39 protein-coding genes and 1 tRNA gene are annotated in these 40,550 nt (G+C 71.1%); 25 read left to right on the top strand and 15 right to left on the bottom strand.

Annotated elements, in window-relative coordinates:
* Both ACWKZU_RS00525 and ACWKZU_RS00530 read left to right on the top strand, forming a co-directional pair.
* Positions 1–616: MmyB family transcriptional regulator (locus tag ACWKZU_RS00525; RefSeq protein WP_449280440.1), on the top strand; the 616-nt coding region annotated here is incomplete at its 5' end.
* Positions 617–786: 170 nt separating this feature from the next.
* Entirely contained in the window at positions 787–1,725 is a 939-nt protein-coding gene (locus ACWKZU_RS00530; RefSeq protein ID WP_449280441.1) for an alpha/beta hydrolase, read from the top strand.
* Positions 1,726–1,825: 100 nt separating this feature from the next.
* Here ACWKZU_RS00530 and ACWKZU_RS00535 read toward each other — a convergent pair whose 3' ends face one another.
* Positions 1,826–2,362 (bottom strand): hypothetical protein, encoded by a 537-nt coding sequence (locus ACWKZU_RS00535; protein WP_449280442.1) that lies wholly within the window; start codon positions 2,360–2,362, stop codon positions 1,826–1,828.
* Positions 2,363–2,506: 144 nt separating this feature from the next.
* Here ACWKZU_RS00535 and ACWKZU_RS00540 point away from each other — a divergent pair, with 144 nt between their 5' ends.
* Positions 2,507–3,274: a MazG nucleotide pyrophosphohydrolase domain-containing protein gene (locus ACWKZU_RS00540; protein ID WP_449280443.1), complete on the top strand. Its 768-nt coding sequence runs from the start codon at positions 2,507–2,509 to the stop codon at positions 3,272–3,274.
* 122 nt (positions 3,275–3,396) lie between these two features.
* On the opposite strand, the gene ACWKZU_RS00545 is transcribed toward ACWKZU_RS00540, so the two are convergent.
* Positions 3,397–4,263 (bottom strand): LuxR C-terminal-related transcriptional regulator, encoded by an 867-nt coding sequence (locus tag ACWKZU_RS00545; RefSeq protein ID WP_449280444.1) that lies wholly within the window; start codon positions 4,261–4,263, stop codon positions 3,397–3,399.
* A 107-nt stretch (positions 4,264–4,370) separates the two neighbouring features.
* Between ACWKZU_RS00545 and ACWKZU_RS00550 the strand changes: the two genes are divergently transcribed.
* The 3 genes from ACWKZU_RS00550 to ACWKZU_RS00560 are packed head-to-tail and all read left to right on the top strand — an operon-like array spanning position 4,371 to position 8,393.
* Positions 4,371–6,347 (top strand): AMP-binding protein, encoded by a 1,977-nt coding sequence (locus tag ACWKZU_RS00550; protein WP_449280445.1) that lies wholly within the window; start codon positions 4,371–4,373, stop codon positions 6,345–6,347.
* 58 nt (positions 6,348–6,405) lie between these two features.
* Positions 6,406–6,777: a DUF485 domain-containing protein gene (locus ACWKZU_RS00555; protein ID WP_449280446.1), complete on the top strand. Its 372-nt coding sequence runs from the start codon at positions 6,406–6,408 to the stop codon at positions 6,775–6,777.
* Positions 6,774–8,393 carry a solute symporter family protein gene (locus ACWKZU_RS00560; protein WP_449280447.1) on the top strand — a complete coding sequence of 540 codons (1,620 nt, stop codon included), beginning with the start codon at positions 6,774–6,776 and terminating at the stop codon, positions 8,391–8,393. The genes ACWKZU_RS00555 and ACWKZU_RS00560 overlap by 4 nt, the downstream gene beginning before the upstream one ends.
* Before the next feature lie 109 nt (positions 8,394–8,502).
* Here the strand turns inward: ACWKZU_RS00560 and ACWKZU_RS00565 are convergent, their stop codons facing one another.
* From ACWKZU_RS00565 to ACWKZU_RS00575, 3 genes are all read right to left on the bottom strand, one after another.
* Positions 8,503–9,033: a hypothetical protein gene (locus ACWKZU_RS00565; RefSeq protein ID WP_449280448.1), complete on the bottom strand. Its 531-nt coding sequence runs from the start codon at positions 9,031–9,033 to the stop codon at positions 8,503–8,505.
* 113 nt (positions 9,034–9,146) lie between these two features.
* On the bottom strand, positions 9,147–9,512 hold the full coding sequence (locus ACWKZU_RS00570) for a GntR family transcriptional regulator (protein ID WP_449280449.1): 366 nt from the start codon (positions 9,510–9,512) through the stop codon (positions 9,147–9,149).
* Positions 9,509–10,570, bottom strand: coding sequence for a hypothetical protein (locus tag ACWKZU_RS00575; RefSeq protein WP_449280450.1), 1,062 nt, complete (start codon positions 10,568–10,570; stop codon positions 9,509–9,511). The genes ACWKZU_RS00570 and ACWKZU_RS00575 overlap by 4 nt, the downstream gene beginning before the upstream one ends.
* A gap of 246 nt (positions 10,571–10,816) precedes the next feature.
* On the opposite strand from ACWKZU_RS00575, the gene hisS reads away from it, so the two are divergent.
* The 6 genes from hisS to ACWKZU_RS00605 all read left to right on the top strand — a co-directional run bounded on the left by hisS (position 10,817) and on the right by ACWKZU_RS00605 (position 16,853).
* Positions 10,817–12,127 carry a histidine--tRNA ligase gene (gene hisS, locus ACWKZU_RS00580; protein WP_449280451.1) on the top strand — a complete coding sequence of 437 codons (1,311 nt, stop codon included), beginning with the start codon at positions 10,817–10,819 and terminating at the stop codon, positions 12,125–12,127.
* Between the two features lie 106 nt (positions 12,128–12,233).
* The gene (locus tag ACWKZU_RS00585; protein WP_449280452.1) at positions 12,234–12,668 is read left to right on the top strand and encodes a VOC family protein; all 435 of its coding nucleotides are present in this window, start codon (positions 12,234–12,236) and stop codon (positions 12,666–12,668) included.
* A gap of 130 nt (positions 12,669–12,798) precedes the next feature.
* Positions 12,799–14,079: a phosphopyruvate hydratase gene (eno, locus tag ACWKZU_RS00590; RefSeq protein WP_449280453.1), complete on the top strand. Its 1,281-nt coding sequence runs from the start codon at positions 12,799–12,801 to the stop codon at positions 14,077–14,079.
* A gap of 166 nt (positions 14,080–14,245) precedes the next feature.
* Positions 14,246–14,770, top strand: coding sequence for a septum formation initiator family protein (locus ACWKZU_RS00595; RefSeq protein ID WP_449280454.1), 525 nt, complete (start codon positions 14,246–14,248; stop codon positions 14,768–14,770).
* Between the two features lie 79 nt (positions 14,771–14,849).
* Entirely contained in the window at positions 14,850–15,332 is a 483-nt protein-coding gene (locus tag ACWKZU_RS00600; RefSeq protein WP_449280455.1) for a DUF501 domain-containing protein, read from the top strand.
* Positions 15,333–15,521: 189 nt separating this feature from the next.
* Complete coding sequence (locus ACWKZU_RS00605) at positions 15,522–16,853, top strand: NAD(P)/FAD-dependent oxidoreductase (protein ID WP_449280456.1); 1,332 nt, start codon at positions 15,522–15,524, stop codon at positions 16,851–16,853.
* Positions 16,854–17,297: 444 nt separating this feature from the next.
* On the opposite strand, the gene ACWKZU_RS00610 is transcribed toward ACWKZU_RS00605, so the two are convergent.
* The gene (locus tag ACWKZU_RS00610; protein ID WP_449280457.1) at positions 17,298–18,767 is read right to left on the bottom strand and encodes a helix-turn-helix domain-containing protein; all 1,470 of its coding nucleotides are present in this window, start codon (positions 18,765–18,767) and stop codon (positions 17,298–17,300) included.
* 134 nt (positions 18,768–18,901) lie between these two features.
* Between ACWKZU_RS00610 and ACWKZU_RS00615 the strand changes: the two genes are divergently transcribed.
* On the top strand, positions 18,902–20,749 hold the full coding sequence (locus tag ACWKZU_RS00615) for a phosphoenolpyruvate carboxykinase (GTP) (RefSeq protein WP_449280458.1): 1,848 nt from the start codon (positions 18,902–18,904) through the stop codon (positions 20,747–20,749).
* A gap of 164 nt (positions 20,750–20,913) precedes the next feature.
* Positions 20,914–21,927, top strand: coding sequence for a GGDEF domain-containing protein (locus ACWKZU_RS00620; RefSeq protein ID WP_449280459.1), 1,014 nt, complete (start codon positions 20,914–20,916; stop codon positions 21,925–21,927).
* 157 nt (positions 21,928–22,084) lie between these two features.
* On the opposite strand, the gene ACWKZU_RS00625 is transcribed toward ACWKZU_RS00620, so the two are convergent.
* Positions 22,085–22,158 (bottom strand) — tRNA-Leu (locus ACWKZU_RS00625).
* A gap of 45 nt (positions 22,159–22,203) precedes the next feature.
* Positions 22,204–22,416: a hypothetical protein gene (locus tag ACWKZU_RS00630; RefSeq protein ID WP_449280460.1), complete on the bottom strand. Its 213-nt coding sequence runs from the start codon at positions 22,414–22,416 to the stop codon at positions 22,204–22,206.
* A gap of 175 nt (positions 22,417–22,591) precedes the next feature.
* On the opposite strand from ACWKZU_RS00630, the gene ACWKZU_RS00635 reads away from it, so the two are divergent.
* The 7 genes from ACWKZU_RS00635 (at position 22,592) to ACWKZU_RS00665 (ending at position 30,520) form a co-directional block, all read left to right on the top strand.
* On the top strand, positions 22,592–22,750 hold the full coding sequence (locus tag ACWKZU_RS00635; protein ID WP_449280461.1) for a hypothetical protein: 159 nt from the start codon (positions 22,592–22,594) through the stop codon (positions 22,748–22,750).
* Positions 22,751–22,996: 246 nt separating this feature from the next.
* Positions 22,997–24,250: an alanine racemase gene (locus tag ACWKZU_RS00640; RefSeq protein ID WP_449280462.1), complete on the top strand. Its 1,254-nt coding sequence runs from the start codon at positions 22,997–22,999 to the stop codon at positions 24,248–24,250.
* A complete protein-coding gene (locus tag ACWKZU_RS00645; RefSeq protein ID WP_449280463.1) occupies positions 24,238–25,551 on the top strand; it encodes a D-arabinono-1,4-lactone oxidase in 1,314 nt (437 codons plus the stop codon). Before ACWKZU_RS00640 ends, ACWKZU_RS00645 begins: the two co-directional genes overlap by 13 nt.
* 61 nt (positions 25,552–25,612) lie before the next feature.
* Positions 25,613–26,182, top strand: a complete 570-nt coding sequence (locus ACWKZU_RS00650; RefSeq protein WP_449280464.1) for a LemA family protein — start codon at positions 25,613–25,615, stop codon at positions 26,180–26,182.
* 7 nt (positions 26,183–26,189) lie between these two features.
* On the top strand, positions 26,190–27,059 hold the full coding sequence (locus tag ACWKZU_RS00655; RefSeq protein WP_449280465.1) for a M48 family metalloprotease: 870 nt from the start codon (positions 26,190–26,192) through the stop codon (positions 27,057–27,059).
* A 444-nt stretch (positions 27,060–27,503) separates the two neighbouring features.
* Positions 27,504–28,934, top strand: coding sequence for an MFS transporter (locus ACWKZU_RS00660; protein WP_449280478.1), 1,431 nt, complete (start codon positions 27,504–27,506; stop codon positions 28,932–28,934).
* 110 nt (positions 28,935–29,044) lie between these two features.
* Positions 29,045–30,520: an aspartate ammonia-lyase gene (locus ACWKZU_RS00665; RefSeq protein ID WP_449280466.1), complete on the top strand. Its 1,476-nt coding sequence runs from the start codon at positions 29,045–29,047 to the stop codon at positions 30,518–30,520.
* Positions 30,521–30,712: 192 nt separating this feature from the next.
* Here the strand turns inward: ACWKZU_RS00665 and ACWKZU_RS00670 are convergent, their stop codons facing one another.
* Complete coding sequence (locus tag ACWKZU_RS00670; RefSeq protein WP_449280467.1) at positions 30,713–31,579, bottom strand: fumarylacetoacetate hydrolase family protein; 867 nt, start codon at positions 31,577–31,579, stop codon at positions 30,713–30,715.
* A 162-nt stretch (positions 31,580–31,741) separates the two neighbouring features.
* Between ACWKZU_RS00670 and ACWKZU_RS00675 the strand changes: the two genes are divergently transcribed.
* Positions 31,742–32,113, top strand: coding sequence for an FKBP-type peptidyl-prolyl cis-trans isomerase (locus ACWKZU_RS00675; RefSeq protein WP_449280468.1), 372 nt, complete (start codon positions 31,742–31,744; stop codon positions 32,111–32,113).
* A 298-nt stretch (positions 32,114–32,411) separates the two neighbouring features.
* Positions 32,412–33,911, top strand: a complete 1,500-nt coding sequence (locus ACWKZU_RS00680) for an NCS2 family permease (protein WP_449280469.1) — start codon at positions 32,412–32,414, stop codon at positions 33,909–33,911.
* Positions 33,912–34,229: 318 nt separating this feature from the next.
* Here ACWKZU_RS00680 and ACWKZU_RS00685 read toward each other — a convergent pair whose 3' ends face one another.
* The 4 genes from ACWKZU_RS00685 to ACWKZU_RS00700 are packed head-to-tail and all read right to left on the bottom strand — an operon-like array spanning position 34,230 to position 36,721.
* Entirely contained in the window at positions 34,230–34,730 is a 501-nt protein-coding gene (locus ACWKZU_RS00685; RefSeq protein ID WP_449280470.1) for a MogA/MoaB family molybdenum cofactor biosynthesis protein, read from the bottom strand.
* A complete protein-coding gene (moaC, locus tag ACWKZU_RS00690; RefSeq protein WP_449280471.1) occupies positions 34,715–35,212 on the bottom strand; it encodes a cyclic pyranopterin monophosphate synthase MoaC in 498 nt (165 codons plus the stop codon). The genes ACWKZU_RS00685 and moaC overlap by 16 nt, the downstream gene beginning before the upstream one ends.
* Complete coding sequence (locus tag ACWKZU_RS00695; protein ID WP_449280472.1) at positions 35,205–36,470, bottom strand: molybdopterin molybdotransferase MoeA; 1,266 nt, start codon at positions 36,468–36,470, stop codon at positions 35,205–35,207. Before ACWKZU_RS00695 ends, moaC begins: the two co-directional genes overlap by 8 nt.
* A 5-nt stretch (positions 36,471–36,475) precedes the next feature.
* Entirely contained in the window at positions 36,476–36,721 is a 246-nt protein-coding gene (locus tag ACWKZU_RS00700) for a MoaD/ThiS family protein (RefSeq protein WP_449280473.1), read from the bottom strand.
* Positions 36,722–36,824: 103 nt separating this feature from the next.
* Here ACWKZU_RS00700 and ACWKZU_RS00705 point away from each other — a divergent pair, with 103 nt between their 5' ends.
* Positions 36,825–37,997, top strand: a complete 1,173-nt coding sequence (locus tag ACWKZU_RS00705) for a ThiF family adenylyltransferase (RefSeq protein WP_449280474.1) — start codon at positions 36,825–36,827, stop codon at positions 37,995–37,997.
* A 9-nt stretch (positions 37,998–38,006) separates the two neighbouring features.
* Here ACWKZU_RS00705 and ACWKZU_RS00710 read toward each other — a convergent pair whose 3' ends face one another.
* On the bottom strand, positions 38,007–38,633 hold the full coding sequence (locus ACWKZU_RS00710; RefSeq protein ID WP_449280475.1) for an SIMPL domain-containing protein: 627 nt from the start codon (positions 38,631–38,633) through the stop codon (positions 38,007–38,009).
* Positions 38,634–38,769: 136 nt separating this feature from the next.
* On the opposite strand from ACWKZU_RS00710, the gene ACWKZU_RS00715 reads away from it, so the two are divergent.
* Entirely contained in the window at positions 38,770–39,183 is a 414-nt protein-coding gene (locus tag ACWKZU_RS00715) for a molybdenum cofactor biosynthesis protein MoaE (RefSeq protein ID WP_449280476.1), read from the top strand.
* 183 nt (positions 39,184–39,366) lie between these two features.
* Here ACWKZU_RS00715 and moaA read toward each other — a convergent pair whose 3' ends face one another.
* Positions 39,367–40,440 (bottom strand): GTP 3',8-cyclase MoaA, encoded by a 1,074-nt coding sequence (gene moaA, locus ACWKZU_RS00720; RefSeq protein WP_449280477.1) that lies wholly within the window; start codon positions 40,438–40,440, stop codon positions 39,367–39,369.
* Between the last annotated feature and the right edge of the window lie 110 nt (positions 40,441–40,550).

Genomic DNA, 40,550 nt, shown 5'->3' on the forward strand with positions numbered 1-40,550 from the left:
CTACGCGTCGAGCCTGCTCGAGCACGCGGCGCAGGCGAGCAGCGCCCCGCGCGCCAGGCCCGCGTCGCGCTCCCGGGGCGAGCGCCTGCGCGTGCGCCCGCAGCTGCAGCGCCTGCTCGATCAGCTGCACGAGACGCCGGCGCTCGTGCTGGGGCCCCGCACCGAGATCCTCGCCTGGAACGCGCTCGCCGAACGGGTGTACGCGCCGTTCAGCGGGATGACGAAGCAGCAGCTCAACTACTCCCGGCTGATCTTCACCGAGCCGAGCATGCGCGAGCTGTTCGAGGACTGGGCCTCGGTGGCGCGATCCTGCGTTGCGATCCTGCGCCGGGAGGCCGCTTCGAGCCCGGATGATCCGATGCTTTCGGCACTGGTGGGCGAGCTCACGATCGCAGACCGGGATTTCGGCCGCTGGTGGGCCGCGCGCAACGTGTCGCGGCAGGACATCGGCACGAAGGTGCTGCGGCACCCCTTGGCGGGCGAGCTGACCTTCGACTGGGACACGTTCCGGTACGCGAGCGCGCCCGAGCAGCAGCTGGTGGTGAACTCGCCGACGGAGGGCACCGAGACACGGCGCCGCCTGGAGTGCCTGATCGAGGCCTCTCGGGGCTCGTGAGCTCCGGTATCCGGCCGGGCGGGCGCCGCCCCGGCTGTGTCGGATATGGGTGGGAATGATCGTTCCTAGGAACGAACCGGTCCTGTTCGGTGTCTCGCCTCTCTCGCAGGATGGATGGTGAGCCCGGGGATCCCCCAGGCGCCGCCGATCCGCTACAGCAGGAGGAACGAGTGACCGACTCGAACATCAAGCACGTGAAGTTCCGCAATCCCGACATGTTCTGGGACATCGCGGCCGACATCCATCTCCCCGTCGATTTCGACGAGAGCAAGACCTACGCGACGATCGTGACCGCGCACCCCATCGGCAGCTGCAAGGAGCAGACGTCGGGCGACATCTACGCACGGGCGTTCGCCGAGGCCGGCTTCGTCGCAGTCGCCTTCGACGCCAGCTTCCAGGGCGAGAGCGGCGGAGAGCCCCGCAGGCTCGAGGACCCGACCCAGCGGGTCGAGGACTTCAGCCGGGTGGTCGACTACCTCGTCACGCTGCCCTACGTCGATGCCGACCGCATCGGCGTGCTCGGCGTCTGCGGCGGTGGCGGGTACAGCTGGGCCGCCGCCAAGACCGAGAAGCGTTTCAAGGCCGTCGTCTCGGCCACGGGCGTCAACTACGGCCGCATGATGCGGGATACCGCCGCCGCCCAGGGCGGTGTGCTCGAGAGCCTGCGCGGCACCGCCGCGCAGCGCACGGCCGAGGCGCGCGGGGCCGAATCGCTCGTCGCAGGGATGCTGCCCCCTTCGGCGGAGGCCGCCCAGCAGGTGGGCGACATCGATGTCGTCGAGGCGTACGACTACTACCGCACGGGCCGTGGCGAGGCCGAGAACGGCTGCGTGCTGTTCGAGGCGGCCCACGGCGCCGCGGCGCTCGGCTGGGACGCCTTCCACCTCGCCGACGAGCTGCTCGACCAGCCGCTGCTCGTGGTCGTGGGCGACAAGCAGGGGGCGTTCGGCGCCTACCGGGACGGCCACGAGATCATCGAGCGCGCCGCCTCGACCGAGAAGGAGCTGCTGGTGCTCGAGGGCGTGTCGCACTACGACCTGTACGACCGGCCGGCCGGCGCGGGGAAGGCGCTCGAGAGCATCGTGCCCTTCTTCCGGAAGCACCTGTGATCTGAGGCGCGTCGCAGCCCGGGCCGGACCGGGCCGCCGAGCGACGACGAGGGCCCCGGGGATCGCATCCCCGGGGCCCTCGTCCGTCTTCGCGACGCGGCTAGTTCGCGTTGCAGAGATCGCCGAGCTCGGAGCTCGCCTCGGTGAGCGACTCCGTCTTGCCCTGGATCTCGGTCTGCAGATCCTCGGCCTGCTGCTGCAGCTCGGTGCTCTTCTGCTGGAGCTCCTCGAGCTTCGCCATCGCGTCCGGGTCGGTCGGGTCGAGATCCGACATCTCCGACAGCTCCTGGAAGCCCGAGAGATCGACCTGCTCGATCACCTCGGCGAACGAGTTGTACTCGGCGACGAAGGTGTCGAGCGCACCCTTGACCTCCTCGTTGGTGACCTTCTTCTGGGTCTCGCCGAGCGCGTCCTTGATGGGCTGGAAGATCGCGCCGAAATCGACGTCCTCGCCCTGGAGCGCACCCTGCAGCGCCTCCTGCGTGTCCGCCTGCGACTGCGTCACGACCTCGGTCATGGTCTCCTCCGCGATCTTGCAGGCGTCGGCGACGCTCTGCCCGCCCGAGCAGGACGCCAGCGCGAGCGCGAGGCCCGCTGCGGCGACGACGGCGCCGGTGCGGCGAGTGATCGAGTTCATAGTGAGTTCCTTCCCCCTGTATTGCCAGCACCCAAGCAGGCGCCTCGGGCAGTCTACAGATCCTCGGGCGCAGATTCGACTCCGGCGGGCCGCGGCGACCGATTCGCGGGCCCGCGGGAGGCGGCGTCGCCTAGGCTGGAGCGCATGGACAGCGCGAGCAGAGACGCCGAGAACCGCCGGACCACGCCGAACGAGGACGGCTCTGCGGAGGGCTCAGCGGGCCGGGCCGCGGAGGCTCTGGCGCGGGTCGCCGGGACCGTGCGCACCATGGTGCAGCCCGGCGGCTGCGCCTGGCACGCGGCTCAGACGCACGAATCGCTCACCCGCTACCTGGTGGAGGAGACCGCCGAGTTCATCGACGCGATCGAGCGCGAACTGCCGTCGGAAGAGGTCCGCTCGGAGCTCGGCGACGTGCTCTACCAGGTGCTCTTCCACGCGGCGATCGCCGAGCGCGACGGGGAGGGGTACGATCTCGCCGCCGTCGCCGACGCCCTGAACGAGAAGCTCGTCGCCCGCCATCCGCACGTCTTCGGCGACCGGGGGTACATGTCCGTCGAGGAGCTGAACGCCGAGTGGGAGCGCCTCAAGGAGGACGCCGCCGGGGCCGACCGGGGCTCCCGCAGCCCGCTCGACGGCATCCCCGCGGGCATGCCGGTGCTCGCGCGGGCCGCGAAGGTCGTGGACCGGCTGCGACGCGCGGGGCTCATCAATCCGTCCGCGGCCGAGCGGTCGCACGAGGATCCGCTCGCCGCCGTGATCGGCCCCGACGAGCAGCGCCTGGCCGAGTTCGGCATCGGCGACGCGATGCTCGCGCTCGTGACCCGGGCCAACGCCGCGGGGGTGGATCCGGATCGCGCGCTGCGGCTCGCGGTGGACCGCCTCTCGGCCCGCGTCATGCACGGGGAGGGCTGAGGCGCCGCGGTCGGTCATGCTGCGCGAGGCGAAGCGGGTCGTCCCGAGCATTCCACGCACGCGGGATGGCGGACGCTCCCATCGGCGTCACCATCTCAGACGGGCTCGGGGAACGGGAGCGGTCAGAGGATGAGCCCGCGCATCCGCGCCGCCGACACGGCCGCGTGCCGCGTGGACACCCCGAGCTTCGACATCGCCGCCTGCATGTAGCTCTTCACCGTGCTCTCGGTGAGGCCCAGCGCCGCGCCGATCTGCGCGTTCGTACCACCGAGCGCGGCGTGCGCGAGCACGTCCGTCTCGCGCCGGGAGAGCCTGATCGCCGGCTCGACGGCGCGCGGCGGCTCGCGGTCGGCCGATCCGCCGATCCCGGCCAGCCGCCGTTCGAGCCGTGAGATGCGCTCGCGCAGCGCGGGATCCGCGACGTCGGCCGCGATGCTGCGCAGCTCGGCGTGACTGCTGCGCAGCGCCTCGAGCACGGGCGCGGGGGTCTCGGGCTGCGCCGCACGGTCGAGCACTGCGGCCGCGACGCGGCGCTCGACCTCGTCCTGCACCCGGATCTCCTGCCCGAACGCGCCGGCGACCGACGCAGCGGCGTGCACGAACGAGGCGCCGGGCACCGAACCGCCCCGCGTGCCGCCGTAGAGCACCGCCCGCACCGCGCCGCCGACCATCACCGGCATCGCGAACAGCGAGACGATGCCCTCGGTGCGGATCTCGGCGTCGTAGTCGTGGGTGATGTGACGCGAGCGGGCGTAGTCGGTCGTGAGCCGCGGGCGGCACTCGCTCATCGCCCGCCCGCCCAGACCGCGGCTGCGCTCGACCCGCAGGCCCTGGAGGCTGAGCGTGCGATGGCCCGCGAGCGCGGTGATCGTCGAGACCCCGGCGGACTCGAAGCCGCCGAAGGCGAGCGGGAAGCGCGTGGCGCGTGCGAACTCCTCGACGGCGTCGTCGAGCACGCGCTGCGCGGTGGTGTCGGTGAGTTGCGTCATTGTTACTACCAACTTTCGGGGGTGTTTCATGCTAACCCGAATACCTAACATCGTGAACGCCCACCGTAACGAAGCGGTGAACGCTCACGATTTCAAAGGAGAAACGAGTGACTGCACACGCACCACACGTGTCCGGAGGCGAGTACCGGACGGTTGCACGGCGAAGCCGGGACGACCGGGAGGGATTCTGGCTCGAGGCCGCGGAGCGGATCGACTGGGACGTCACGCCGACGGCGGCCATCGAGGAGCGGGACGAGACCGAGTGGCGCTGGTTCCCCGGCGGCCGTCTGAACGTCTGCGCCAACGCCCTCGACCGGCACGTGGCCGCCGGCCGGGGCGACGACACCGCGTTGATCTACGACTCGGCGATGACGGGCACCCGCGCGCGGTTCAGCTATGCGGAGCTGCGGGATCGGGTCGCGCGCTTCGCGGGCGCGCTGCGCGGGGTCGGCGTCGAGGCGGGCGACCGGGTGCTGGTCTACTGCCCGATGACCCCCGAGGCCGTGATCGCGATGCTCGCCTGCGCCCGGATCGGCGCGATCCACTCCGTCGTCTTCGGCGGGTTCGCGGCGAACGAGCTCGCCGTGCGCATTCAGGATGCGAAGCCGAAGGTCGTCGTGACCTCCTCCGGCGGTCTCGAGCCGAGCCGCACCGTGGCCTATCTGCCCCTCGTGCGCCAGGCGCTCGACATCTGCGGGGGCGGCGCCTCGAGCGTCGAGACAGTGGTCGTGCACGACCGCGAGGCGGTGCCCGGGTCGGCGGCCGACTACGCGGGCGACGCGGAGATCGCGTGGCGCGACTGGGCCGAGCTCGAGGCCGGCGCGCTGCCGGCCGACCCCGTGCCGATGCGCGCGGAGGATCCGCTCTACATCCTCTACACCTCCGGAACCACCGGCAGCCCCAAGGGAGTGGTGCGCGACAGCGGCGGCTACGCCGTGGCGCTCTCCTGGGCGATGCGCAACATCTACGACTTCGGGCCCGGCGACACCATCTTCACGGCCTCCGACGTGGGCTGGGTGGTGGGCCACTCGTTCATCGTCTACGGCCCCCTGCTCGCGGGCGGCACCACCGTGCTCTACGAGGGCAAGCCGGTCGGCACGCCGGACGCCGGGGCCTTCTGGCGCGTGCTCTCGGAGTACGGGGCGAAGATCCTCTCCACGGCCCCCACGGCGCTGCGGGCCATCCGCCGCGAGGATCCCGGACTCGAGGAGCTCGGGGCCTACGACCTCTCGTCGCTGCGAGCCGTCTACCTCGCCGGTGAGCGGATGGATCCCGAGACCTGGCACTGGGTGAACGACGGGCTGCGCGTGCCCGTGGTGGACCACTGGTGGCAGACGGAGACGGGCTGGCCCATCTGCGCGAACCCCCTCGGCATCGAGACGCTGCCGTCGAAGGCCGGCTCGACCTCGCTGCCGATGCCCGGCTTCGACGTGCGCATCGTCGACTCGGCGGGGCGCGACATCACGGCGCCGGACGTCGAGGGCAACATCGCGATCCGCCTGCCGCTGCCGCCCGGCGCGCTGCTCGAGATCTGGGGCAGCCGGCAGCGCTTCATCGACTCCTATCTCTCGGCGTTCCCCGGCTACTACGCCACCGGCGACGCCGGCCACTTCGACGAGGACGGCTACCTGTTCGTCATGGGGCGCACCGACGACGTCATCAACGTGGCCGGGCACCGTCTCTCGACGGGGCAGCTCGAGGAGGTGCTGACCGCGCACCCGTCCGTCGCGGAGTGCGCCGTGATCGGCGTGCACGACGAGCTCAAGGGCCAGCGGGCAGCCGGCTTCGTGACGCTGAAGCACGGCGAGACCGTGGTCCGCGAGGAACTGGCCGCCGAACTCGTGCGGCTGGTGCGCGAGCGCATCGGCCCGGTCGCGGCCTTCCGCGACGTGACGATCGTGGATCGGCTGCCCAAGACGCGCTCGGGCAAGATCCTGCGCAAGACGATGCGGCAGATCGTCGACGGCGAGCCCTACGCGGTACCCGCGACCATCGAGGATCCCGGTGTGATCGACGCCCTGATCGAGGCGCTCTCCGCCACCGTCTCGGCGCCCGCCACGCAGACGGTGTCCGTCCCGCGCTGACCGCGCGGGTCCGCACCGCCGACCCTTCCCGCAATTCCCCATGAGGCAAGGAGGCCCCATGTCCACCGATTCCCGTGCGCTCGAGGAGAGCGTCCCCATCGACTACGAGGCGTTCCAGGCGCGCCCCGAGTTCCAGGAGTACAGGCACCGCTTCCGGCGCTTCGTGTTCCCGCTCGCCGTGGCGTTCATGGTCTGGTTCCTGCTCTACGTGATGCTCGCCGCGTTCGCCCACGACTTCATGGCGCAGCCTTTCCTCGGGCTCAACGTCGGCCTGTGGGCCGGCCTCGCCCAGTTCGTCACCACCTTCGCGATCACCATGTGGTACGTGTCGTTCGCGAACCGGCGACTCGACCCGGCGACCACGGAGCTGCGCGCCGAGCTCGAGCGCATCGCCGACGGTTCCGTCGAGACCGGGGGAGGCGCCCGATGAGCACGACGATCCTGCACCTCGAGCAGACCACCGGGCAGCAGAACCCGGTGCTCAACATCGCCATCTTCCTCGCCTTCGTCGCGGTCACCATGGTGATCGTGATCCGCGCCAGCCGCACCAACAAGAGCGCGGCCGACTTCTACGCCGGCGGCCGATCGTTCTCCGGCCGGCAGAACGGCCTCGCGATCGCGGGCGACTACCTCTCCGCCGCGTCGTTCCTCGGCATCTGCGGCGCGATCGCCATCAACGGCTACGACGGCTTCATGTACTCGATCGGCTTCCTCGTGGCGTGGCTCGTGGCGCTGCTGCTCGTGGCCGAGCTGATGCGCAACACCGCGAAGTTCACGATGGCCGACGTGCTCTCGTTCCGGCTGCAGCAGCGCCCCGTGCGCATGGCCGCGGCGCTCACCACGCTCGCGGTGTCCTTCTTCTACCTCCTCGCGCAGATGGCCGGCGCGGGTGGGCTCGTCTCGCTGCTGCTCGGGATCGACGACAAACTCGGGCAGTCGCTCGTGATCGCCGTGGTCGGCGTCGTGATGATCCTCTACGTGCTCATCGGAGGCATGAAGGGCACGACCTGGGTGCAGATCATCAAGGCCGTGCTGCTCATCGCGGGCGCCGGCGCCATGACGCTGTGGGTGCTCGCGCTCAAGAGCTTCGACTTCGGAGCGGTGCTCGACGCGGCCGTGAACAACCCGGAGAACGCGAACGGCGCGGCGATCCTCGCCCCCGGCCTGCAGTACGGCGCGAACCCGATCGACTTCGTGTCGCTCGCCCTCGCGCTCGTCCTCGGCACCGCCGGCCTGCCCCACGTGCTCATGCGCTTCTACACCGTGCCCACCGCGAAGGAGGCCCGCCGCTCGGTCGTGTGGGCGATCTGGCTGATCGGCATCTTCTACCTGTTCACGCTCGTGCTCGGCTACGGCGCCGCCGCGCTCGTCGGCCCCGAGACGATCGCCAACGCGCCCGGCGGGCAAAACTCCGCCGCGCCGCTGCTCGCGCTGCACCTCGGCGGGCCGCTGCTGCTCGGCTTCATCTCGGCCGTGGCGTTCGCCACGATCCTCGCGGTCGTCGCGGGTCTCACGATCACCGCCTCGGCCTCGTTCGCGCACGACGTGTACAACAGCGTGCTCAAGAAGGGCCAGGCGTCGCCGAAGCAGGAGGTGAAGGTGGCGAAGATCACGACGCTCGTGATCGGCGGACTCGCGATCCTCGGCGGCATCGGCGTGCAGGGGCAGAACATCGCCTTCCTCGTCGCGCTGGCGTTCGCCGTCGCCGCGTCGGCGAACCTGCCGACGATCCTGTACTCGCTGTTCTGGTCGAGGTTCACGACCCGCGGCGCCGTGTGGTCGATGATCGGGGGCCTGCTCTCGGCCGTGCTGCTGATCGCGTTCTCGCCGGTCGTCTCCGGCAACGAGACCGCGATGCTCGGGGCCGGCGTCGACTTCGCGATCTTCCCGCTCAAGAATCCGGGCATCATCTCGATCCCGCTCGGCTTCTTCCTCGGCTGGTTGGGATCGGTCACCGATCCCGGCCGGGAGTCGCCGAAGCTCGCGGCCGAGATGGAGGTGCGCGCGCTCACCGGGTACGGCGCCGAGCCGCCCGTGCGGCACTAGCGCCGGGCCCGCTCCGCGCCTCGCCCGGGGAACGCGGAGTCCCGAGTGGCCGCCTCGCCTCAGCTGAAGCGACCACTCGGGACTCCGCGTTCTCGCGGGCGCCCGCCGGTCAGAACCGGATGACCTTGCCCGCGCTCATGATCGAGTCGGCGGCGATGATCCCCGCGCCGACGAGCACCAGCCAGCCGGCGTTCGGCGTCGCGACGAGCAGGCCGGTCGCGAACAGCACGCCCATCTGGCGCTTCGATCCGCCGAGCAGCTGGACGAGCGCCCCGGGGATCGCCCACAGGGCCATCGTCGGTGCGATCCGCGGATCCGACACACCGGCCATGATGGTGTCCGCGAACACCTGCGACGACGGCGGGAGCTTGCCCTCGGCGAAGAGCCGCTGCCAGGAGACGGCCACGACGCCGATGGCGATCGCGATCGCGACGATCGAGGCCTTCAGCTGCTCTCCCTGCGGCCGGCGAGCTCGTACGCCTTCCACGGGCGCTGCTGCCGGCGCAGGATCCAGCCGGTCTTGTAGTCGTTCGATCGTCTCCTGCAGCGTCTCGTCGTTCGCGACGGTCCCGATCCGGTCGGCTTCCGCGAGCTTGCCGTGCTTGGTGCGCGAATCCGCGATGTGTGTTCCAGCCCGCACGAATCAGCAGCGCTGGAGGGCTCGGTTTCGAAGAACGGGCGCGGTCTCGGGGGCGGGCGTGGCCGAGGTCGAGGGCGTGGTCGGACGGGCGGGCGGGACGCGCGCGGGGCGGCTCAGCTCCCCGGAGCGCTCCACACCGCGCGGAGCACCGCGACCGCGTCATCGAAACCGGTGCCCTCGGCCTGCGCGGCCTCGGCGAGCGCGCGGGCCCGCTCGACGACCGCGCCCGCGGCCCGGGAGGCCCCGGGCGCCACGCGGGTGCCGGCCGCCGTGCGGGTGACGACGAGACCCTCCTGCTCGAGCGAGCGGTAGGCCTTCGCGGCGGTGCCCTGTGCGATCCCGAAGTCCCGGGCCGTCTGCCGCACGGTGGGCAGGCGCTCGCCGTCGCCCAGCTGTCCGGAGCGGATCGCACCGCGGAACAGCTCGGCGATCTCCTCGGCGGTGCGCGGCGCGTGGGGGGCGGGCTGCGTCGCGGTCATCGGGTCCCCTCCGCGCCGGCGAGCACGGCGGCGGGATCCGGGCCGTCGGCGCGGCGCATCCGGCGGAGCGCCCGCCGGGCCCGCCACGTGTCGACCGCGAGGCGCAGCAGCAGCGCAGCACCGAGTCCCTGGACGACGTAGCCGCCCAAGTGCATGATGCCGGCGATGTCCCGGTAGCCGGTGCCGACGATGAAGCGCGCCGCCTCGCCCTGCTGGCCGTCGTCCTCGTACACGCCGACGATGATCGTGCCGATGAACCCCGTGTGCGCCCACACCGCGCCGAGCGTCAGGAGCGCCCCGCCGAGCGCGATGAGCACGATCGTGCGTGCCGTCGCCGTGCGCTCCTCCCGCACCTGCGACGCCGAGGCGCGGGCGAAGACCGGGCGGTTCGCATCGCTTCCGAGGGCGAGGAGCAGGGCGGCGGCGGCGAGTGCGAGTGCGATCAGGGTGGGGAGGTGGTTGGGCCACCCCGCACCCCAGACGTAACCCATGCCCTCCTGCATCGGCATGAACTCGGGCAGTCCGGAGTTCTCGGGACCGATGCCGTAGCGGTTGGCGCCCTCCGGCAGCGAGACCCCGATGAGGGTCTGCCATGCGGTGGTGAGCAGCAGCAGCGCACCGACGATCACCGCGATCCACAGCGGGGTGCGCGGTGCGAACGCCCACCAGCGACGCCGAGGCGCGATGGTGCGTTCGCCCGGGGCGGGCAGCGGCTCCCGGCGCAGTGCGATCAGTGCGAAGATGGCGACGAGGGCGACGGCGATCAGGGGAGCGGGGCGCTGCCACCATCCGCCCGCCCGCGTCCACGCGTCGCCGGAGGCGGCGATCGGATCGCGGGTGGCGAGCCAGCCGGTGGCCGTGCCGACCGCGAGCACCGCGAGCGCTCCCGCGATCCCGAGCCAGGTGAGCGGCCGCGCGCGTCGACCGCTCGGCGGCAGCGGCGCGATGATGCGGGGCCGGATCCACGACAGCGCGAAGAAGACCGCTCCGAGCGTGAGCGGGATCTCGACGGAGAAGAGCTGGAAGAAGGATCGGACCAGCCAGAAGAAGTCGAGCACGGCGCATGCCCCTTTCTGCGCGGCACGGGCCGGCGCTCTGTCTTGTATCGCAAACATAGCACAACTTGTATTTCGTTCGCGATACAAGTTGCGGAGGTCGGAACGTGCGCGGTCGAGGCGGCGCGTGAGGCTGCGGACACCGGCCCGGTGCGCCCATTCGCATCGCTTCGGCGCTCCCGCTCGAGCGAGGCGGGAGGAGAGCGCGCGGGACCGGGCGGCCCCGCGCGCATGGAAGAATGGGTGACTATGGCCAATCCCGTGAACCCGCCGCGCGGCATGCGCGACTTCCTCCCCGCAGACAAGGCCCGCCGCGAGCACGCGCTCGGCATCATCAAGAGCGTGTACCGCTCCCACGGCTTCGACGAGATCGAGACCCCGGTGGTCGAGGACTACGCGCGTCTGCACGCCGGGCTGGGCGGAGACAACGAGAAGCTGAGCTTCTCGATCCTGAAGCGCGGCATCCGTCCCGAGCAGCTGCAGGCGGCCGCCGAAGCGGGCAATGCGGAGCAGCTCGCCGATCTCGGCCTGCGCTTCGACCTCACCGTTCCACTGACCCGCTTCTACGCGAGCCACCGCGCCGAGCTGCCGCCGGTCTTCCGCGCGATCCAGATCGCTCCCGTGTGGCGGGCCGAGCGCCCGCAGAAGGGCCGCTACCGCCAGTTCGTGCAGGCGGACATCGACATCATCGGCGAGCCGGGGCTGCTGGCCGAGATCGAGCTCGTCACCGCGACCTCGCAGGTGCTCGCCGAACTGGGGCTGCAGGGCTGCGTGATCCGCGTGAACGACCGCCGCATCCTCTTCGGGCTGCTCGAGCACTGCGGCTTCCCGGCCGACACCCACGACCGCGCGCTCATCACCGTCGACAAGCTCGACAAGATCGGCGCGAGCGGCGTGGTCGACGAGCTGCGCGAGATCGACGAGGCCGCGGCCGAGCGGCTCGGCGCGGTGCTCGCGGCCGTCGAGCCGGCGCTCGCGGACGACGGGATCCCGCTGACGCGCGCCGGGATCGAGGCCGCGCTGCCGGGCGTCGCCGAGAACCCGGGCGCGGCGACCGGCATCGAGAGCCTCGCAGCGCTCGGCGGCGCGCTCGCCGGCGCGCTGCCCGCGGGGGTCGCCGTGCGCTTCGACCCCACGCTGGTGCGCGGCATGGGCTACTACACGGGCACCATCTTCGAGGTGGCGCACCCGGGATCGGGCAGCTCGGTGGGCGGCGGCGGCCGCTACGACGGCATGGTGGGCCGCTTCCTCGGGCAGGACGTGCCGGCGGTCGGCTTCTCGATCGGCTTCGAGCGCGTGGTGGATCTCATCACCCTGCCGGAGTCGACGGGACCCGAAGCGGTCGCCCTCGTGCACGACGCCGACGCGGCGCTCGAGGATCTCGTGTCGCTCAAGCGCCAGCTCGTGGAGCGCGGCCATCGCGTGCGCCTCGAGAAGCGGCAGAAGAACATGAAGGCGCTGCTCGCCCGCGTGTCGGGCGAGGGCTTCACGAGCTTCGCCAACGCGCGCGCCGGCGTGCGCGACGCCGACGCGCTGGAGTTCCGCCCGCTCGACGCCTGATCAGCGACGCGCGATTCCCGGGCGCTGCGCATTGACCTCGGCGCACGACGGTGCGACGCTGTCGAGTGTGCCGCCGTACCGGAGCGGCCGGATCAGGAGGAACCGCATGAGCACCCAGATCTTCGTCAACCTCGCCACCGACGACCTCGAGCGCTCCAAGGCGTTCTACACGGCGCTCGGATGCGAGATCAACCCGCTCTTCACCGACGAGAACGCGGCCTGCGTGGTCTGGGACGAGCAGGTGTTCTTCATGGTGCTCACCCGGGAGTACTTCGCCACCTTCACCGACAAGGCGGTCGCCGACGCGAAGACCACCGCGCAGGTGCTCATCGCGCTCTCCCGGGACTCCCGCGAAGCCGTGGACGAGGCCCTCGCGGCCGGGCTCGCCGCGGGCGGCAGCGAGCCGAAGGACCCTCAGGATCTCGGGTTCATGTACTCGCGCGATCTCGAGGATCCCGACGGGAACGTGCTCGAGTTCCTCTACATGGATCCCGCGGCCGCCGAGGAGGGGCCGGACGCGTTCACGCCGGTCGACGCCTGATCGCGATGCGCATCGCGGCGCCCGGCCCGGCGGCGGGCGGCCGCTAGACTGGTGTGCGGCGGGAGAACCATGCCCGTCGCACACTTCTGCTCGACATCCCAAGCACTGGCACAGACCCAAGGAGCGCATGGTGGCATTTATCGACGCGGTGATCGCGCGAGAGATCCTCGATTCACGTGGCAACCCGACCGTTGAGGTCGAGGTCGGCCTGACCGACGACTCCGTGGGCCGCGCCGCGGTGCCCTCCGGCGCCTCGACCGGCGCCTTCGAAGCCTACGAGCTGCGCGACGGGGATGAGGATCGCTACCTCGGCAAGGGCGTCACGAAGGCCGTCGACGCGGTGTTCGACGAGCTCGCCCCCGCCATCGAGGGCTTCGCCGCCGACGATCAGCGCATCATCGACGCCGTGCTCAAGGAGGTCGACGGCACCGACAACAAGTCGCGCGTCGGCGCCAACTCGATCCTCGGCGTCAGCCTCGCCGTCGCCCACGCCGCGGCGGCCTCGGCCGAGCTGCCCCTCTACCGCTACCTGGGCGGCCCCAACGCGAGCACGCTGCCCGTGCCGCTCATGAACATCATCAACGGCGGCGCGCACGCCGACACGGGCGTCGACATCCAGGAGTTCATGGCGGTGCCGCTCGGCGCCGAGACCTTCTCGGAGGGGCTGCGCTGGGGCGTCGAGGTCTATCACGCCCTCAAGGCGCTGCTCAACGAGAAGGGGCTGTCGACCGGCCTCGGCGATGAGGGCGGCTTCGCCCCCGATCTGCCGACCAACGCCGAGGCGCTCGACCTGATCGTCGAGGCGATCCGGCGCGCCGGCCTCGAGCCGGGCCGCGACGTGGCCGTGGCGCTCGACGTCGCCTCCTCGGAGTTCTACGAGAACGGCGTCTACAAGTTCGAGGGCCAGGACCGCACTGCGGCCGAGATGACCGCCTACTACGCCGATCTGCTCGACCGCTACCCGCTCGTGTCGATCGAGGACCCGCTCGACGAGAGCGACTGGGACGGCTGGAAGCACCTCACCGACGAGCTCGGAGCCCGGGTGCAGCTCGTCGGCGACGACCTCTTCGTCACCAACCCGGAGCGCCTCGCCGACGGCATCGCCAAGGGCGTCGCGAACTCGCTCCTCGTGAAGGTCAACCAGATCGGCACGCTCACCGAGACCTTCGACGCCGTGCAGCTCGCGCAGCGCGCCGGGTACACCGCCGTGATGTCGCACCGCTCGGGCGAGACCGAGGACGTGACGATCGCCGACCTCGCGGTGGCCACCGACTGCGGCCAGATCAAGACCGGCGCCCCCGCGCGCTCCGACCGCGTCGCCAAGTACAACCAGCTGCTCCGCATCGAGGAAGAGCTGGGCGCCGCAGCGAAGTACGCCGGCCGCAGCGCATTCCCGCGCTTCTCGGCCTGAGGCCCGCGGTTCAGGGTTCCGGGTTCCGATGACGGGTCGAGTGCACCTCTTGCCGAACGGCCGGGCGCGGCGCCCGTTCGTCGGGCGAGCGCGGCTGTCGCTCGTCGGGCGAGCGCGGCTGTCGCTCGTCGGGCGAGCGCGGCGAGTCGGAATCGAGGACCTCTGAATGCCCGACGGCAACAGCACGGTGAAGCGCTGGGCGGAGGATGTCGGCGCGTGGGCGTCGAGTCTGCGGTTCAGCGGCTTCACCGTGCTCGTCGTCGTGCTGGTGCTCGCCGGTGCGGTGATCGTGAGCCCGAGCATCTCCACCTATGTGCAGCAGCGGCGGGAGATCGCCGAGCTGCGCGAGAGCGTGCGGCAGCACCAGGAGGCCGTGAACGAGATCGACGCCGAGCGCGCGAAGTGGAAGGATCCCGTCTACGTGCGCGCCCAGGCGCGTGATCGCCTGTTCTACGTGATGCCGGGGGAGACCCAGCTGAACGTGATCGACGACATCGTGCTCCCGGCCGAGTCGGACGAGGAGACCAACGCCGAGCTCTCCCGCATCGAGAGCACCTGGGCGCGGGGCCTCGCCTCGTCCTTCCTGAGCGCGGGGCTCACCGACGCTCCGCCGGAGGAGCTCGGGGACGCCTCCGATCCCGCCGCCCCGGCCGACGACGCCGCAACCACCGATCCAGAGACGGGCGAGTAGCCGCACGCACGTCCCGCCGCGCGCCGCACGCGCCGGAGATCCCGCCGCCGAGGCGGGACGACGAGAAGGAAGACCGCACATGACACGTCCCCCGTACGACGAGCCAGCCGCCGCCGACATCGCCGCGGTGAGCGAGCAGCTGGGCCGAGAGGCGCGCGGCGTCGTCGGCATCGCCGCGCGCGCTGCGGACGGGAGCCCCGCCGTCGTCGCCACGGCGCCGCGCCTGCCCGACGGGTCGCCGTTCCCCACCTTCTACTACCTCTGCCACCCCGAGGCGGTCGCGGCCGCGTCGCGGCTGGAGGCCGCCGGGGTGATGAACGAGTTCAACGCGCTCCTGGCCGAGGACGAGGAGGTGCGCGCGCAGTACGCGCGTGCGCACGAGCAGTACATCGCGGATCGCGACAGCGTCGGCGAGGTGCCGGAGCTGGCGGGTGTCAGCGCGGGCGGAATGCCCACCCGGGTCAAGTGCCTGCACGCGCTCATCGGGCACGCGCTGGCCGCGGGCCCGGGGGTGAACCCGATCGGGGACCTGGCGCTCGAACGGTGCGATTGGAACGGTTGAAACCGCAGGACAAGCGGTCCTGGCGGCTTTTCCCACCGGGATCGCGCGTTTTTCGTCGGCTTTCCGCTGAAATGGCAGTGGCCTCGATCAAAACGGGGTAGAGTTGACGCCGTGGGCGCAAGGCGCCCGCTTTTTCTGTGCCCGCGAGTCGGGTTCACATCACGCTCATTGCATCAAGGAGACTGCTTCGTGGCGAAGAAGATTCTGATCGTTGGTGGTGGCTATGCCGGCTTCTACACCGCATGGAAGCTGGAGAAGCTGCTTCGTGGCGGTGAGGCCGAGGTGACGATCGTCGATCCGCTGCCGTACATGGCTTATCTGCCGTTCCTGCCGGAGGTGGCTTCGGGATCGATCGAGCCGCGGCATGCGGTGGTGGCGCGTCGTCGTCATCTGAGCCGGACGGCGAATATCGCGGGTAAGGTGACCGGGATCTCGCATGCGGAGAAGACCGCGACGATCACCCCGAACGTGGGGGAGTCGTTCGAGTTCCGGTACGATCACATCGTCGTCACCACCGGTTCGGTTTCGCGTACCTTCCCCATCGCGGGCATCGCCGACAACGCGATCGGTATGAAGACGATCGAGGAGGCCGTCGCGGTGCGCGACCGCCTCGTCGGCAACTTCGAGCGTGCGGCCTCGCTGCCCAAGGGTTCGGCCGAGCGCGCGCGCCTGCTCACCGTGACCGTGGTGGGTGGTGGGTTCGCCGGTATCGAGACCATCTCCGAGCTGCGCTCCTTCGCGACCTCGCTGCTGCGCCGCTACCCGGAGATCGCCTTCGACGAGACCACGTTCCACCTGGTCGAGGCGATGGGCCGCATCATGCCCGAGGTGTCGCAGCAGACCGCGGACTGGGTGGTCAAGGATCAGACCCGCCGCGGTGTCGAGATCCATCTCGACACGCAGCTCTCCTCGGCCGTGGACGGCAGGATCGAGCTCTCGACCGGGGAGCAGTACGAGTCGGACCTCATCGTGTGGACCGCGGGCGTGATGCCCCGCCCGTTCCTGCGCGGCACGGACCTGCCGATCGGTCCTCGCGGCCACGTCGTCGCGAGCCCGAATCTCCGCATCACCACTGAGGAGGGTGAGGAGCTGGAGGGTGCGTGGACCGCGGGGGATACCTCGCAGGTGCCCGATATCTCGCCGACTCCCGGGCCGGGCGGGTTCTGCGTGCCCAACGCGCAGCACGCGGTGCGGCAGGGCAAGCTGCTCGCGAAGAACATCGCCGCGGATCTGCGTGGTGAGGGTGTGCGGGAGTACAACCACAAGAACGCGGGTGCGGTGGCCGGTCTGGGGGTGAACACGGGTGTGTTCCAGTCGGGCGGGTTCGCGTTGAAGGGCTACTTCGCGTGGCTCGCGCACCGGTTCTATCACGGTCTGGCGATTCCGTCGTGGGAGCGCAAGTGGCGGGTGTTCGGCGGCTGGGTGGGGCATTTCTTCCTGGGCCGCGACGTCGTGAACATCGAGGCGGTGCAGGAGCCGCGCGCGATCTTCGAGGAGTTCGCAGCGCGCCCCAAGGCATAGCCCGCACCTGAGGTGAGATCCCGGGCTCCGCAGATCTGAGCGGAGAACCCCCGCAGCCCGGCGCTGCGGGGGTTCTCGCGTCTCCTCCCGGCGCGCCTCGGCTGGAAACGGGGCCGAGGCGCTCGGCGGGAGCGGCTCTGTCTGCAGATCGCCGTCCTCCTGCGCGAGCTTGCGAGTCGCGGGATACACACGCAATCCACACGCAATCCACGCGCAGTCCACGCCCCTGGACCGGCGTCCTCCCCGGTTCGCGCGTCAGTAGATGTCATCAAGAAGGCCGTGAGGCGACAACTACTGACGCGCCTCGTTGCATCGCTCGATCGGTGCTCGAAGCTGGGGGGCAAGGGGCCCGCGCCGGAGAGGCGAAGAGCTTCGCTCTCCGCGTAGTTCTCCTGAGCCTGTGGGCTCAGCGCCTCCGGCGGAGAAAGGCTGACGCCTTTCTCCCTAGTTCTCCGGCGCATGCCTCGAGAGGAACTCGTACATCTCCGTGTCGTCGACACCGGGGAAGGTGCCCGTGGGCAGTGGCGAGAGCACGTGCGCGTGCATGCGGGCGCTCGGCCACGCCTTGCCCTGCCAGCGGGTCAGCAGGTCGGGCCTGGGCGTGCGGCAGCAGCTCTCGTCGGGGCACGTCGAGACCCTCCGCTCGCCCGTGTCGCGTCCGCGGAACCACTTGGCGTCGTCGAAGGGCACGCCGCAGGCGATCGCGAAGGGACCCAGCTCGGCGTCGCCGGTCTGCACGCTCGACCAGTACGTGCCGGCGGGAGTGTCGGTGTACTGGTAGAACTCGCTCGTGCGGTTGGTGCGGTTGAAGGCGGTGCGGCCGCCCCACTTGTGGCACAGCATCTCGCCCTCGATCGAACCCGAGTCGTCGCTGGGGAAGGGCAGCCCGTCGTTCTCGTAGCCGCGCACCAGCGCGCCCGCTCCGTCGGCGCGGTAGTGGTGCACGCGCAGATCGAGGTGACGCGTGGCGAGGTTCGTGAAGCGGTGGGCGGCGGCCTCGTGCGTCACCCCGAAGGCGTCGCGCAGATCCTCGATCGCCAGATTGCGATTGCGCTTGGCCTGCTGCAGCAGGTCGACCGCACGCGCCTCCGGCATCAGGCAGGCGGCGGCGAAGTAGTTGATCTGCAGGCGCTGCTCGAGGAACTCCCCGTAGCTCGACGGCTCGGTGTGTCCGAGCACGCGGTGGGCCATGGCCTGCAGCGCGAGCGAGCGCAGCCCGTGACCGCCCGGGATCGAGGCGGGCGGCAGGTAGATGCGGCCGTTCTCGAGGTCGGTGATGCTGCGGGTGTTCGAGGGCAGCTCGTCGACGAAGATGAGGGTGAAGCCGAGCAGTTCGGCGGCCATCGCGACCTCGCGGTGCGTCACGGCACCCGTGCCGTGGCCGATGCGGCGCATCAGATCGGAGGCGACGAGCTCGATCTCGTTGATGTAGTTGTCGCACTCGCGCATCTGCATGCGGATGGCGGTGTTGGCGCGGCGAGCCTCCTCGGAGGTCGTGGCGGCGGCTCGGGATCGCCGCGCGAGCTCGCGGTGCAGGCCGACGAGCGCCTCCAGCGTGTCGTCGCCGAGCGTGCGCGGCGCGCGCACGTGGGGGAGCCCGAGGCGCAAGTAGCTGGGGGCGGTCTGCGCCCGCTCGAGCTCGATCTCGAGCTCGCTGCGGCGATCCGGGGCCTCCCGCTTCAGCAGCTCCGAGGGATCGATGCCGAGCTCGCGCGCCGCGCTCTGCAGCAGCCCCAGCCGGGGCTCCCTGCGGCCGTTCTCGATCAGGGAGAGCTGGCTGGCCACGACGCCCACCCGCTCGCCGAGTTGATCGAGCGTGAGCCCGGCCCGGGTGCGGAAGTGGCGCAGCCGCTTTCCGAGCAGCAGGCGGTCGAACTCGGCTTCGCTCTGCGTCGGGGTCACTTCGGGGGTCATGTTTTGACTATACGGCAAGAATCCCGAAATTTTACAGCGGATATGGTGAACGGCGGGTAAAACCCTTGCCGAGAATGGAGATGTCACCGATTCTTCACCGACACGGTGTGTGAAACCGAGGAGAACGAAACGTCATGAGCGCCATCCAGGTCATCGACGAGGAGATCACGATCGCAGATCTCGTCCGCGCCAACGCGACCACCGCCAACGAGGAGGTGCTGCAGTGGGTGACCGAGGTCGCCGAACTGACCAAGCCCGATGAGGTGATCTGGTGCGACGGCTCGCAGGACGAGTGGAACCGCATCACGACCGAGATGGTCGAGGCGGGATCGCTGATCCCGCTCAACAAGGATCTGCGCCCCGGCAGCTTCCTCGCCCGCTCGCACCCGGGCGACGTCGCCCGTGTCGAGGACCGCACCTTCATCTGCTCGGAGAAGCAGGAGGACGCCGGCCCCACGAACAACTGGGTCGCCCCCGCCGACATGAAGGCGGAGCTCATGCCGCTCTTCGAGGGCTCGATGCGCGGCCGCGTCATGTACGTCGTGCCGTTCTCCATGGGGCCGGTCGGCGGCGCCATCACGCAGCTCGGGATCGAGATCACCGACTCGCCCTACGCCGTGCTCAACATGCGCATCATGACCCGCATGGGCCAGACGGCTCTCGACGGCATCACCCCGGGCAGCGAGTGGGTGCGCACCGTGCACTCCGTCGGTGCGCCGCTCGAGGACGGCCAGGAGGACGTGGCCTGGCCCTGCAGCGACACCAAGTACATCACCCACTTCCCGGAGACTCTCGAGGTGTGGTCGTACGGCTCGGGCTACGGCGGCAACGCACTGCTCTCGAAGAAGTGCTTCGCGCTGCGCATCGCCTCGGTGATGGGCCGCAACGAGGGCTGGCTCGCCGAGCACATGCTGCTGCTCAAGCTCACCAACACCGAGAGCGGCAAGGCCTACCACCTCTCGGCGGCGTTCCCCTCCGCCTGCGGCAAGACCAACCTCGCGATGCTGCAGCCGACGATCCCCGGCTGGAAGGTCGAGACGATCGGCGACGACATCGCCTGGCTGCGCCCCGGCCCCGACGGCCGCCTCTACGCGATCAACCCCGAGGCCGGCTTCTTCGGCGTCGCTCCCGGCACCGGCGAGTCGACCAACCCGGTGGCCATGGAGACGCTCTGGGGCAACACCATCTTCACCAACGTCGCGCTGACCGACGACGGCGACGTGTGGTGGGAGGGCAGGACCGATGAGGTGCCCGCTCACCTCGTCGACTGGCAGGGCAACGACTGGACGCCCGAGGCCGATCGCCCCGCCGCGCACCCGAACTCCCGGTTCACCGTGCCGATCCAGCAGACCCCCACGCTCGCGCAGGACTGGTACGAGCAGAACGGCGTGCCGCTCGACGCGATCCTCTTCGGCGGCCGTCGCGCCACCAACGTGCCGCTCGTCGCCCAGTCGCTCTCGTGGGAGCACGGCGTGTTCGTCGGCGCGACCGTCTCGTCCGAGAAGACGGCGGCCCAGGAGGGCACCGTCGGCGAGCTGCGCCGCGATCCCTTCGCCATGCTGCCGTTCTGCGGCTACAACATGGCCGACTACTGGGGCCACTGGCTCGAGGTGGGCGAGCGGCTGGGCGACCGGGCACCCAAGATCTTCCAGGTCAACTGGTTCCGCAAGGGCGCCGACGGCCGGTTCCTGTGGCCCGGCTTCGGCGACAACTCGCGTGTGATCGACTGGATCATCCGCCGCGTCGAGGGCGAGGTCGAGGGCCGCGCCACCGCCATCGGCACCGTGCCCGTCGCAGGCGAGCTCAACCTCGACGGCATCGAGGTGCCCGAGGCCGACATGGCGGAGCTGTTCGCGATCGATCCCGCCTCGTGGCTCGCCGAGGCCGACCTCACCGAGGAGTTCTTCGCACAGTTCGGCGACCGCGTGCCGGCCGCCCTGCGCGGCCAGCTCGAGAGCCTGCGCGAGCGCCTGGGCGCGTAGCCGCCTTCCCGAACCAGTAGACCCCGCCGTCCTGCCCGACGGCGGGGTCTGCTTTTTCGCGCCCGGTCGAGTGCGCGGGGTCGTGGCAGGGCGGGGCTCCCGCGCCGGCCGCTATCCTGAGAGGGAGCATGAGGGAGGCAGGCCGGGGCCCGGTCCAGTGAACAGTGATCAGCGCGCAGAGTTTCAGATCCCTCGAGTCGTCGAGTCCGAACGGCGCCCAGCTCTTCACCGACTCCTCCGAGCGCGTCGTCGCCTATCTCAACGTGCACACCCCGCTCACCGACTGGTCGGTGAGCCGTGTGACCGGAGGCGATCAGGTCCACCTGCACGTCCATCACGACCAGCTGCTGGACGTCGGGGATCGCGTCGCCTGGACGGAGTCCTTCTGCAGTCGCATGGCGGCGGGCGCGAAGCACGTCGTCAGGAACTCGCAAGCCGATCCGGAGTACTCGGACCTCGAGACCGCCGAGACGGTGGGCGCCTACGCGGGCTACACCATCGGGGACGACCGGGACGGGATCTTCGGGGTGCTCTGCGGCGTGCGATCCGCGCCCCTGCGGGAGGACGAGGGCGTCGACGAGCGGCTCCTGTCCCTGCTGAGCGAGTTGCTCACCACGCAGCTCGCGCTCTCACGGCACGTCGATCGGGAGCGGCGCTCCCTCGAGCTCGCCGAGGCGCTCGCGCAGACCGACGCGCTCACCGGCGCGCTGAACCGGCGCGGGTGGGATCGGGTCGTCGCCGACGCGCAGGAGCGTCTCGACGCCTTCGGGGATCCCGTCGCCGTCGCGGTGATCGACCTCGACGGTCTCAAGGCGCTCAACGACACGCACGGGCACGCCGCGGGGGACGCCATGATCGTGCGCGCCGCGGATGCGCTGCGGGCCGTCTCCACCCCGGCGAGTCACGTCGCCCGGTACGGGGGCGACGAGTTCATGATCCTCTCCAACGGGATCGCGCCCTCTCGGCTCGAGGCCGGGTTCGGCGCGTTCGCACGCGCGCTCTCGGACGCCGGCGTGGGGGCGTCCATCGGGCTCGCTGCGGCCGAGCCGGGGATCGTCTCGGTGGCCGCCGCGATCGCCGCCGCCGACGTCCGCATGTACGCGCACAAGCGCGAGCGGAAGCTCGACGGTCGCGCCTCGGCGCTCTCCCCGCTCTCGTCGGGCGCGGGCGCCCCGTAGCAGCGGCCGGGTGCGGCGTTCTCGCGAAGTCCCCCCACTGGGACTCGAACCCGGCCGCGCGCTCGATGCAACGCGGAGCGTTGCGCGCGCTCGCCGCGTGGCCCGCCTTCGGGCCGCGTTCAGGTTCGAGAATGCAGCGGGACGCAGCGCAGCGGAGTCCCCCCACTCGGATTCGAACCGAGACTGCACCGATTTTAAGTCGGCTGCCTCTGCCAATTGGGCTATGGGGGGGCAGCGACCATCCTCCCACGAGCCGGCCGCCACCCGTGCGCGCCGCTACTCGGCGAAGGCCAGGCCCGCCTCGGAGAGGGCCTCCTCCAGGATCCGCACCGCCTTCGGGCCGACGCCGTGCAGCGCGAGCAGGTCCTTCCGGCGCATCGCGGACACCTCGCGCAGCGTGGTGACGCCGATGGCGAGCAGCGCGCTGTTGGCCGGGCGGCCGATCCGCGGGAGGTCGCCGATCTGCTCGGGGAGGTCTCGGGTGGTCATACGGCCAGGGTACAAGCTCGGGCACGCGCACCGGGGGAGCACGTGCGGAGCCCGGCTTCGATAGCCGTTCTGCGCGCCGTCGCGGAATCCGCGCACGGGATGGTGCGACCCTGCGCGGGATGGCGGCGAGCTCGGCACCACCGGGTGCGGGTCCGGAGCCGCGTAAGCTGTTCCCGTGCTCTTCGCCAAGATCCTCCTCGTCATCGCGATCGCGATCGCGATCCTGCTGGCCGTGTATCTGCGGGTGCGGGCGTGGAGGGTGCGGCGCGCCGCGGCGCGTGAGGCCTGGCGGGCGGAGCTCGAGCGGGATCTCCGGCGGGGCTCCCCGGAGTGATCGACCCTCGCCTGCGGGGCGCTGCGGGGTCGCGTCGCGGGGTCGTGAGTCCGCGAACCCGCGCCGTGGTCGCCGAGATCCCGATTCCTGCAGTCTCCGCCCGGGCTGAGCGACGAGGATCGGGATCTCGGCACCATTCGGCCCCCGGAGGGGCGGGCCCCTGGGGTGCGCCTCGGGGGCGGAGTACCCCCGAGGCGCACTCCCGCGAGAGGTGCGCCCGGCACCCGGAGGCTCTACACTGCATCCATGACACTCGATCTCAGCGCCCCCGATGTGCGGGCCGCGGCGGACGAGCGCCCCTGGACCCGGCCGGAGGAGTACTGGCCGGTGTTCACGGAGGCGACGCGCGATCTGCCCGCTCCCGTCGTCGCGATGAGCCTCGCGGCACTGAGTCGCAATGCGCGGGATCTCACTCGGCGGGCGGGCGGCATCCCCATTCGAGTGGCCAGCAAGTCGGTGCGCGTGCGCGGTGTGCTCGACGCGGTGCTCGCGCTGCCCGGATTCCGGGGCGTGCTCGCCTATGCGCTCTCCGAGGCGCTCTGGCTCGCCGAGACCATCGACGACGTGGTGGTGGGGTACCCGACGGCCGACCGGGGGGCGATCGCGCGCCTCGGTGCCGATGAGCGCCTCGCCTCCCGCGTGACCGTGATGGTCGACGGCGTCGAGCAGCTCGACCTCATCGACGCGGTCGCGCCGCCGGCATCGCGCGCGCCGATCCGGGTCTGCCTCGACCTCGACGCCTCCTGGCGCAGCCGGGCGCTCGGCCACCTCGGCGTGCGCCGATCGCCCCTGCACGAGCCCGAGCAGCTGCGCGCGCTCGCCGCCCGCGTGGCCTCCCGGCCGGGGTTCGCGCTCGTGGGCGTGATGGCGTACGAGGCGCAGATCGCGGGGGTGGGCGACCGCCCCGCGGGGCGATCGGCCGAGGGGATGCTGCTGCGCGCGGTGCAGCGGGCCAGCGGTGCCGAGCTGGCCGAGCGCCGGGCCGCCGCGGTCGCGGCCGTGCGGCAGGAGGCGCAGCTGGAGTTCGTCAACGGCGGGGGCACGGGCTCGGTCGAGCGCACCGCCTCCGAGGCGGCGGTCACCGAGGTCGCTGCGGGCAGCGGGCTCTTCGGGCCGCACCTCTTCGACCACTACGACGCCTTCGACGTCGCCCCGGCGGTGGGCTTCGCCCTCGACGTGGTGCGCAAGCCGTCGGCCGATCGCGCGACGCTGCTCGGCGGCGGCTGGATCGCCTCCGGCCCCGCGGCCCCGGACCGGCTGCCGCAGCCCGTCTGGCCCGCGGGGCTCGCCTACGAACCCCGCGAGGGCGCCGGCGAGGTGCAGACCCCGGTGCGCGGTGCGGCGGCGCGCGGCCTGCGTCACGGGGATCGCGTGTGGCTGCGCCACACGAAGGCCGGCGAGGTGATGGAGCACACGAACGAGGTCGTGCCGATCGGCCCGGACGGATCGGCACTGCCGGCGATCCCGAGCTATCGAGGAGAAGGGCGGTGCTTCCTGTGACGGCACGCTGGAGCAACTGGGCGCGCACGGAGTCGTCGCAGCCGGAGCTGGAGATCGCGCCGCGCTCCGCGGAGCAGATCGTGCTCGCGGTGCAGCGCGCTCGCGAGACGGGTCACACGCTCAAGCCGATCGGCGCGTCGCACAGCTTCACCGGGATCGGCGCGACCGACGGCGTCCGGCTCGACATGAGCCGGATGCGGGGTCTGGTCTCGGCCGACACCTCCCGGGGCCGCGTGACGCTGTGGGGCGGTACCCACCTCTGGGAGCTGCCCGCGATCCTCGGCCCGCTGGGGCTGGCCCTCGCGAACATGGGCGACATCGACCGGCAGACCGTGACGGGCGCCACGCAGACCGGTACGCACGGCACGGGCGTCGGACTGCGCGGACTGTCGGCCGGGGTGGTCGGGGCGCGGATCGTCACGGGCTCGGGCGAGGTGCTGACGATCGACGAGGACCACCACCCCGAGCTGCTCCCCGCGGTCGCGCTCGGGCTCGGCGCGCTCGGGGTGCTGGTGACGGTGACCCTCCAGTGCGTGCCGCGCTACCTGCTGCGGGCCGAGGAGGCGCCCGAGCCGCTGGAGCAGGTGCTCGACACCTTCGTCGCGCGCACCCGGGAAGTCGATCACTTCGAGTTCTACTGGTTCCCGCACACGCGCGGCACCCGCACCAAGACCAACACGCGCCTGCCCCTCGAGCACGCCCGGCAGCCGCTCACCCGCTTCGCGCGCTTCGCCGATGAGGAGTTGGCGAACAACATCGCATTCGGCGCCTGCACGGCCCTCGGCAGCGTGCTCGCCGGGGCGACGCCGCGCGTGAACCGGATCATCGAGCAGCTCTCGAGCCGCCGCAGCTACATCGACGAGTCCCACCGGGTCTACATCACGCACCGCCGCGTGCGCTTCCGCGAGATGGAGTACAGCGTGCCGCTGGAGGCCGTGCCCGACGCGGTGCGCGAGCTGCGGGCGATGATCGCGCGCCGGGGCCACCGCGTCTCCTTCCCGATCGAGGTGCGCTCGGCCGGCGCCGACGAGCTGCTGCTCTCCACGGCCCACGGGCGCGACTCGGGCTACATCGCCGTGCACCGCTACTGGCGCGACCGGGACCGCGGATACCTCCGCGACGCCGAGGCGATCCTCGCCGCCCACGACGGCCGGCCCCACTGGGGCAAGATGCACACGCAGACCGCCGAGACGCTGCGCGAGCGCTACCCGGCATTCGGCCGCTTCGCCGAGATCCGGAACCGCCTCGATCCCGAGCGGATCTTCGCGAATCCGTACCTCCAGCGCGTGCTGGGGGAGTGACACCCCGGAACGACCACAGCGCTTCCAGCGCATTCATGGCCGGGGCGGATAGGATGCACCCATGTCTGGTGGATTGATTGCCGCGCTCATCGCGGTCGGTGTACTCGTCCTGCTGATCGGCTACGTCTGGATCACGTACAACTCCCTCGTCACGCTGCGCGTGCGCGTGGACGAAGCGTGGAGCGACATCACCGTGCAGCTGAAGCGCCGTGCGGATCTCATCCCGTCCCTCGTCGAGGCGGTCAAGGGCTACGCCGCGCACGAGAAGGGGGTCTTCGACTCCGTGACGAAGGCGCGCGCCGAGACCATCTCGGCCCAGGGCCCCGCCGAGGCGTCGGTGGCCGAGAACCACATGCAGCAGGCGCTCAAGAGCATCTTCGCGGTCGCCGAGGCGTACCCGCAGCTGCAGGCCAGCCAGAACTTCCTGCAGCTGCAGGGCGAGCTGGTCGACACCGAGAACAAGATCCAGGCGGCGCGCCGCTTCTACAACGGCGGCGTGCGCGAGTACAACACCAAGATCCAGGTGTTCCCCAACACCGTCTTCGTGCGTGCGATGGGCTTCACGGAGCGCGAGTTCTTCGAGGTCGACGACGTCGCCTCGATCTCGGAGCCGCCGCGCATCCAGTTCTAGGAGGCCCGTGTACAGCGCCATACGCCGCAACAAGGTCAACAGCTTCTTCATCATCCTGCTGTTCGTCGCCATCGTGGGCGGGCTCGGATGGCTCGCGTCGTACATCTACAACTCGCCGGGCATCGTGATCACCGTCGTGGTCGTGGCCCTCGGCTACGCGCTGATCCAGTACTTCGCGGCGGGCCGCCAGGCCATCTCGATGAGCGGCGCCCAGCGCATCACCGAGTCCGACAACCCGCGCCTCTACCGCATCGTCGAGAACCTGTCGATCACCACCGGCACGCCCATGCCCGAGGTGTACATCGTGAACGATCCGGCGCCCAACGCCTTCGCCACGGGCCGGGATCCCGAGCACGCCATGGTCGCGGCGACCACGGGCCTGCTCGACATCATGACCGACTCCGAGCTCGAGGGGGTCATGGCGCACGAGCTCGGCCACGTGCGCAACTACGACATCCGCGTCTCCATGATCGTCTACGGCCTCGTCGTCGCCGTCGGCATGATCGCCGACGTGCTCGTGCGCATGGCCTTCTTCGGACGCAACAACAACAGCAACCCGGTGGTGATGATCTTCGGGCTCGTGGCGATGCTCGTCGCGCCCCTCGTCGCGTCGATGGTGCAGCTCGCCGTCTCCCGGCAGCGCGAGTACCTGGCCGACGCGACTGGCGCCCTCACCACGCGGCACCCGGAGGCGCTGGCCAGCGCGCTCCACAAGCTCTCCGAGTACGGCCGGCCGCTGCGGAAGCAGCAGTCGAGCATGGCCCACCTGTGGATCGCGGATCCGCTGAAGCCGGGTGTGATGCAGCGGCTCTTCGCCACGCACCCGCCGATCCCGGATCGCATCCGCCGCCTGCTCGACATGGGCGGACGATTCTGACGCCCATTCACCTGCCCTGAGGGCAGGGCAAGCGGCGTCGGCGCGAAACGCTGGCGCGTTTCCTCGAGGGCCTGGCCGGGGCGGGAAGTTCTCGACCCTGTCCGGGACGCCACCACCGCGATCCTGCGCGGAGGGAGCGCAGCGAGCGGAGCCGCGGGATCCGCCATCGCAGATCCGCGGTCGCCCGTCATCCTGCGACTCCGGGCTTCGCCCTCCGCGCAGGATGACGGGCGAGGATCGAGCCGCGCCCTCCGGGCAGGACGGCGGATCGGCCCGGGCGGGTCTCCGCAGCAGGGCCCCGGAATACCGGACGGCCGGAACGGGTTGTACTCCCCGGTGCCCACGGCGCCCCTTCGCAGCGCCCGAGAGCAGCGCGCGACCGGGGCAGCCGATAGGGTCTCAGTACAGCGCCAATCCGAGGAGGTCGCCCGCTTCGTGTCGAACATGTTCCGATCGCTCGCCGTGCGCAACTACCGCATCTGGTTCGCGGGAGCGCTCGTCTCGAACATCGGCGCGTGGATGCAGGCCACCACCCAGAACTGGGTGGTGCTGACCGAGCTCACCGACAACAACGCGGCCGCCGTCGGCCTCACCATGGCCCTGCAGTTCGGGCCGCAGCTGCTGCTCGTGCCGTTCAGCGGCGCGGTGGCGGATCGCTTCGACCGGCGCAAGGTGCTGCTCGTCACGCAGTCGCTGCTCATGCTGCTCGCGGCCGGACTCGGGCTGCTGCTCGTCACCGGGCAGGCGCACCTCTGGCACCTCTACGGCTTCGCGCTCGCCCTCGGCATCGTCAACGCCTTCGACACGACCTCGCGTCAGGCCTTCGTCTCCGACCTCGTCGGCACCGAGCAGCTCTCCAACGCGGTGGCGCTCAACTCGGCCTCGTTCAACTCGGCGCGGCTCATCGGCCCGGCGGTGGCGGGAGTGCTCATCGCCGTGGTCGGATCGGGCTGGGTGTTCCTCATCAACGCGGTGTCCTTCCTCGCGGTGCTCGGCGCGCTGCTGCTCATCGATGCCCGCCCGCCGGAGCGGCCGGCGGGCGCCGGCCGCGAGTCGCAGCTGCGGCAGCTCTCCGCCGGGTTCCGGTACGTGCGGGGCCGGCACGACCTGCTCGTGATCTTCGTGATGGTGTTCCTCGTCGGCGCGTTCAGCATGAACTTCCCGGTGATCTCGTCGACCATGGCGGTCGAGTTCGGGCGCGGCGCGAGCGACTACGGCCTGCTCTCGTCGATCCTCGCCATCGGGTCCCTCTCCGGTGCGCTGCTCTCGGCGCGACGCCCGAACGCGCGGATGCGCGTGGTCATCATCTCGGTGGGCGGCATCGGGGTCGTGAGCCTCGCCGCGGCCCTCATGCCGTCGTTCTGGACCTTCGCCGCCACCCTCGTGTTCTTCGGGCTCGCGATCTCGACGATGCTCACCACCGCCAACGGTTTCGTGCAGACGACCGCGGATCCTGCGGTGCGGGGGCGCGTGCTCGCGCTCTACATGGCGATCCTCATGGGAGGGACACCGGTCGGCGCTCCGCTCGTGGGCGCCGCGGCCGATGCCCTGGGACCGCGCTCGACACTCGTGATCAGCGCCGTGGCGGGTCTGCTGGCGTTCGGGGTGGGGGTGGCCTGGTTGTTCACGGAGCGCGAGCTGCGCTTCCACCGGGACCGGGGCCTGCGCTTCACCGTCACCCACGCCGGGCGGCCGGGCGTCGAGGACGATCCGGAGCGCCAGACCGAGACGCTCACCGCGCCGATCTCGGTGCTGCGCCGGGGCGGAGCGGCCATGGGGGCGGGGGAGTCGGCCCCGGTCGAGGGGTCCGGGGTCTCCGCCACGGGAGCCATCCGGGTGAACGAAATCGAGGATCCGGACGCCCCTCGCAGATGATCCTTCGGAAAGAGGCGCCACGAGCCCGAATCTCTGCGTGATCCCGAGTAGGCTTGGTCTCGTCGTGCGGCAGAAGCCGCTTTTCTTCGAGTAATGGAGCCTAGATACCGGTGAGTGACTTCTTGTCAGCACAGACTCGTACCGAGACGGACTCGATCGGCAGCGTCGAGATCCCCGCGTCCGCCTACTGGGGGGTGCACACGGCCCGCGCTCACGAGAACTTCCCGATCGCGCGACGTCCCATCTCGGTGTATCCCGACTTCATCCGCGCCTTCGCCTGCGTGAAGCAGGCGGCCGCGCGCGCCAACCTCGAGATCGGCGCGCTCGACGAGCAGCGCGCGACGCTCATCGACCGCGCCTGCGAAGAGATCAAGACGGGCATGCTGCACGATCAGTTCGTGGTGGGCGTGGTGCAGGGCGGTGCGGGCACCTCGACCAACATGAACGCCAACGAGGTCATCACCAATCGGGCGCTCGAGCTCGCGGGGCACGAGAAGGGCGACTACGCCTTCATCAACCCCAACGACCACACGAACCGCAGCCAGTCGACCAACGACACGTACCCGACCGCGATCAAGATCGCGCTCGCGTTCTCGCTGAGCAGCCTGCTCGAGGAGCTGGCGCTGCTCGCCGACTCCTTCGCGGCCAAGGGGCGCGAGTTCTCCCACATCATCAAGGTGGGTCGCACCCAGCTGCAGGACGCCGTGCCGATGACCCTGGGGCAGGAGTTCAACGCCTTCGCGGTGACCCTGCGGGAGGACATCGAACGGCTGCGCGAGGCCGTGACCCTGCTCGGCGAGGTCAACATGGGTGCGACCGCGATCGGCACCGGCATCAACGCGCCGCGCGGCTACAAGGAGACCGTGATCCGCCACCTGCGCGACATCACCGGCCTCGAGCTCGTCACCGCGGGAGATCTCGTCGAGTCCACGAGCGACACCGGCGTCTTCATCACCTTCTCCGGCGCGCTCAAGCGCAGCGCGCTCAAGCTCTCGAAGATCTCGAACGACCTGCGCCTGCTCTCCTCCGGCCCGCAGGCCGGCCTCGGCGAGATCAACCTCCCCGCGCGCCAGGCGGGATCCTCGATCATGCCCGGCAAGGTCAACCCGGTGATCCCCGAGGCCGTCTCGCAGGTGGCCTACTCGGTCGCGGGCGCCGACGTGACCGTCTCGATGGCGGTCGAGGCCGGCCAGCTGCAGCTCAACGCCTTCGAGCCGATCATCGCGCACTCCCTCTTCCAGTCGATCACGTGGCTGGAGCGCGCCTGCCAGACGCTGCGCGTCAACTGCGTCGACGGCATCACCGCGAACGAGGCGCGCCTCGAGGACACCGTGTCGCGCTCCGTGACCGTGATCACCGCGCTCGCCCCGGTCATCGGCTACGCCGCGGCGGCGAAGCTGGCCAAGGAGGCGCTCGCGACCAACGAGAAGGTGTCGGAGCTCGTGGTGTCGCGCGGCCTGCTGGATCAGGCGCAGCTCGACGACATCCTGCAGCCGCAGAAGCTGGCCGGCCTCGCGCCCGAGACCGGCGCGATCGAGATCGTCGACGGCAGCGCGCCGGAGAAGCTCGAGGACGGCGAGGAGTAGGCGCGCCGGCTTCCCGCCCTCTTCGACGGGCTCAGGGGGCGGGACGTCCGCTGGTCGAGCGGAGCGCAGCGGAGTCGAAACCGAGGGGACCTCGATCTCGACTCGCTGCGCCCGCTCGATCAGCTGGAGCGGGAGCGGGCCTGCGCTCGCTCGATCCGCGGGAGCGAACGGGCTCCGGGACGTCCCGCGGGCCTACGCCTCGACGCAGTGCGAGGTGAGCGCGCCGATGTGCTCGATCGTCACGGTGACCTCGGTGCCGGGGCGCAGGTAGAGCGGCGGCTTCCGCGAGCGGCCCGCGCCTCCCGGCGATCCCGTGGAGATGACCGTGCCCGGCAGCAGCGTGAGCGACTGCGAGATCGACGAGATCAGCTGGGCGACGGTGCGGATCATGAAGCCGGTGGTCGAGTCCTGCACGCGCAGGCCGTCGACGTCGGTCGCGATGTGCAGGGCCTGCGGATCGGGGATCTGGTCCGCGGTGACGACGACGGGACCGATCGGCGTGAACCCGTCGAAGGATTTGCAGCGCGACCACTGCGGCTCCTGGAACTGGATGTTGCGCGCGGTGATGTCGTTGATGGCGGTGTAGCCGAAGACGTAGTCGAGCGCCTCCTCGGGGGTGACGTTCTTGGCGGGCCGGCCGATGATCACACCGAGCTCGCCCTCGTAGTCGACCTCCTCGCTGATGCTCGCGGTGAGCGGCACCTCGCCCTCGTGGGCGCCGAGCGAGTTGGGGAAGAGCGAGAAGAGCACCGGACCCGAGTCGTTGTCGAGGCTGAGCTCGCTCGCGTGCTCGTCGTAGTTGAGGCCGACGGCCAGCACGATGGGGGCACCGATCACCGCGGGAGCGTAGCTCGCGTCCTCGATGCTGCTCCAGCCGCTCTCGGACAGCTGCTCCGCGGCGGTGCGCAGCTCGTCCAGGGCCTCGGGCCCGGCCTCGATGAGGTGCTGCAGCGTCGTGCAGGAGGCGCCGAGGGCGCTCACGGGCGCGTAGCGCTCGTCTCGGACGACGACGAGCTCGGGTGCGGAACCGGGGGAGAGGGTCAGGTGCGCGAATCTCACACCTGCAAGGGTATCCGACCCCGTGTCGGAGCCGTGTTTCCTGCGGGTCTCCCACGTGTCGGTGCCGAATCTTTGTACGGTATGCACTGGACACCCGCGTCCGGGGTTCCCTCTGAGCGAACTCGCGTGCGCCGGGCGGTGCGGATCCGCGAGAATGAACGCATGAGTGAAACATCGAAGACGAAGCCGGAGATCGAGTTCCCGGAGGGCCCCGCCCCGTCCGAGCTGCAGATCGTGGACATCGTGGAGGGCAACGGCGAGGAGGCGCTCGCGAGCTCCACGGTCGATGTGCACTACCTGGGCGTCGAGTACGACTCGGGCGAGGAGTTCGACTCGTCGTGGAGCCGCGGCGAGTCGATCAACTTCCCCCTGCGCTCGCTGATCCAGGGCTGGCAGGCGGGCATCCCCGGCATGAAGGTCGGCGGACGCCGCAAGCTGGTCGTGCCGCCGGCGCAGGCCTACGGCACCTCCGGGGGGCACCCGCTCTCGGGCAAGACCCTCATCTTCGTCATCGACCTGCTGGGCGTGAGCTGACCCTCCGCAGGTCCGATCGTCGAGGGCCCGTCCGCCCGGTTCGCCGAACCGGTGCGGGCGGGCTCTCGTCATGTTCCGGGAGCTGACCGGCAGAAAGGCACGGATGGGCGTGGGCGTGTACAGCCGCCCCGTGGTCCCTCCGCTACGCGCGTCAGCAGTTGCTGCCTCGCCGCCGGTTTGGTGACATCTACTGGCGCGCGGATGCCGGGTGGCCGGGCGGGCCTTGCCCTCGCAGAACTCCGTCCGCGGGAGGGAAAGGGGCGCGGCCGCCGAGGTGGTAGCGTACTGCTGTTCAGGCATGACCCAGAGCGAGGAAACGGAGCGGCCGGTGGCAGAGGCGCGGCAGGAGACCAGCGAGCAGGAGACGAAGCGCGGGATCGGCGGTATCGACCGGTACTTCCAGATCACGGAGCGGGGATCCACCTTCGCCACCGAGATCCGGGGCGGTCTCGTCACCTTCGTCACGATGGCCTACATCGTGATCCTCAACCCGATCATCCTCACGAGCGGGGTGGACGTCGAGGGCAACACCCTCGCCTTCCCCGCGGTGAGCGCCGTCACCGCCCTGACGGCGGGCGTCATGACGATCCTCTTCGGGATCGTCTCGCGGCTGCCGTTCGGCTTCGCCGCGGGGCTCGGGATCAACGCGTTCCTGGCGTTCTCCGTGGTGGGCCAGGTGACCTGGCCCGAGGCGATGGCGCTCGTGGTGATCAACGGCGCGCTCATCGTGCTGCTGGCGGCCACCGGTCTGCGCCGCATGATCTTCGACGCCGTCCCCGTCGAGCTGAAGCTCGCGATCACGGTCGGCATCGGCCTCTTCATCGCGTTCATCGGCTTCGTCAATGCGGGCTTCGTGACCGCCACCGGTCAGGGATCCCCGCCCGTCGGCCTCGGCATCGGCGGGTCGGTCGTCACGATCCCGACGCTCATCTTCGTGGTGACGCTCGTGCTCACCGGTGTGCTCCTCGCCGCCAAGGTGAAGGGCGGCCTGCTCATCGGCCTCGTCGCGGGCACCGTCATCTCGGTCGTCGTCGAGGCGATCGCCCACCTCGGCCCGCGCGTCGGCGCCGACGGCGAGATCGCGAACGCGGGCGGCTGGGGACTCACCGTTCCCGAACTCGGCAGGGCGCCGTTCGGCCTGCCCGACCTCAGCCTGATCGGCGCGGTCAGCTTCGACCTCGGCCGCGTCGGCCTCGTCACCATCGTGATGCTCGTGTTCACGCTGCTCTTCACCAACTTCTTCGACGCGATGGGCACCATGACCGGCCTCTCGCGCGAGGCGGGTCTGGCCGACGAGCGGGGCAACTTCCCCCGCCTGAAGTCGGCGCTGGTGGTCGAGGGCGTCGGCGCCATCGCCGGCGGCGTGACCTCGTCGTCGTCGAACACGGTGTTCATCGAGTCGGGCGCGGGCATCGGCGAGGGCGCGCGCACCGGCTTCGCCAACGTCGTCACGGGGCTCATGTTCCTGCTGGCCATGTTCTTCACGCCGCTCACGCAGATCGTGCCGACCGAGGTCGCTGCCGCGGCGCTCGTGATCGTCGGCGCCCTGATGATGGCGCAGATCAAGCACATCGACCTCAGCGACTTCCGCGTGCTGCTGCCCGTCTTCCTGACGGCGGCGGTGATGCCCATGACCTACTCGATCGCCAACGGCATCGGGGCCGGCTTCGTCGCCTGGGTGCTCGTGCACGCGCTCAGCGGGCGGGCGAAGCAGGTGCACTGGCTCCTGTGGGTGGTGGCCGCGGGATTCGTGGTCTTCTTCGCGCGCGGACCCATCGAGGCGCTCTTCGGGGCCTGAGGCTCGCCGCCGGAGTCGCTGCTGCGCAGTGCTGCGGGGTCGACGAGTGGATCCTGCGACTGCGTTCGCTGCGCTCACTCCGCGCAGGATGACCGGAGGCGGAGGTCGCGTCGGCTCGCTGTTCGGGGTCTGAGTTCGTGCCTCGGAACCCTGTCATCCTGCGCGAGGTGCTTTCCCGGTCATCCTGCGCGAGGAACGAGTCGCAGGATCCCAACCCCGCGTCCTTCGTCGAGAGCTCGAAAAGCGCCGCTCACTGCCCGCCCGAGCGGCACTTTTCGCGCTCTCGACGGATCGCGATCCCGGCTCCGGCCCGGCGGATCACCGCTCCCCGTGATCGCCCTGCGCCGAGCCGCTGCGCTGCCCGAGGAGATGCTCGAGCAGGGGGTCGAGCACGTCGAGGCCGTCGCGCACGCCGCCGGGGGATCCCGGCAGGGTGATGATGAAGGTGTCGCCGACGAATCCGGCGACACCGCGCGTCAGCAGCGCGGCGGGCACGGTCTGCGCGCCCCGGCGACGGATCTCCTCGATGAGCCCCGGCAGCCGCACGTCGAGCAGCGGCGCCACCTGCTCGGGCGTGCGATCGTCGGGGGAGACCCCGGTGCCGCCGGTGGTCACGATGACGGCCGGGGCGGCCGCCAGGGCGGCGCCCAGCGCGTCGGTCACGGCACCGCCGTCCGGCACGATCACGGGCGGATCGGCGGCGAAGCCGCGCTGGGCGAGCCAGGCCTCGATGACCGGACCGGTGAGGTCCTCCGCCGAACCGGCGGCGGCCCGCGTCGAGACGACGACGACGATCGCGCGCCTCACTCGAGCGACCAATCGCCGCTCTTGCCGCCCGACTTCGCGAGCACGCGGGTATCGGTGATGGTCGCGTGCTTGTCGACGGCCTTGATCATGTCGTAGAGGGTCAGCGCGGCGACGCTCGCCGCGGTGAGCGCCTCCATCTCGACGCCGGTGACGCCGCGGGTCGTCACCGTCGCGAGGATCCGCACCCGATCGGCGCTCGTCTCGAAGTCGACCGCGAGCCGGGTCAGCGGCAGCGGATGGCACAGCGGGATCAGCTCGGAGGTGCGCTTGGCCGCCATGATGCCGGCGATCCGCGCCGTGCCCAGGGCCTCGCCCTTGGGCAGGGCCCCGGAGACGAGCAGATCCACGACGTCGGCGCGCGTGACGAGGGTCGCCTCGGCCCGGGCGGTGCGCTTCGTGACGCTCTTCTCCGTGACGTCGACCATGTGCGCGCTGCCGTCGCCGCGCAGGTGCGTGAGCCGCGGCTCGTGGGTCTCTTCCGTCTGTTCAACCATCGATCCTCCAGATCTCGACCGGTGCGTTCTCGGGCAGCGAGGCGACGCCGAGCGGAACATGCGCGAGCAGCTGGGCATCGGCGAGGTCGCCGAGCAGGTGGGATCCCGGCGCGCTCAGCGAGACGCGCCCGTCGGCCTCGATCCGGCCGCGTCGCACCTGGTGCTTCTCGGCGGGGGACTCGACGGCGTGAGCGAGTTCCCGCTCCTCGCGCGGCCGATCCGCGGGGAGGCCCGCGAGCCAGCGCAGCGTCGGCAGCAGGAACACCTCGGCGGAGATGAACGCGCTGACCGGATTGCCGGGGAAGCAGATGACGGGGACGGTGCGGCCCGACAGCTCGAGCAGCCCGAGGCCCTGCGGACCCCCGGGCTGCATGGCGAGGGTGACGAACGTCGCGCCTGAGGGCTCGAGCGCGTCGCGGACGACCTCGAACGCGCCCGCGCTGATGCCGCCCGAGGTGACCACGAGATCGCACGCGGGCGCCTCGGCCTCGAGCTCGGCGCGCAGCTGCGCGGCGCTGTCCCGGCTGCGCACCGTCCGCACGACGGCGCCGGCTTCCCGGAGCGCCGCGGCGAGCATCGGCGTATTGGCATCGTGGATCCGGCCCGGGGCGAGCTCGTGATCGCGAGGGGCGAGCTCGTCGCCCGTCGAGCAGAGCAGCACGCGCAGACGCGGGCGCACCGCGACTGACGCGGCGCCGGAGAAGGCGATCAGGCCGATCCTGGCGGGCGTCAGCCGCGCGCCCGCCGGGACGATCTCCGCGCCCTCGGCCACGTCCTCGCCGGCACGCCGCACGAAGCGGCCGGCGACGGTCCGGGCGGTGAAGGCCACCGTCCCGTCCGGCTCGGGATCGCCGGCCCGGCTGAGCGGCGGGAACCGCGGCGGAAGGGTCTGCTCGACCGGCACCACGGCGTCGGCGCCGCGCGGAACGGCCGCCCCCGTCATGATCGGCGAGGCCGTGCCGGCCTCGTGCGCACCGGGGGGATCGCCGGCCGCGGTGGCGCGCGCGAGCCGGAGGGCGACGGGACGCTCGGTGCTCGCTGCGGCGAGGTCGGAGGCGCGCACCGCGTAGCCGTCCATCTGGGAGTTGTCGAACGGCGGCAGCGGGGTCTCGGCGCGCACCGGCCTCGCGGCCACCCGTCCGAGCAGTTCGGGGGAGTCGATCCCGATGAACTCCGGAGCGGCGGCCTCCAGCCGCTCCACGACGGGCGCGAGCAGCGCGCGCACCTCCTCCAGGTGCTCCTCGACCGGGCGGCGCACCGCGTTCACCCTCCCGCGAAGGGCGGCAGCACGTCGACGCGGGTGCCGCGGATCTCGCCGCCGTCGCGACGCACCGTGCCGTCGACCAGGAAGGAGCCCGAGCGCAGCACCTTGCGCATGGGCTCGCCGTAGCGACGTCCCAGTTCGCCGCGCAGCGCGTCGAGGGTGAGCGCAGGCGCCTCCCAGCGCTCCTCGTCTCTGCCCGCGGCCTCGGCCGCCGCGGCGAAGTAGCGAACGGTGATCTGCGGCATACCGACATGCTATCCGGTGGGCTCGGGTTTCGACTCCCTCCGCTCGCTCGACCGGCGATGCGGGACCCGGCGGCCGGAGAGGCCCACGCCCTACAATGGCCGCATGAGTGCGGAGCGGAGAGCGGATCCCCTGCCGCTCGTCGACCCGGCCGAGACGCTGAGCGAGGAGCGGCGGGCGCGCGCGCAGCGCCAGATCCTGCTGCCCGGCTTCGGGGAGATCGCGCAGCGCCGGCTCGACGCCGCGAGGGTGCTGGTGGTCGGGGCGGGCGGGCTGGGGAGTGCCTGCGTGCCCTATCTGGCGGGCGCGGGGATCGGCACGATCGGCATCGTCGACGACGACCGGGTGGAGCTCTCGAACCTGCACCGGCAGGTGTCGCACGGCACCGCCGACATCGGCAGGGCGAAGGTCGCGTCACTGGCGGAGACCGTGCACGCGCTGGATCCCCACGTGCGGATCGAGCGCCACGAGATCCGGCTCGCCTCGGAGAACGCGCTGGAGGTGCTGCGCGGATACGACCTCGTCATCGACGGCAGCGACAACTTCCCGACCCGGTATCTGGTGGCCGACGCCTGCGAGCTCCTCGAGCTGCCGCTCGTCTGGGGGTCGATCCTGCAGTACCACGGCCAGGTCGGGGTGTCGTGGCGCCCCCGCCATCCGGGGTACCGCGACCTCTTCCCGGCGCCGCCGCCGCCCGAGGACGTGGTGGACTGCGGCACCGGGGGTGTGCTCCCCGGCCTGTGCGGGACGGTGGGCTCCCTGCTCGCGACGGAGGCTCTGAAGCTCATCGCCGGCATCGGGGAGCCGATGATCGCGCGCGTGCTCGTCTACGACGCGCTCGCGGCCCGCACCCGGGAGCTCGCATTCGGCCGGGACCCGGCTGCGGAACCGGTGGCCGGGCTGATCGACTACGAGCGGTTCTGCGCGGGTGCGGCTGCGGAGCCCCCCGCGCTCGCGGCAGCCGATCTCGTCGAGATGCTCGAGACGGGCCGCGCGCCGCACCTGCTCGACGTCAGGACCCCGGAGGAGCGGGGCCGATTGCGCATCCGCGGATCCGAGGCGCTGCCGCTCGCCGAACTCGAAGCCGGGAAGACGACGATCGACGGGCCGGTGGCGGTCTACTGCGAGCGCGACCCGCGCTCGATCCGCGCGGCGCGCATCCTCATCGAGCGCGGCGGCACCGAGGTCCGATTCCTGCGCGGCGGGATCCGGGAGCTGGCGCGGACGGCGCCCCATCTGCTCGAGGGGAGCGCCGCCGGAGGGGGCGGGAGACTCTGACCCCGATCCTCAGTCGGTCTCGTACACCCCGGCGACCGTCGCACTGACCGTGATCTCCGCGATCGTGACCTCGGCCGGGCCGTCGCCGAACGCGGCGGCGGCGAAGCGGGGCTGTGCGGGGAAGCCGGTGCCGGGTGCGTCGGAGACGCTGACGGTGGTGCCGATGCGCTTGCCGAGGGCCGCCGCGTAGTCCTCGGCGATCACGCGCGCCTCGCTCACGGCCGCGGTGCGCACGTGTCGCTCGTGCACGCGACGGGTGGCCTCGGTGAGCGTCCAGCTGACGTCGGTCGAGAGTCCGGCCTCGGCGAGCTCGGTGACGAGCGCGCTCACGAGGGCGAGGTTCGACAGCTTGACGCGCACCCGGCTCGACGTGGTGTGCTCGATGACGATCCGCTTCTGATCCCCCTCGGCGTACGTCTTCTGCGCCCAGGTGCTGATGGGGTCGGCCGCGTGCCAGGTGGCGTCCCCGCTCGCCCGCAGCTGCTCGGCGCGCTGCACCGCCCGGTTGTGGATGCGCGTCGCATCGGCGATGCTCGCGGACCGATCGCTCGAGGTCGCGGAGATCCGTGCGGTGATGGTGGCTCGCTCCGCGGGGAAGTGCATCTCGCTGGTCCCCGTCGCGTGAATCGTGGTCATACCTCACGGTAACACCGCGAGGGCGGCCGATCGACTCGGCACCGAGAGCTGCGGACTCGCTGACGGGGCTGATGCGTGCCGCACATCCGGAGCGTCTAGGGTGAGATGAGCGCTCGTTGCGAGCGGAGGGGAGCCCATGGACCAGCCGTATGCGCGCGTCACCGCGCGGCCGATCGAGGAGGCTGCCGTGCGCGCCGCCGTGGAGTCGCCGGAGTGCGGCGCGCTCGTGCTCTTCCACGGCGTGATCCGCAACCACGACGGCGGGGCGACCGTGCGCTCGCTCGACTACAGCGCGCACCCCGACGCCGAGCGCCTGCTGGGCGAGCTGGTGCGCGACGAGGCCGAGCGCACCGGCGTGCGCCTGGCCGCAGCGCACCGCATCGGCGCGCTCGGCATCGGAGACGCCGCGCTGGTCGCTGCCGCGGCGGCCCCGCATCGCGGCGAGGCCTTCGCGGCGATCGAGCGCCTGGTGCACCGCATCAAGCACGAGGTGCCGATCTGGAAGCGGCAGCACTTCGCCGACGGCGGCTCGGAGTGGGTGGGGCTGTAGGGACGTCCGCACCCGGCTGTTCCCGTCGTCCTGCGTGCGCGGAATGCGCGGAACGCGCCAGCGTTCCGCGCATTCCACGGTGGCGCTACCGCGCCAGTGCGAGTCGCAGGATCCATCGTGTTCTGGATCCTGCGACTCCGGGCTTCGCCCTCCGCGCAGGATGACAGGGACGGACAGCGCGCGTCAGCCGCCGATGTAGGACATCTCGATGCGGGATCCGGCATCCGCCTGCGCGCCGCGGGCCCGCAGCTCGGAGTAGTGATCGTCCCGCTCGCGCCACACCCCGGTGAGCGCCCCCGCGATCCTCTCGTCGTCCGACCCGTCCCGCAGCAGTGCGCGCAGATCGGTTCCGGAGCTGGCGAAGAGGCAGGTGTAGAGCTTGCCCTCGGCGGAGATCCTGGCTCGGGTGCACGAGCCGCAGAACGCCCCCGTGACACTCGAGATCACGCCGATCTCACCCGATCCGTCGCGGTATCGCCAGCGCTTCGCGGTCTCCCCGGGGTGCGAGGCCGGGAGCGGTTCGAGCGGGTGCACTTCGTCGATGCGGCGCACGATCTCGGCCGAGGGCACGACGTCGTCGAGCGCCCAGCCGTTGGAAGATCCGACGTCCATGTACTCGATGAACCGCAGCGTGCGCCCCGTGTCGCGGAAGTGCTCCGCGAGGCTCACCACCTCGTCGTCGTTGACGCCGCGCTTGATCACCGCGTTCACCTTGATCGGTCCGAGGCCGGCGGCCTCGGCGGCGGCGATGCCGTCGAACACGCGGGAGAGGGGGAAGCGCACGTCGTTGATCGCCTGGAAACGGGACTCGATGAGCGAGTCGACCGAGACCGTCACCCGCTGCAACCCGGCTCGGCGGAGCGCCTCCGCCTTCACGGGGAGCGCCGAGCCGTTCGTGGTGAGCGCCAGGTCGAGCGGAGCGCCCTGCGGGGTCCGCAGGGCCGCGAGCTGCGCGATGAGCTCCTCGATTCCCTTCCGCAGCAGCGGCTCGCCGCCCGTCAACCGGAGCTTGCGCACGCCGAGACCCACCGCGATCCGCGCGACGCGGACGATCTCCGGAAAGCTGAGCAGCTGCTCGTGCTCCAGGAAGCGGTAGTCCCGGCCGAAGATCTCCTTGGGCATGCAGTACACGCAGCGGAAGTTGCAGCGATCGGTCACCGAGATCCGCAGGTCGCGGAGCGGCCGGCGCCGGGCGTCGACCAGACCGGTCGCGGGCAGGCGCCGCGCCCGCATCCCCGACTCCGGAGCCGTCGACATCGCCGTCCCACCTCGATCCTCGAACGCGAATTCCTCGCCCGATGCACTTCGCACCCGCCCCCAGACCATAACACCGCGCGCTGAGCGGGCTCACCGCTCATCGGTCGCGC

The sequence above is a fragment of the Leucobacter sp. genome, assembly GCF_053528595.1.

Coding starts and splice junctions, on each gene's coding strand:
- ACWKZU_RS00535 (WP_449280442.1), bottom strand. CDS start 2,362: ATGAACTCGATCACTCGCCGCACCGGCGCCGTCGTCGCCGCAGCGGGC.
- ACWKZU_RS00540 (WP_449280443.1), top strand. CDS start 2,507: ATGGACAGCGCGAGCAGAGACGCCGAGAACCGCCGGACCACGCCGAAC.
- ACWKZU_RS00545 (WP_449280444.1), bottom strand. CDS start 4,263: ATGACGCAACTCACCGACACCACCGCGCAGCGCGTGCTCGACGACGCC.
- ACWKZU_RS00555 (WP_449280446.1), top strand. CDS start 6,406: ATGTCCACCGATTCCCGTGCGCTCGAGGAGAGCGTCCCCATCGACTAC.
- ACWKZU_RS00560 (WP_449280447.1), top strand. CDS start 6,774: ATGAGCACGACGATCCTGCACCTCGAGCAGACCACCGGGCAGCAGAAC.
- ACWKZU_RS00570 (WP_449280449.1), bottom strand. CDS start 9,512: ATGACCGCGACGCAGCCCGCCCCCCACGCGCCGCGCACCGCCGAGGAG.
- hisS (WP_449280451.1), top strand. CDS start 10,817: ATGGCCAATCCCGTGAACCCGCCGCGCGGCATGCGCGACTTCCTCCCC.
- ACWKZU_RS00585 (WP_449280452.1), top strand. CDS start 12,234: ATGAGCACCCAGATCTTCGTCAACCTCGCCACCGACGACCTCGAGCGC.
- ACWKZU_RS00595 (WP_449280454.1), top strand. CDS start 14,246: ATGCCCGACGGCAACAGCACGGTGAAGCGCTGGGCGGAGGATGTCGGC.
- ACWKZU_RS00600 (WP_449280455.1), top strand. CDS start 14,850: ATGACACGTCCCCCGTACGACGAGCCAGCCGCCGCCGACATCGCCGCG.
- ACWKZU_RS00610 (WP_449280457.1), bottom strand. CDS start 18,767: ATGACCCCCGAAGTGACCCCGACGCAGAGCGAAGCCGAGTTCGACCGC.
- ACWKZU_RS00615 (WP_449280458.1), top strand. CDS start 18,902: ATGAGCGCCATCCAGGTCATCGACGAGGAGATCACGATCGCAGATCTC.
- ACWKZU_RS00630 (WP_449280460.1), bottom strand. CDS start 22,416: ATGACCACCCGAGACCTCCCCGAGCAGATCGGCGACCTCCCGCGGATC.
- ACWKZU_RS00640 (WP_449280462.1), top strand. CDS start 22,997: ATGACACTCGATCTCAGCGCCCCCGATGTGCGGGCCGCGGCGGACGAG.
- ACWKZU_RS00650 (WP_449280464.1), top strand. CDS start 25,613: ATGTCTGGTGGATTGATTGCCGCGCTCATCGCGGTCGGTGTACTCGTC.
- ACWKZU_RS00660 (WP_449280478.1), top strand. CDS start 27,504: ATGTTCCGATCGCTCGCCGTGCGCAACTACCGCATCTGGTTCGCGGGA.
- ACWKZU_RS00675 (WP_449280468.1), top strand. CDS start 31,742: ATGAGTGAAACATCGAAGACGAAGCCGGAGATCGAGTTCCCGGAGGGC.
- ACWKZU_RS00680 (WP_449280469.1), top strand. CDS start 32,412: ATGACCCAGAGCGAGGAAACGGAGCGGCCGGTGGCAGAGGCGCGGCAG.
- moaC (WP_449280471.1), bottom strand. CDS start 35,212: ATGGTTGAACAGACGGAAGAGACCCACGAGCCGCGGCTCACGCACCTG.
- ACWKZU_RS00700 (WP_449280473.1), bottom strand. CDS start 36,721: ATGCCGCAGATCACCGTTCGCTACTTCGCCGCGGCGGCCGAGGCCGCG.
- ACWKZU_RS00705 (WP_449280474.1), top strand. CDS start 36,825: ATGAGTGCGGAGCGGAGAGCGGATCCCCTGCCGCTCGTCGACCCGGCC.
- ACWKZU_RS00710 (WP_449280475.1), bottom strand. CDS start 38,633: ATGACCACGATTCACGCGACGGGGACCAGCGAGATGCACTTCCCCGCG.
- ACWKZU_RS00715 (WP_449280476.1), top strand. CDS start 38,770: ATGGACCAGCCGTATGCGCGCGTCACCGCGCGGCCGATCGAGGAGGCT.
- moaA (WP_449280477.1), bottom strand. CDS start 40,440: ATGTCGACGGCTCCGGAGTCGGGGATGCGGGCGCGGCGCCTGCCCGCG.